This is a genomic window from Variovorax sp. Soil_C_39 (genome assembly GCF_057656815.1).
The window spans coordinates 54,884-110,470 of sequence record NZ_JBDGJQ010000004.1 but is presented as its reverse complement, the minus strand read 5'-3'; the positions used below and the strand labels follow the sequence as shown (position 1 = coordinate 110,470).

The window sequence follows — 55,587 nt, the reverse complement described above, 5'->3', positions numbered from 1 at the left end:
GGCGACCACTACATCGGCCACCCGACGGTGGACATGAGCCCGATCCAGGGACCCGGCACCTTCATCCTCTGGCAGAACGTGCCGTACGAGTGGGCGCTGCACATGGACGACGACGCCGAGCACGCCTCGCGTGCGAAGAAGGAACTGCGCCAGTTGATCGACGCCGAAGCGCGCTTCCTCACCCGCTACGTGCCCGGCTTCGAGCAGGCCTTCATCGCGCACGTGGGCCGCTACGTGGGCGTGCGCGACGGGCGCCACCCGATCGGCGAGTACGTCTTCTCGATCGACGATGCGCGCGAGGGCCGCCGCTTTCCCGACGCGGTGAACCGGCCGATGACGAAGACCTTCTTCTGGGATGCCTACGCCAAGTACACCTTCGAGGTGCCGTTCCGGTGCTTCCTGCCGAAGGAGGTCGACAACCTGCTGCTGACCGGTGCGTCGCTGTCGTTCACCTTCGAGACCATCTTCATGGTGATGCGCAACTTTCCGTGGTGCACCCAGACCGGCGAGATCGCGGGCTTGGCCGCCGCCCGGTGCGTGCGCGAGGGCATCGACGCCAAGGCGCTGCAGTGGAACGAGCCGCTGTTCTGACCTGGGCCATGACACAACAACCGGAGACGAGCATGCAAGAACACGACAACGACAACAACCCTCACGCCTGGCGGCGGCGCGACTGGCTTGCCAGCGCGCTCGCGGCGCTGCCCGCACTCGCGGGCCTGCCTGCACGCGCACAGGCGCGCCTAAAGCTCGCGACGATCTCCACGGGCTTCGCCGTGGGCGGCTCGTCCGACGTGACCGCGCGGCTCCTGGCCGACCATCTTCGCGGCACGTACGCGGACACGGTGATCGTCGAGAACAAGGCCGGCGCGAGCGGCCGCCTGGCGGTGGAGCACGTCAAGGGCGGCCCGGTCGACGGCAGCAGCCTGCTGGTGAGCCCGAGCGGCATGATGGTGCTGTTCCCGCACATCTACCGCAGCCTGCGCTACGACCCGCTGGCGGATTTCGCACCGGTCACCCCACTCGCCAAGTTTCCGTTCGTGCTCGCCATCAGCACGATGGTGCCCGCCAGCGTGCGCACGCTGCCGGCGTTCATCGACTGGTGCAAGGCCAACCCGAAGCAGGCCTCGTTCGGCTCGCCCGGCGCCGGCACCAGCGCGCACTTCTCGGGGATCATGCTCGGGCGCCGCGCCGGCTTCGACTACACGCACGCCGCCTACCGCGGCATGGCACCGCTGGGGTAGGACCTGCTGGGCGGCCAGATCGCACCGGGCGTGCTGACGCCGGCCGAGGCGCTGCCGCTGATGTCGACCGGCAAGCTGCGCCTCGTCGCCACCAGCGGCACCGCGCGCTCGCGCTTCATGGCCGACGTGCCCACCTACACCGAGCTGGGCTTTCCCGAGATCGTCATCGAGGAGTCCTATTCGGTCTATGCGCCGGCCGCGGTCGCGCCGCAGACCGTGGCGCAGCTCGCAGCGCTGGCCCACCGGATGCTGGCGCTGCCCGATACACAGGCGCGCTTCGCGCAGATGGGCCTGGAGGTCGCGCCGATGCAGCCCGAGGCCTTCAGGGCCAGCCTCGTGGCGCTGCATGCGCGCTGGGGCGGCATCGTGCGTGCCTCAGGCTTCACGCCGCAGGATTGAAGGCGCAACGCGATGCTCAATCGACGCCAGCTCTGCACCGGTGCCGCCGCCTTCATCGGCGTCGCGCGCGCGGGAAGCACCCAGGCACAGGCGCTGCCGCGCACCATCAAGATGATCGTGGTGGTGCCGCCCGGCGCCAGCATGGACAACGTCACGCGCCTGGTGGCCGAACGGCTGCGCGAGCGCACAGGGCGCCACGTGCTGGTCGACTACAAGCCCGGCGGCACCGGCCTCGTGGCCTCGCAGTTCCTGCAAACCACCGAGCCGGATGGCAGCCATGTGATGTTCGCGCCGCTCGCGGTGGCCGCGTTCTTTCCATTCCTCTTTTCGAAGCTCTCGTTCGACCCCGACACCGACCTGATGCCGGTGTGCGACGGCGTGCACATTCCGCACACGTTGACGGCGAGCATCGGCTCGGGCTGGCAGAGCCTCGCGCAGTTCCTGGCGGCGGCCAGGGCCGACCCGCTGAAGGGAAGCATCGGCACCTCGAGCATGAGCAGCGTCGGCGCCCTGCTGATGCTGCGCCTGCGTGCGCTCTCGGGCGTGGACCTTCAACTGGTGGCCTACAAGGGCGGCACGCCGCTCCTGGCCGACCTGATGGGCAACCAGATCTCTGCGGGCATCTCGGTGATCTCCGACTACCTCGCGCAGCACCGCGCCGGCCGCGTGCGCATTCTCGCGACGGGCGGCGCGAAGCGCTCGCCACTGGCATTGGAGATCCCAACGCTCGCGGAGTCCGGCTACCCCGACCTGTACGGCGTGTCGTCGATCGGCTTCTTCGTGCGCGGTGGCACACCGCCGCCGCTGGTGGCGCTGCTGTCGCAGGAGATCACCGCCATCATGCGCGATGCGCAGGTGCGCGAGCGTTTGCTGGCGATGGGCGCCGAGCCGGTCGGCGGAACGCCGGAGGCCTTTCGCAGCCTGGTGCTGTCCGAGCGGCGCCGCTGGGAGCCGGTGGCGCGCGCGGCCAACATCCGCATCGAGTAGCGACGCGCGGCCTGCCGGCCGATGTGGTGGTGGTCGAGCCGACGGGCGCCGAAACCCAGGTCGCATTGCGCCTGGGCGGCCATCCGGTGATGGCCGCGTTCCGCGAGCGCATCGATGCGCGCCCGGGCGAGCGGCTCGCGCTGTGGCCCGTGGCGGCGAAAGCGCATCTGTTCGATGCGGCGGGCGGGCAGCGTCTCGACCAAGGCGACTCCGGACCCTAGCGCGTGAGCGCAAGCTCCCACAACAGCTTTGTCTCGCCAGGCAATTCAGGATAGGCACCCGCTTCCGCCGCCACCAACCGGCAGCCCATGGCGCGATAGAAGCGGCAGGCGGCAACGTTGACGTTCTGGGTCTCGATCCTGAGCGTTCGGGCGCCGCGCTGGGTGCTCCAGTGCTTCGCGGCGCGGAACAGCGCCGCGCCGATGCCTTGCCCCTGCACATGCGGGTGGACGCGGATGTCCCAGAGGACGGCAAGGTCGCGGCGGCCCTGCAGCATGTCGACGCCCGGCGTGTCAAAGGCGACGATGGCGCCGCCCACGAGACGGGTACCGGCGAACGCATTGACCATGGCCCATCGGCTGACGTCGAACGATCCCGGCCACTCGAGCGGGTCCTCGAGTTCGTCGTAGTCCTTGCCGAACGGTGCCGGCAATGCGCGCTCCTGCAACGTGAAGGCGCCATCTTCTTCTTCCACGTCAAAGACAGTCTGCGTTTGAAAGCGGCTGGGAATGGCAGCGTACGCCCGCAGCGTATCGACGGCCTTCACTTCGATGCGAAGCCCTGCTTCAGGAGACTTCATGACCGCCCGTGTTCCGCCGGCTCGGCGAAGTGCACCACCATTCGGAGATGGCGGTGTTCATCCACCACCAAGGTCTCGTGCCGGAAATCCTCGCGCGCTCCCCCGGCCGTCATGACGGAGCCGATGCCCCGGCACGCTCGTGCGCTCTCCGGCCTCTCCCACCATCGCCGAAAGTCTGCCGACAGCGCCTTCAGGTCCTCGACCAACGCCACCATCGAAGGCTCGTCCGGTGCCACGGCAAGGTCGTAGCGAAACTGCGCGAGCAGCCTGGGCGCATCGTCGTGCCAAGCAGGCAGGCGCCGGCGCATGTCGGGATCGGCAAACACCAGGCGCAGGATGTTGCGCAGCCCATGCGTGCGGGCGCCGAAGCCGAACAGATCGTCGGCCGCCGTGTTCCAGGCAATGACATCCCAGCGCAAATTGGCGACATAGGCAGGCCTTGTCGCCAGTTCGTCCATCAGTGCCTGGATGCGCGGCGTGACGCAGGCACCCTGGTGCGCCTCGGGCGGTGGCGGGCGGTTGTGGGCCAGAAGAAAGAGATGGCTGCATTCGGCGTCGTCGAGCTTGAGCGCGTGGGCCACGCCGAGCAGGAATTTCTCGGACACGCGGATGTCCCGGCCCTGCTCGAACCAGGTGTACCAGGTCAGGCCCACGCCGGCGAGCGCCGCGACTTCCTCCCGTCGCAGGCCCGGCGTGCGGCGGTGGCCTCGCGAGGGCAGCGCGACATCGGCCGGGGTCAGTTTCAGGCGGTGCCGGGTAAGGAAGGCCGACAACTCGTTCCTGGTACGGCTGAGGCTCCGCTCACCCATGGCTGTCACTCCGAGCAATAGGATAAATAGTTAAATTGTAATAGTGCTGCGGGCCGTTGAAGATGCGCTGGCTGACTCAACCCAACGCGAATCGGAGGCGATTTTTGACCGCAATTTGTGATTTGTCTCTTGTGTCCGGACGCCGCGCGGGCGGCCGGGAGTGGACGGGGCTGGCCCTGCTTTCGCTGCCCACCATGTTGCTCGGGCTCGACCTGACGCTGCTGCACCTTGCACTGCCCGCGCTCGCGATGGACCTGCGCCCGACGAGCGCGCAGGCACTCTGGATCGTCGACGCCTATGGCTTCATGATCGCTGGCTTTCTCATCACGATGGGAACGCTGGGGGATCGGATCGGGCGGCGCAAGCTCCTGATGTTCGGCGCGGCCGCTTTCGGGCTTGCCTCCGCCTTGGCGGCCTGTTCGACCAGCGCCGCCATGCTGATCGCGGCGCGCGCCCTGCTCGGCGTGGCGGGCGCGACGCTGATGCCTTCGACGCTGGCGCTGATCAGCAACATGTTCGTCCACCCCCACCAGCGCGCGCTGGCGATCGGGGTGTGGGCGACCATGTTTGCGCTCGGCATGGCGGCCGGGCCGGTGGTCGGCGGCCTGCTGCTGGAGCGCTACGGATGGGGCGCCGCATTCCTCGTGGCGCTCCCGGTCGTCGCGCTCCTGCTCGTGGCCGCCCCGCTTCTTCTGCCGGAGTACCGTGCGCCGCAGCAAGGGCGGTTGGATCTGCCCAGCGTCGCGCTCTCGCTGCTGGCCTTGCTGCCGGTCGTCTACGGCGTGAAGCAGATGGCCAACGAAGGGATCGTGGCCGGTGCCATGCTGGCCATCGCGGCAGGCGCGGCCTTCATGCTGGTGTTCGTGCGGCGGCAACGTCGGCTGCGCAGTCCGCTGGTCGACATCGAGCTGTTCTCCAACCGGGCATTCAGCGTCGCCCTGGGGGTGCTGCTGGTGGGCCTGGTCGGCGTCGGCGGGACGATGCTGCTGGTGACCCAGTACCTCCAGCTGGTGGTGGGGCTGTCGCCGCTGGCGGCGGGACTTTGGATGGGGCCGCCTGCCCTCGCGATGCTGATGGCGGGCATCACGGCGCCCCTGCTTGCCAGGCGGCTCCGGCCGGGCCACGTGATCGCGGCCGCGCTGGCGCTGTCCGCACTGGGTTACCTGATGTTGAGCCAGCTCGACCGCGGACCGGATGGCCTAGCCCAGGTGACCGCATCGTTCTCCCTGGTGTATCTCGGCCTGGGCACGATCGCGGCGCTCGGGACGGATCTGGTGGTGGGCGCGGCACCGCCCGAGAAGGCGGGGTCGGCGTCGGCCATGTCGGAGACGGTGCAGGAGCTTGGCCTGGCGCTCGGCATTGCAACGCTGGGCAGCCTGACCACTGCGGTCTACCGGACCCGGATGGCCGATCGCGAGGGTGCGCCGCTGGCGCAGGACATCGAACGGGCCGTCTCGGACAGCCTTGCCGGCGCCAGGTCGGTCGCGCAGCTCCTGCCGGACGGCTTGCTGGAACAGGCACAGGCCGCCTTCGTGGCGGGCCTCAACGTGGCGGCTGCGGTCAGCGGCATCGGGATCGCCGTCTTGGCGGGGCTGGCGGCGATCACGCTGCGGCATATCGGCGTCAGCAGCGACACCGGCGAGGGAACGGCTCGATAACGTGGAGCATCAGTCGAAGGTGAGCACACACTCAACACAGCGATTGAGAGATCACCTCGCCTCCGTGCTCACATCCCCGCCACGCCCTGCGCCAGCGCAAAGTCCAGCAGCACCCGGTCGGAGGGTTCCTCGGGCCAGGTGGTCTGCGCGAGCCAGCGGTGGAAGGTCGTGGCCGCGATGCGGCTGGCCGGTCCGTCGCGGCGCCAGGCGCGCGCGATCGGTGCTGCGATGGCTGGCAGGCGCTCGGCCTCGAAGCGCGTGCGCATCTCGGCCTGCATGGCCTCGGGCATCTCCTGGTAGAGCCCCCTCGCCTTCTGCATGCGGTCGTTGTCCCAGAGTTCGCGTATCCGGTGCATGCGGTCCTGGCTGTCGAGCACGGGCGCGGGAGGCGCCGCGGCCGGGCCGCCTGGACCGCCTGACGCGGCGGGCTCGGGCTCGCCCTTGACGCCGGCATAGCCCTTCTTGAGGGCGTCCTTGAAATAGGCCGCGGGCGACTTGAGCGTCGGCAGCGCCTGGCTGCGCAGCCGCTGTTCCACATGCTCGAGCGTGGCGCGCAACTGGCCTTCGTCGGTGGTCGCGTAGAGGTCCTGCGCCTCCTCCTGCTTCAGGCCGAGCGCGATGAGCTTGCCGACCAGTTCAAGGTCGAAGACGTTTCGGCTCGGGTCGTCGGCCGTGCCGAGGCGCTGCTGCAGCTTCGGCACGACCCTGAACTGGATCTCCTCGATGCGCCGGCCGCGCTTGTGCTCGATCAGCTCGAGGCTGAAATCTTCGCAGAGCGCCTCGATCTCGGCCAGCGCCTTGCTGATCACGTCGCGCTTGAGGAAGCGGTAGTCGACCTCGGTGATGTCGCTGCGGCCGGTGAGCACGGCGGCCCACCAGAGCACGTCCTCGCGCATCGACAGGCGGCTCGGCGAGGTGAGATAGCGCGCGCCGATCTCGTACAGCACGGCCGCGGGGTAGCTGCGCATCTGGGCGCTGATCTCGAGCAGTACGCGGGTGTACTGGTGCGGCTTGACAAGGCGTTCGCGGATCTCCTCGGGATAGCGCCAGGTGATGGTGCAGGGCCGGCCCCTGCCCTGCTCTTCGATCGACACGGTGCCGAGCAGCTGCGAGGAAACCCAGCGCTTCAGGCCTGCGCCGCTGGTCGACCATTCGATGGTCGTGGCCTGCATGTCGCGCAGGTGCGACTTCAGGAGTTCGGTGTTGTTGGAGTTGAAGCGGGCATCGCCGATCAGCTCGCTGAGCGCCAGCTTGTAGACGGGCTCGTCGACGCCCTGTTTCTGCGAGTGGTACAGCAGCGCGTTGTAGATGCGCCGCGACAGCAGCGTGAGCCGGCCCCGCTTCGGGCGGATGGCGATGGCCTCGTTGGCCTTGGCCACGCTCTGCTCGTCGGTGACGGCAGGCGGTTTCGGCGGCGGCCGTGGCGCTTCGCCCTCTTCCATGGGTTTTTCCGGGAGATCGTTTATTTCACATCATGCCGCGGATTTGTGAATGGGTCAATTCACAGGTTCATGCAGCGGTGCCTTGAGACTTTGAAGAAGAACACTTGGGATATTGAAGAGTTGACGGTCCTGTTTCTTCAATGGCGACAGCCACTTGCAAGCGGAACTGTGAGTAGCGCTGGGAATGAGTGTGAGAACGGATGGGATTGAATGTGAGAACGAAAGGGATTTGGCGCCCGCTGATGTGGGAACGGATGGGATTTGATGTGAGTGGACAAGGGGCGCGGCAGGCCCGCAGGGCGCTTGCACACGCGTTGCAGGCGCTGGCGCACCCGCTGGCGTCGCTGGGCGGGTCCCGGGGCACCTCGATCGGGGTTCCGGGGTGCCCTGCGGCAACCGCCCGAGGTCGGAATCCCAATCCTCCTCACCTTGGTCCCCAATCGCTCTCACACTTGGATCGGCGATATGCACGATGTTTATCGCAGATCTTGTTCATTCGACGGATTCTCATAGAATGGCCGGATTCCGTCTAATAAGGCTATTCTCTATGGCGTCGCCCACACCGGCTGCTGGTGGAAACCAGGTTTCCACGGCCCCCCTTCCCGTCGCGCTTGCCTCTCCGCCGCGCGCGCGCATCGACATGGCGCGCATCGCAGCCCTGGCCGCGCGAGCCGGCTCGATGGTCGAGCAGATTCGCGGCCGGCTCCTCGCGCCCGAGGCGCGCAAGATCCCGCCCGTCTACTCTACCGCGCAGCTGGCGGCATTGTGCGGCGTTGACAAGGCGCATGTGGCCTACCGCATCACCAAGGACGATCTGCCGAGCGGGCGCCTCACGCCGGCTGGCGGCAAGCGCAACTTCGAGCTCAGCGAACTGCGCACCTGGACCCGCACCTACCGTGCCGACAAGATGCGTCCCGCGGGCAAGAAGGCCTTCACCATCGCGGTCGGCAACTTCAAGGGCGGCGTCGCCAAGACGACCACCGCGATGGTGCTGGCACAGGGCCTGAGCCTGCGCGGCCACCGCGTGCTGGCCATCGACACCGATCCCCAGGGATCGCTGACCACCCTGCACGGCCTGCTGCCCGAGGCGGAGATCAGCGAGGACATGACGATCGCGCCGCTGTGCGACGGCAGCCAGTCCGACATCCGCTATGCGATCCGCTCCACCTACTGGGACGGCCTCGATCTGGTGGCCGCCGCACCGTTCCTGTTCTCGGCCGAGTTCGCGCTCCCAGCGCGCCAGATGCAGGAGCCGGGTGCGCGGTTCTGGGACGTGCTCAATGCCGGACTCGAGAGCGTGCGCGATCTCTACGACGTGATCGTCATCGATACGCCGCCGTCGCTGTCTTATGTGACCATCAACGGCCTCTGGGCCGCCAACGGGATCATCGTACCGGTGCCGCCGTCGGGCCTCGACTTCGCATCGTCGGCCCAGTTCTGGTCGCTGCTCGCCGACCTGGGCGGCAACCTCGATGCGCAGAGCGGCGAGCGCGCGGGCAAGGCCTTCGACTTCCTGCACGTGCTGCTCAGCCGGGTCGACCCGAGCGACCCGGCCACGCCGGCGGTCCGGCAGTGGATCCAGGCGACCTATGGCGAGTACACGCTGCCCGTCGAGATTCCCAAGACAAGCGTGACGAGCAACAAGGCGGCCGAGTTCGCGACCGTCTACGACGTACAGAAATACGAGGGTGCCGCCAAGACCTACAAGCGCGCGGCCGATGCCTACGACTCTTTCGTCGACCTGGTCGAGCAGTCTGTGGTGAGCAGCTGGGCCGACAAGGGGGAGATGCAATGAGTGCGTCGGCCGATCTCGTGAGCGGCCGGTGTGCCGCCGCACGCGGCGCGTGGAAACCTGGTTTCCACCTGATTCGGGGCGCGGCCGTGGAAACCTGGTTTCCACGCCGGCCCGGAGCGGACGCGGGTCCGCATGCATCGTTCAATCGCACCACGCGCTCGGCGTGGAAACCAGGTTTCCACTGCAATGGAGGTCCCAATGGCCAGCACGCGTAAACGTCTCGAAGCGCTCACAGCGGGACTCTCGCTTCCGGAGCCCGCTCCGGCCCCCAGCCCGGCTGCAGCGTTTCCGGCTGCCGCGCCGATCCCGCCGGCCATGCCCGGTGCCGCCGTGGAAACCAGGTTTCCACCGGCACAGCCGGGCCAGTTCGCGCCGCGCACCGGTCCGGGCCAGATGCTCGCGTTCCGCGGCCAGATGCAGGCGGTGGAGGGCGAGCTGGCGACCCTTCGGGAGCGGCTTCGGCACTACGACGACTCGACGCCCACGCGCAAGCTCGACCCGTCGAGCATCCGCGCCTCGCGCTGGGCCAACCGGCATCCGGCCTCGTTCGAGAACGCCGAGTTCGCAGGGCTCAAGGCCGACATCGAGCAGGCCGGCGGCAATGTGCAGCCGATCCTCGTGCGGGCGCTGCCGGACCAGCCCGACCGCTACGAGCTGGTCTTCGGCCATCGCCGGCACCGGGCCTGCCTGGAGCTTGGCATTCCGGTGCTGGCGGCGATCTGGGTCGACGAGCTCGGCGACGCCGAACTGTTCGCGGCCATGGACCGCGAGAACCGCGAGCGCGCCGATCTCTCGCCGTACGAACAGGGCGTGATGTACCAGCGTGCGCTCGAGGAGCAGCTGTTCCCGACACAGCGCCAGATGGCCGAGAAGCTCGGCGTCAGCCACACCTGGGTGCGCAAGGCGTTGATCGTGGCGCAGCTACCGTCGGCCGTCGTCGAATGCTTCCGCAGCCCGCTCGAGATCCAGTACCGCCATGCGGAACAACTCAACGCGGCGCTCGACAAGGACCGCCGCAGCGTGCTCAAGCGGGCAGAGAAGGTGCGCGGACAGAAGCTGTTGCCGGCCGTCGTCGTGGCGCGGCTGCTGGGCAACGAGCCCGGCGCGAAGCCGCAGAAGATCGCAATCCAGAGCGAGGGCAAGACCGTGGGCTCATGCGTGCGGGGCACCGATGGTGCGGTGACGCTCACGCTGCTGCCGAGCGTGGCGGCCCAGCCGCCGACGGAGGCGCTCATCAAGGCGATCTCGGAGGTGCTGCAGAAGGTGCAGATGCTTGGCTGAACAAGGGTAGGACCTCGTAATGTGAGTGCCGTTGGGAATTGCCGGCAGTTGCTCGCAGCCCGCAGGTGCGCCGGAGCGGAGGAGCGGAGGAGGGCAGAGGAGGCGCGATCCGCGGCATGGCGGGGGCTGGGCCTGTCAACCGCGGGCTTTCATGCGCGCGTCGACAAGCCGTCATGGGAATCGAGACGAGCGGCATATGAATGTGTGCGCTAACATCCTTCATTCGCCTTGCCTCCATCCTCCGATCTCCTGCCGTGCCGCGTACTTGGCGCCGGCAATGCAACCAGTCTCTCCGAAACCGGATGCAAGCGGCGCCTCCAGCGCCGGGCCGAAGCAAAAAGAGCCATGCAGATCAACGACTTAGCGCATTTCCCGACATTCGATTCTCGAATCTAGGCCGCAAAGCACCTAGAATAGAGATTGATGATTATGCGATTGCACAATGTCGCCAAAAAGGCGCGGCGCATGCGCCGTGCCCTCCTTTGGCACCGATAGCATTCCCACCCAATGGCTACACCCAACGACAATTTCAGATGACCTTGACGCGGACCTACGATCTGCGCCCGATGCCGGCCCCGGCCGGCGCCCGCCGGGAGCGCCCATGAACCAACCGGCCATGCCCACCCAGGAAGAGCTGCAAAGCCTCGATGACGCCGAACTCGAGCAGCTGGCCGTGGAGTGGCGAGCGCGTGCGTCGCGCGGCGAGCGCGATGCGTACGGCGTGGCTCACGCCCTCGAAGTCGAGCTGCGCCAGCGTGTGCGCGCCAGCAACCTCCAGCAATTGCCACCCGAAGCACCGGTTCCGCCGCGGCCCTGGTGGAAGTTCTGGCAGGCACCGGCCGATTCCAACACCCCCACGTGAAGAAGACCGCGCCGCGCAAACTCCATCGCGGCCACTTCGCGTTCATGCGGGCGCTGGCCCAGGGGGTCGACGAGCGCGCGAGCTGGGAGCGCTACTTGCGCCTCGAGGGCGAGCATGTCGACCTGCGCACGGTGCGGCGCACCATCGCCTGGATCCGAGACGCCTTCGCGGCCGCGGCGCGGCGCGAGCACAAGCCGGGCACCGCGCGGCTGATCCTGCTCGATCCCGAGCGATTCACCGCGTCGCCCGCGCTGCCGAGCCTCGCCGAGTTCGCCGAAGCCCAGGGCCTTGCCGATTTCTCCGAAGCCGAGCAGGTCGAGGCCTACGAGGCCGCCTTTCCGCAGGCGCGGGGCGGCGCAGGGCAGGGCAGTGCGCAGCCCTCGCGCCGCGCGCGCGTCATCGCGCGCCAGCTCGAGGCGCTGCGCTGGCTCGAAGACCTGGTCGCGCAGGACCCGCGGCCCGGCGACAGCGCGGCGGCGTGGCTGCATCCGGCACTCGCCGCACGGCTCGAGCGCGCCGGCCTGCCGACGCTCGAGGCGCTGGTGGCGCGCATCAACCTCGCGGGCGCGCGCTGGTGGGTGCAGGTGCCCGGCGTGGGCGAATCCAAGGCCGCGCGCATCCTCGAGTGGCTGCATGCCCACGAGCAGGTGCTCGGCCTGCGGGTCGGCCCGCATGCGGTGCAGCCGCGCTCGCAGCTGAGCCCTGGCGCGCTGGCGGCCGTGGTGCCGCCCGCGACGGCGCTGGTGCCGTACGAGAAGTTCGTGCTGCCGGCCGGGCTCGACGGGCGCACCGGGCGCTTTCGCGCGCCGCCCGAAGACTGCCTGCTGCAGGCGGCCGACGACCATGAAGCGATCGGCGCCTGGCTCGCCGCAAAGGGCGCAAGGTGCGAAGCCGCCGGCGCGCTGTCGTCCACGCAGCGCTCGTACCGCAAGGAAGCCGAGCGGCTGCTGCTCTGGGCCGTGCTGGAGCGCGGAACGGCGCTGTCGTCGCTCGCGCGCGAGGACGTCGACGCCTACCGGGCGTTTCTGGCCGACCCGCCGCCGGCCTGGTGCGGGCCCCGGCATCACCAGCGCTGGTCGGCGTCATGGCGGCCGCTCGAGGGCGCGCTCACGCCGGTGGCGCTGCGGCAGTCGCTGATCATCCTGCGCAGCCTGTTCGCGTTTCTCGTGGGCCAACGCTACCTGGTCGCCAATCCCTTCGACGACGTGGCACTGCCGCCCGAGCGGCCACTGCCGCTCGGCGCAAGCCGCACGCTGAGCTTCGAACAGTGGGACCACGTCGATGCGCTGCTGCGCGGCCATGCGGACACGCAGGCCGGCCGCCGCCTGCGTCGCGCGATGCGCTGGCTCTATGCCACCGGGCTTCGCCTGGGCGAGGTGACGGCGCTGCGTTGCGGCGACCTGAAGCCGCCCGACACCGGCACGGGGACGGCCTGGACGCTGTCGGTGGCAGGCCGGGGCGCGCGCCGCCGGCAGGTGCCGGTACCGGCCGAGCTGGTGCATGAACTGAGCGAAGAGCTCGCGCGGCACGGCCTCGACCTGCAGGTGGATGCGCCCGGCAACCAGGGCGTGCCGGTGCTCGCGCGCTTCGATGCGCAACTGCGGCCAGTCGCCTGGTCGGCCTCCGGGCTGTACCAGGCGATCAAGGCCTTTCTCGCGCAGGCCGCCGAACGCCTCGAGGGCCAGCAAGCGCAGCAGCAGTTGCGCAAGGCCAGCACGCACTGGCTGCGCCACACGCACGGCGCGCACGCGCTGCGCGGCAGGGAAGGGCAGGCGCCGCTGCCGGTGCAGGTGGTGCAAAAGAACCTCGGCCACGCATCGGCCGGCACCACCGCGATGTACCTGTCCGCGGCGAGGGTCCCGCGGCCTTGAGCAACTCCTGTCTTATAGTCAAAAAGTTACACGTTGCGATATTTCGCTACACACGTAACAATTAACAGCAGTTCGCCGGTCGAGTTCCAGGAGAGAGCGCCCGCAATGGCTTGCTTCTCGTTCTGCAGACCGCCTCTCTTTCTTGCGGCCCTGCCTTCAGCCCATCCGGTGCGGCGCTGCTCATCGACTCCTCCCATGAACCGTACCCACCGCATCGTCATCAATCGCCGCACCGGCGCACGCCAAGCTGTTTCGGAAACCGCGAAATCCTCGAGTGGCGGGCCGCCGGCGCTTCGTGCCGCGCTGCTCCTGGGCGCCACGCTGCTCGGCGCGCTCATGTCGCCGGCCGGCCATGCGCAGACGTGGCTGGCGCCAGTGCCCGGAGACTGGTTCGATGCGGCCAACTGGAGCACCGGCGCCGTGCCGACCCGCAGCGATGACGTGGAGATCTCCACGCCGGGCACCGCGCAGATTACCGGCGGCTTGTTCAGCGCCGAGACCAACTATCTGTCGCTCGGCCGAAGCGCAGCGGGCGGGCTTTCCGTCACCAACGGCGGCATCCTCAATTCGGCCAGGATCTTTATAGATGGCGACGGTGGCCCAACCACGATGCTGGTTGAGGGCGCAGGCTCGCGCGTCGACGTAAGCGGCGGGTTGTTGGTCGGCTTTGCCGGTACCGGGACGTTGACCATCCGCAGCGGCGGCACCGTACGCGCCAGCACCATCGAGGTCGGTCTGCAGCCTGGCGCCCAAGGCACACTCAATCTGGACGTCGGCGGCACGCTGGAGACGGGCGGCCTGTACGCGCTGGTTCCGGCCAACGCGGGCGCCAGCGGCGCCTTCAACTGGTCCGGCGGCACGCTGCGGGTCGTCAACAGCAGTCTCGTGTCCGCGATGGACGCCACGCTCACGGGCAAGGGTTCCACGCTCGATACCAATGGCTTCAATGCGACGATGTCGGGTGCGCTGTCTGGCGGCGGCTCGCTCGTCAAGGTCGGTGCGGGAACGCTCTCGCTCTCGGGCGCCAACACCCACACGGGCGGCACGCGCGTCGAACAGGGCGTGCTCGCCATCGCCAGCGGGTCGTCGCTGGGTGCGGGTGATCTTTCGATTTCAAACGCCGAGGTCCGGGGCGCTGCCTCGACCACCGTGAGCAACACCGTCCGCCTGGCCGGCCCGGCCACGGTATCGGCGGCCGCCGGCACGACGCTGCGATTCGATGGCTACATCGACTACGGCTCGGCGCTGAACATCGGCTCGCTCGGCAACACCGGCATCGTCGAAATCGCAAGCGCAACGGGCTTGTTCTCGCAGCATGACCTGCGCGTCGATTTCGGCACTTTGCGCGCTGCGAGCGCCGCTGCGGTTCCCGCCATGACGAGCAAGGCCCCGACGACCTTCGTGGCAAGCGGCGCGACGCTGGACTTCAACGACCACGCCACGGCCGTACTGCCGGTGCGCAACCTGCAGGGCGCGGGCACGGTCAACACGGGCAGCCAGGCCGCGACGACCCTGGCCGTCGCGGCCGGCGATTTTTCGGGCGCGATCGAGGGTGCGGGCAGCCTGCAGAAGAGCCTTGCCGGCACCCTCACGCTGCGCGGCGCGTCCAGCTACGCGGGCGCGACGCGCATCGGTGCCGGCACGCTGGCCCTCGCTGACAACGGTGCGCTGCCTGCGGGCAGCCTGCTCGACGTGAGCACCGGCGCCACCTTCGATGTGTCGGCCATCACGGGTACTGGCACGGCCGTGAACGCGCTGGCCGGCGGCGGCGCGGTGGTGCTGGGCGCCAAGTCGCTCACGCTGTCGGGCGGCACCAGCTCTTTCTTCAACGGCGAAATCAGTGGCAGCGGCACGCTGCACAAGAGCGGCACGGGCGTCCAGGTGCTCGCCGGCGCGGCCACCCACCTGGGCGGCACGGTGATCTCGGGCGGCACGCTGGCGGTGGAGGGCGATGGCGCGCTGGCGCCTACCGGTTCCGTGCACGTGGAAGACAGCGCCCGCTTCCGCATCCGGCAGGTCGACAGCGGTGCCCTCACGATCGGCGCGCTCAGCGGCAGCGGGCGCGTGGACATGGGCGCGACGACGCTCACGGCGGGCAACGCATCGAGCAGCGTCTTCAGCGGGGAGATCTCCGGCAGCGGCGGCCTCGAAAAGCAGGGCAGCGGCACCTTGTTCCTCAACGGTGTCAACAGCTACACGGGCGCGACCCAGGTGCGCAGCGGGCGCCTGGCGGTGGGCGGCACTGCGGCCGACAGCGGCGCAAGCGTTGCGGGCGCGGTGAACGTCGACGACGGCGCGACGCTCAGCGGCTTCGGCCGCATCGGCGGCAGCGTCACCGTGGCGAGCGGTGGCCACCTGGCCGCGGGCGACCCCGCGGCCGGCAACGGCATCGGTGCGCTGCGCATCGACGGCGACCTGTCGCTCGCGAGCGGCAGCCAGCTCGACTTCGACCTGGGCGCGCCGAGCGGGCTGGCGGCGGTGCCGGGGCAGGGTGACAACGTGGCGGTGGGCGGCAACCTGTCGCTCGGCGATGCCACGCTGAACGTGCGCGATGCGGGCGGCATCGGGCCGGGCCTGTACAACCTGTTCCGCTGGGGCGGCAAATTGTCGATGTCGGGCAGCGGCTTTGCGCCGCCCGCCGGCAGCACGGTGCAGATCCTCACGGGCAGCAAGCAGATCAACCTGATCACCGCCGCCGGCTATACGCTCAACTTCTGGAACGGCAACGGCCTGGCCAGCCCGACCCAGATGGGTGGAGGCAGCGGCACGTGGTCGGCCACCGCGCCCAACTGGGCCGACGAGGGCGGCATCGCCAGCGGCCCGCTCCAGCAGCCGGGCTTCGCGATCTTCGGCGGCGCGGCCGGCAACGTCGTGGTCGACACCACCGATGGCCCGGTCATCGCCAGCGGCATGCAGTTCGCGAGCGATGGCTATCGGGTCTCGGGCGGCACGCTCGCGCTGGTGGCCGACAAGGCGTCGCCGGGCCCGGTCGAAGTGCGCGTGGGCGACGGCAGCGGCGCAAGCGCCGGCTGGACGGCGACGATCGACAGCGTCGTCGCGGGCACCGACGGCCTCGCCAAGACCGGCAGTGGCACGCTCGCGCTCACCGGCACCAACACCTATGGCGGCGGCACCGCGGTGCGCGCCGGCACGCTGCAGATCTCGTCCGACAGCAATCTGGGTGCGGCCACGGGCGGTCTCACGCTCGACGGCGGCACGCTGCGCGCGAGCGGCACGATCACGTCGGCGCGGACGGTCTCTCTCGGCGCCGGCGCCGGCGCCGGCGCAGGTGCAGGTGGCTTCGAGGTCGACCCGACCCGCACGCTCACGCTCGACGGCGAGGTCTCGGGTGCGGGTGCGCTCGTCAAGACGGGGCTCGGCACGCTCGCACTGGGCGCGGCCAATAGCTATGCGGGCGGCACGAACGTCGCTGCCGGGAGCCTGCAGGCGCAAGTGACCGGGGCGCTGGGCAACGGCCCCGTTTCAGTGGCCGGCAATGCGTCGCTCCTGTTCGGCGGCACGGCCGATGCGGGCAAGCTGGCCATCGACGTGGCCGCGCGCGGCGCGCTGCCCACCGACAACGCAGGCTTCGTTCAATTCGGCGACAAGAGTTCCGCGGGCCACGCCCACATCGTCACGCACACCGATGCGTCGGCCGATTTCCGCGACGGCGCGAGCGCCGGCAATGCCGTGATCGAGAACCGCGGCGGGAACACCACGCTCTGGTTCAACGCCACCGCCGGCAAGGCGCACATCACCAATTTCGCCGGCGGCGCGATCAACCTGCTCGACGATGCGAGCGCGGGCGGGGCCACCTTCGTCAACGAAGGCGGCGGCCTGATCGACATCTTCGACCGCGCCACCGCCGACCAGGCCACCGTGGTCAACCAGGCCGGCGGCCGCCTGCGCATCCGCTCGCTCACCAACGACGGCATCGCCATCGGCGCGCTGTCGGGCGCGGGCGACGTGATCCTCGGTGCCAAGGCGCTGACGACGGGCGGGCTGAACACGAGCACCGAGGTGTCGGGCACGATCTCGGGCGTGGGCGGCGCGATCGTCAAGATCGGCAGCGGCACGCTCACGCTGTCGGGCGCCAACACCTACACCGGCGGCACAGCGCTCAAGCAAGGCCGCCTCGATGTGGGCCACGGCCAGGCGCTCGGCACCGGCACGCTCGCGATGGACGACGGCACCACGCTAGGCTTCGCGGCCGATGGCCTGGAGATCGCGAACGCGCTCGCGCTCACGGGCCGGAACGATCCGGTCATCGACACCGGCGCGTTCGGTGGCACGCTTTCCGGCGCCATCAGCGGCGGCGGCTTCATCACCAAGGAAGGCACAGGCACGCTCACGCTCTCGGGCGCGAACACCTACACGGGCGCGACGAACGTGGCAAACGGCACGCTGCGCGCCGGCGCGGCCAACACCTTCAGCGCCGGCTCGGCGCACAGCGTGGCGGCGGGGGCCACACTCGACCTCGCGGGCTTCAGCCAGACGGTGGCGTCGCTCGCCAACAGCGGCACCGTGTCGCTGGCCGGCAGCGCGCCGGGCACGACGCTCACGGTCCGCGGCAACTACGTCGGAAGCAACGGCGTGCTCAGGCTCGGCACAGCGCTCGGCGCGACGGGCCCGTCGGACCGCCTCGTGATCGACGGCGGCGCGGCGACCGGCACCACGCGTGTGCAGTTCGCGCAGCTCGCCGGCCTGGGCGCGCTCACGAGCGGCAACGGCATCGAGGTGATCACGGCGCAGAACGGCGCCACGACCACCGCGCAGACCACCCGGGATGCGTTCGCGCTCGAAGGCGGCCATGTCGATGCGGGCGCCTACGAGTACCGGCTGCACGCGGCCGACGCTGCCGGCGCGGGCGAGAACTGGTACCTGCGCTCGACGCTCCCCGGCGCCACGCCGGAGGTGCCCGGCGAGCCCGGTGTGCCGAGCGCGCCGAGCATCGTCCCCATCGTCACCTACCGCGCCGAAGCCTCGCTCTACGCCGCGCTGCCGAACCAGCTGCGCCAGAGCAACCTCGCGATGCTCGGCGATCTGCGCAGGCGCGTGGGCGACGACGACGTGAAGGGCACGGCCGCGCTGACGACCGGCACCGGGCGCCGCGCGTGGGGGCGCGTGCTCTCCGCCGACCTCGACATTCGCCAGGGCGGCACGGTCTCGCCGACCAGCAAGGGCGATCTCACGGGCTTCCAGGCCGGCACCGACCTGCTGGCGACGCCGAACTGGCGCGCCGGTCTCTACGTGGGCCAGCTCGATGGCGACGCGACGGTGAACGGCTTCGCGAGCGGCGTGGCCGGCCTGTACGCGGGCCGCAACGACCTGCGCAGCCAGTACTTCGGCGTGTACGGCACCTTCACCGGCGACAACGGCTTCCACGCCGATGCGGTGGTGCAGTCCGGCCGCCACAGGTACACGGTGCGGCCGGGCTTCGGCAGCGGAGTGGAAGGCAGGGGCAACAGCCTGCTCGGTTCGATGGAAGTCGGCCAGGCCTTCGCGCTCGGCGCGGGCGGCTGGCAGATCGAGCCGCAGCTGCAGCTGATTCACCAGCACCTCGACCTGGACGACGCGGCGATCGCCGGCGCGGTGGTGCAGCCGCGCGCAGACAGCGGCTGGATCGCGCGCGCGGGTCTGCGGGTCAAGGGCCACGTCGACACGGGTATGGGCACGCTTCAGCCGTACGGCCGCGTCAACGTCTACAGGACGTCGAGCGGCACCGACCTTGCGCAGTTCGTGAACGGCGTCACGCGCACCGGCATCGCGGCGCCGAGCGGCGGCACGAGCACCGAGCTCGCAGGCGGCTTCACGCTGGCGCTCGGCCAGCGCACCAGCATCTACGGCGAGCTGGGCAAGCTGTGGTCCTCGGGCGGCAGCGCCAAGGTGAAGAGCGCGGTCAACGGCACGCTCGGCGTTCGGGTCAAGTGGTGAGGCCGTGGCGCCGCACGGAGGCGCCGCGGGTCACGGCCTTGCCTGTGCCTCGGCCCGGCGGCGGCCACCGACGGGCCGCGCAACCCACAGCAGCGCAGCCAGTCCGGCCAGTGCCAGGCCCGCCAGCACCGCCAGATGCGGCAGCACGTCGTGCAGCGGTGCGCCCATCTGGTTGAGCCGCAGCGACGCCTGGATGCCGGCCGTGCTCGGGAAGATCCAGCGCAGCACCTGCAGTGGACCGGGCAGGGCCTCGACCGGCCAGGAGAAGCCCGACAGGAACGCCATCGGCAGGGCGGTGAACAACAGCACCTGCAGCGCGCGCTCGCGGTCGCGCAACCAGCAGCCCAGCAGCAGGCCGAGCGTGCAGATCGCGGGCACGTAGAAAGCCAGCAGCACCAGCGCGCCGAGCGGATTGCCGCCGCGCGGGTAGTCCTGCAGCCAGAACACCCAGCCAAAATAGAAGAGCCCGCTCAGCAGGCCGAAGCCTGTGAGCGCAGCGAGCCGGCCGAGCCAGGCGCCCGCGGTGGCGCGCAGCCGGCCGGCCTCGGCCCAGGTGCCCGCGAGCATCGCGCAGCCCATCAGCAGCGTCTGCTGCAGGATCAGCAGCGCGACCGCCGGCACCACGTAGCTGCCGTAGCCTTCGGTCGGGTTGAACAGCGCCACCAGCTCGGTGTCGAGCGGGCTGCGGCTCGCCGCCGCCTGCAGCGCGCCCTGGCCGCCGGCCTGCAGCTTGCGGATCTCGACGCCGGCCGAAACCGTGCCGACCGCTTCCGAGAAGCCGTAGAGCACTGCCTTGTTGAGCAGCGCATAGGCGCCGTTGCCTTCGATGGTGACCACCGCGCCGGCACCGCGCAGCACGTCGCGCTTGAGGTCGGCGGGCAGCAGCGCGTAGCCCTCGATCTCGCCGCGCCAGAGCGCCTGCTGCGCCGCGTGCAGGTCGCCGGTGAGCATGCGCACGTCGAGCCGCGGGTTGGCCTGCGCGAAACGCGTGACCTGGCGCGACAGCGCACTGTGGTCCTGGTCGACCACGGCCACCGGCACGCGCGTCACCGCCTGGTCGCCATAAGGCCACGGATAGAAGAAGCCGTAGATCAGCGGCGCGAGCAGCATGATCAGCAGCACGCCCTTGTCGCGCAGCACGGTCCGTGCGGTGTCGCGGAAGGCCTCGCGCATCAGCGGCCTCCCCATGTTTCCGGCGCACGCGCGGCACGTGCCAGTGCCACGGCGGAGGCGGCCAGCAACAGCGCGGTGGCGAGCGCCATCCAGAGCGGCGCCGCCAGCGAGTACATGAGCGGCGCCCCCATCTGGAGCTGCTCCATCTGCACCCGGATGTAGTGCGTGTACGGCAGCAGCAGCGCCCAGGCCTGCGCAAAGAACGGCATCGCGACGAGCGGGAACCCCACGCCGCCGAAAGCGAAGGCCGGCGCCGTGATGAAGCCGGTGGCCGACAGCGCGGTGCGCAGCGAGCGCGTGATGCCGGCGGCGAAGGCGCCGAGCGCGATCGACAGCGCCAGGAACACCGCCAGCGCGAACAGCGTCCATCCGAGCGAGCCGGCCGGATGCCAGCCGCGCCCGCCAGTGACCCACAACATGCCGGCGATGCCCACGGCCGCAAGGCTCGCGAACGGCAGTGCGAGCTTGCCCGCCAGCGCGGCCAGCGCTTCGCGCCAGCGCGGCGCGGCACCGAGCCATGCACCGAGGCTGCGGTCGCGCAGCTCGCGGCCCACGGTCCAGGCGCCCGCGGTCATCGCCAGGATGTGCAGCAGCGCCGGGATCAGCGCGGCGCCGAGAAACTGCTCGTAGTCGAGCGAGGTGTTGAACAGCGCCACGGTGCTGGCGCGGATCGGCTCCATGCTGCGGCGCGCGCCGGCCATCGATTCGCCGCGCTTGTTGCGCACGGCCAGCTCCACGCCCGCCGACACGGTGGCCACGGCGGTGCGCACGTCGCGCTGGATCAGGCTCGAGTGCGAGCCCAGCTGCGCGTTGTGCAGCAGCACCACGTGTCCGGTGCGCCCCTGCTTCACGTCGCGGCTGAGTTCACGCGGCAGCTGCACCGCGGCATCGACCGCGCCGCTGGTGAGCGCACGCGCCATGGCGGCCTCGTCGGCGTACTGCTGCGTGACGCGCAGGCCGGGGGTCGCCTCGAGAAAGCGCACCAGCTGGCGCGAGAGCGCGGAATGGTCCTGGTCGAGCACGCCGATCGGCAGGCGGTTCGGCAGGCCGGCAGAAAAAATCCACCAGATGAGCGTCACCGCTAGCAGCGGCACCCAGCTGACCATGGCCAGGTCCCAGGGCCGCGTGCGCAGCAGCGCGAACTCGCGCCGGGCACTGGCTGCAGCGAACCCGCGCATGGTGTTGACCGGCCCTAGTCGACCAGCACGCTCATGCCCGGCCGCGCACCGGCGATCGGCTGCAGCGGCCGTGCGCGGACTTCGAAGGTGCGCACGTCGAAGCCCGCGCCGCCGCGCGTGGCGCGCCAGGTGGCGAAGTCGGGCAGGGCGGCGCTGTAGTGCACCTTGAAGCGGGCGCTGCGTGCGGCCTCGGGCAGCGCAGGCAGCACCGCATCGAACTCGCTGCCGACGGCAAAGCGCGCGAGCCGGTCCTCGCGCACGTTGAGCACCACCCACTGGTCGTTGAGGTCGACCACCGTGACCACGGCCACGCCCTGCGGCGACAGCTCGCCGACCCGGGCCAGCACCTTCGCGACCTCGCCCGCCACGGGGCTGCGCAGTTCGGTCTCGGCCTGGGCCGCCTCGGCCTCGGCGAGCACGCCGGTGACCTGGCGCACCTGCGCGTCGGCGGCGGCCTTGTCCTCGGGTCGGGCGCCGATGCGTGCCATGTCGTACTGGGCCTTGGCCGCAAGGGCCGCGTCGCGCGAGGCTTTCCAGTTGGCCTCGGCCTCGTCGCGCTTCTGCTCGGCCACCAGGCCTTCGCGCGCCAGCCCGTCGACGCGGCGCAACGAGGTTTGCGCGAGCTGCGCGGCGGTTTCGGCGCGCTGCCACTGCATGCGCGCCATCTCCACTTCTTGCGGCCGCGCGCCGTTCTGCGCCTTGCGTGCCACGGCCTCGGCGGCCTGCTGCGCCGCGGTGGCCTGCGCGATCTTGGCCGCGACCTCGGGGCTGTCCATGCGGATGAGCAGCGCACCGGCCTGGATGCGATCGCCTTCCTTCACCAGCACCTCGGCGATGCGGCCGGTCACCTTGCCGGCGATGTCGGTCTCGCGCGCTTCCATCTGGCCCTGGAACACCTCGGGCGGCGGCTGCGCCGCGCGCCAGAAGCCCCACACCAGCAGCACGAGCAGGCCCAGCGCCAGGCCGATGGCGATCAGTCGGCGGGTCTTGGCACTTGTTGTCATTGGTCGTTCACCCTCAGGTCGGCGCGTGCGATGTAGTCGGAAAATTTCTCGGACAGGCCCGCGCTCTCGAGCAACTGCGCGAGCGCCTGCACGTAGTCGTTCGCGGCCTGCGCGCGTTCGGTCAGCACCTTCGCATGGTTGGTCTCGGCGTCGATCAGGTCGAGCGTGGTGCTGGTGCCCTCGCGCAGCCCGGCCACGCGCAGCCTGCGCACTTCCTCGGCCAGGTCGATGGCGGCCTGCATGCCCAGGTATTGCCGGCGCGCGTTCTCCAGCGCGCGCCAGTTGCGCTCGACCAAGAGCGAGATGTCGCTGCGGGCCTGTGCGCCGGTGCGCTCGGCCTGCTCGACCTGCTTCTGCGAAGACGCCGCGAGCGCGTCGCGGTCGACCGCGTCGTAGAGCGTCCAGCGCACGCCCAGGCCGGCCACCCAGTCGGCATTGCCGCTCTTGAGCTGGCGCGTGCCGAAGGCGATGACCTGCGGCCGGCGCAGCGCCTCCTCGCCTTCGTGCAGCTGCTCGGCCTGCATCTTCTTGGCCGCCACCTTGCCGAGGCCCGGATGGCGCAGCAGCGCCGCGTCGATGAAGTACGACAGCGGCTCGACCGGCTGGCTCGACACGAAGAGCGGCGTCTGTGGCGCGATCATGCCCTCGGCGCGCACCGTGCGCGCAAGCGCCACGGCGGCCAGTGCGGCATCGTCCTCGGCCTTGCGCGCATTGCGCCGTGCCTCTTCGTAGGCGGCGCTGGCCTGCAGCCTTTCGACGCGCGAGATCACGCCGGCCGCGAGCATCTTCTGCGCCGCCGCGTCGTGCTGCGCGATGGTGCGCTCGGCCTGCGCCCGCAACATGGCGGCGCGCTGCGCGAGCTGGGCGCCGAAGTAGCGCTGCACCAGCACCGTCTCGACCTCGTGGCTGGCTTGGTCGGCGTCGGCTTCGGCCTCGCGCGTCTGGGCCGACACGAAGCCGCGCACCGCCTCGGTCGCGCCGCCCAGGTAGATCGGCCAGACGGCCGACACCGACGCGTTGGCGCCGGTGTCGTGCCGGTTGAGCGTGTAGCTGTTGGGCAGCTGCGGGATCGGCACGCGCGCGACCAGGCCCTGCAGCGATGAAGGCAGCGCCTGGCCGATCTGGCCGATGCGCTGGTTGAGCGGATCGAGGTCGAGGTTCAGGTTGGCGTTGTATGCATAGGCCAGGCCCGAAACGCTCAGCACCGGACCGCCAAGGCCCTTGAGGCCTTCGCCCTGCAGTTGCTTCGACTCGACGCCGGCGCGCGCGGCCGCGAGCTTGTCGGAACGGTCGCGCATGCGCGCACGCGCGGCGTCGAAGCTCATCGAAAGGGTTTCCTCCTGGGCCTGCGCATGCGCGGCGCCGGCGGGCGCCAGCGCCGCCACGGGCAGCATGGCCGAGACGAGAAGAAGAAGGGCGCGCGGCGACATGGCCGCCATCGTATCGCGGCGCACGGGGCGCTCGTTTGTGCGGTGCGCGGCCGGTTTGGCGCCAGAATGCGGGCATGACCCGAACGAACGATCCGCAGGAGACCGCCGAATACATCCCCTTCGAGGAGTTCCGCCAGGGACTTCCGCAGGGGCGCTTCCGGGTCATCGTCAATCCCAAGCTGGCGGCGCCCTTCGTCTCGCATCGCACGTACGCCACGGTGCTCGCGATGGCGCTCGTCGGCCCCGGCATCGCCGCGGCGCTTGCGGGCCATCCATGGCTCGGCGGCGCACTGGTGGCGGCCGGCATTCTGCTGCGCTGGTCGGTCCGCACCCAGGCGCCGCGCATCCTGCTGCACCTGGCCACGCGCGTGCCTGCCGTCTACGAACAGGCCGCCGAGCATGGGGTGATGGAAGTGCGACGGACCTAGCAGGCACCGCCGCGGCAGCGCGGCTGCGCCACGGCTGAGCGCCTACAACGTGCGAGGCTCCCCGCCGACGGGCCCGCTCATTTCCGTTTCCTACGCTCGGCTCATGCTCGACATCGGCCCGACTTGGGACCTCTTTTCATCGCTCGCATCGCGCCATGGCCGGAGCCTGAGGCTCGCGCACCTCGTCGAAGCGGGCGCCGACAAGCTGCCGCGCCCCGGCGCAGGCCACACGCTGGCGCGCTGGCGCGCGCTCGCCGCCGTGGCTGCGCACGATCTCTCGCTGGTCAAGCTCTTTGAAGGGCACACCGATGCGCTGGCCATCCTGGCGGAGTTGGGCGGCGCGCCGGCCACGCTGCCGGGCGCCCGCTGGGGCACATGGTGTGCCGAGCCGCCCGACGCGCGGCTCGCCTTCGAAGCCGATGCCCGAGGCGAGGGACCCGTCGTCCGCCTGCACGGAACCAAGGCCTGGTGTTCTGGCGCGAGCCAGGTGACGCACGCACTCGTGAGTGGCTGGAACGCCGCTGGCGAGCCCTGCCTCGCCGCCGTGGGCATGACCGAGCCGGGCGTTCGCGTCACGGACGAAGGCTGGCACGCGGTGGGCATGGCCGCGTGCGCGAGTGTCGATGTCCGCTTCGACGGCGCGCGCGCCACGCTGATCGGACGGCCCGGCGACTACGTGCGCCGGCCAGGTTTCTGGCAAGGCGGGGCGGGTATCGCCGCATGCTGGTTCGGTGGCGCATCGGGCATCGCACGGCAGGTGCGCCAAGCCACCGGCGCCAAGGCCGACGCGCACCGGCTCGCGCACCTCGGCGCCATCGAGGTGGCCATGTGCAGTGCGGCTGCGCTGCTGCGCGAAACCGCGGCGTGGATCGACCGCCATCCGCAAGGCGACGCCGAGCGTCCGGCGCGGCGCGTTCGCCTGGCCGTGGAACAGGCGGCGCTGGAGGTGATCCATCACGCCGGCCGCGCGGTCGGCGCCGGCCCGCTGTGCCGCGACGCGAAGTTCGCGCACGCCATGGCCGACCTGCCCGTCTTTCTGCGCCAGAGCCATGCCGAGCGCGACCTGGCCGCGCTCGGACACCTGTCGGTGGATGCGGACGGCGAGGCGGGCACCGCTGGTACCCCCGAGGAGGTATCGGCATGGCGCCTGTAGCGCGCAGGGTAATCGGGGGCGAAGGCACCAGCGAGGCCGAATGGCATCGCTGGGCCGGCCTGGCCGATTTGCCCGCCGTCGACCTGGACACCCTGGTCCCGGAGCACGGGTCGCGTGCCGTGGTTGTGGCGCCGCACCCCGACGACGAAGTGCTTGCGGTGGGCGGCCTGCTCGCGCAACTGGCGGATCGCGGCACGCCGGTGCAACTGATCGCCGTGACCGACGGCACGGCGAGCCATGCCGGCTCGGCGGAATGGTCCGCCGACCGGCTGGCGCAGGTCCGCCCGCGCGAAACAATGCGTGCATTGCGGCGGCTCGGCCTGGCGATCGAACCCTTGCGCCTAGCACTGCCCGACGGCGGGCTCCAGGCCCTGCGCGCGCTGCTGGCCGCGCGGCTCGTGCCGCTGCTGCGTCCGCGCGACGTGGTCTTTACCACCTGGCGCGGGGACGGGCACCCGGACCATGAAGCGACCGGCGAAGCCTGTGCGCTGGCCTCGGCCGCCGCGGGTGCCCGGCTCGTCGAAGTGCCGGTCTGGGGCTGGCATTGGTCGCAGCCCGGCGACGCGCGCATGCCTTGGAAGAACGCGGTCCGCCTTCCCCTCAGCGGCGAAGCGGTGCGGCGCAAGCGCGCGGCCGTTCGCGCCTTCACGAGCCAGCTGCGGTTCGACGCTTCAACCGGCGCGGGGCCCGTGCTGCGCGCCAGCACCGTGGCGCGCGCCGCGCGCCCCTACGAGGTCATGTTCCTGTGAGCGCGGTGCAGGATCGGCTTCCTTATTTCGATGCGCTCTATGCCGAGAGCGACGACCCCTACGCGGTGCGCGAGCGCTGGTACGAGGCCCGCAAGCGCGCAGTGCTGCTGGCCGCGTTGCCGCAGGCACGCTTTCGGCGTGCCTATGAACCGGGCTGCGGCATCGGCGAACTGACGTTCGCGCTCGCGCCGCGCTGCGACGAGCTCGTGGCCAGCGACTTCTCGGACCAGGCGGTCACGATCGCGCGCAAGCGCACCGAATCATTCCCGCAGGTGCGCGTCGACCGCCACGCCATTCCCGAGGGCTGGCCACACGATGCGGGCGGCTTCGACCTCATCGTGCTCAGCGAAGTGGGTTACTTCCTGCAGCGCGCCGAGATGCAGCGCGTCGCCGAATGCTGCGCGACCTCTCTGCTCGCCGAGGGTACGCTGGTCGCATGCGACTGGCGGCCGGGCTTCGCGCAGCGCGCTTTGGCAACGGCCGATGCGCACAGCATCCTTGCCGATCTTGGCCTTGCGCGGCTCGTGCTCCACGAGGAAGACGACTTCGTGCTGCAAGTGTGGTCTCGCGACCCGCGCTCGGTGGCGCAGCGGGACGGCATCCGTTGATCGGCGTCATCGTCCCCGCGCACAACGAATGCGAGCGCATCGGCGCCGCGCTGGACGCGCTGCGCTCGGCCGCGGCGCACCCGGGCCTGCATGGCGAAGCCGTCGAAGTGGTGGTCGTGCTCGACAGCTGCAGCGACGGCACTGAAGACGTGGTCGATGCGCACGGCGTCGCGTGCCTGAAGCTGGCCGCGCGCAACGTGGGCGTGGCCCGCGCGCGGGGCGCCGAGCTATGCATCTCGGCCGGCGCGCGCTGGCTCGCCTTCACCGATGCCGACACCATGGTTTCGCGCGACTGGCTGGTGATGCAGCTCGCGGAAGGCGCCGATGCCGTGTGCGGCTGCGTGGAGGTGAACGACTGGACTGCCCACGGCGCCAACGATGAAGCCGTGCGCGCGTTCTTCGAAGGGCGTTACAACCGCGCCGATGGCCATCGGCACGTGCACGGCGCCAACTTGGGCGTCTCGACCGCGGCCTACCTTCGCGCCGGTGGCTTCTCGCCGCTGGCGTGCAGCGAAGACGTGGCGCTGGTGGAGGCGCTCGAGGCCGCGGGCGCCAGCATCGCCTGGAGCGCGGGCCCGCGCGTCGTGACGAGCGCGCGCACCGACCCGCGTGCGCGGGGCGGGTTCGGCGAGACGCTGCTGGCGATGGCGGCCATGCAAGCGCCCGGCCTCTCGCCGATTCCGCCCTAATCGACGCGGATGTTGCGCGCCTTCACCACGCGGCTGTAGATCTCGGCATCGCGGCGCACCATCGCCGTCATTTCCGCGCGCGTCACGCCGAGCGGCTCGCTGTTGAGCTCGCGGATGCGGCGGGCCAGGTCGGGGTCCTTGCTCGCCTCCACGAACACCGCGTTGAAGCGCTCGAGCACCGCCGCAGGCGTGGCCGCGGGCGCCCAGATGCCGTGCCACGACATCATCGAGTAGCCGGGCATCGCCTCGGACAGCGTAGGCACGTCGGGCAGCGCGGGGTGACGCTCCGGTCCCGAGTAGGCCAGTGCCTTCACGCGGCCGGCGCTGATCAGCGGGTAGCCGGTGGCGATCGGCTCCATCAGCGTGTCGACCTGGCCGCCGACCAGGTCGGCGATCGGGCTCGCGCGGTAGGGCACATGGAGCATGTCGATGCCGACCTCGTCCTTGAGCGACTCCACGATGAGCTGCGACGGGCTGCCCGCGCCGTAGGAGGCGTGCGAATAGGTGCCCGGCTTCTCCTTCGCCGCGGCCACGAGTTCCTTGAGCGTCTTGGCAGGGAACTTGGTGGTGGCGATCAGCACGAGACCCTGGCGCATCGTGGTGGCGACCGGGGTCAGGTCCTTCTCGGGGTCGAACGGCAGCTTGCTGTAGATGTAGGGATTGATCGTGAACGCCGTCGAGAGGTTGTACAGAAAGGTGTAGCCGTCGGCGGGCGCCTTCGCGACGGTGTCGGAGGCGAGGTTGCCGGCGGTGCCGGGCCGGTTGTCGATCATCACGGGCACGCCGAGCTTGCGGCCCGCGTACTCGCCATACATGCGCGCGAAGATGTCGGGCGGCGTGCCGGGCGCGAAGCCCACCACGATGCGGATCGGCTTGCTCGGCCATCCGCCGGCGGGGGTTTGGGCGGATGCGGGGGCCGCGGCCACGAGGCTTGCGAGGCCCAGTGCCAGGCCGAGCATCTTCCGCATGAGGCTTGTTGTGGTTGTCGTCGTTGTCGAACGCATGCTTGTCTCCTGTGGTTTTTTGATCTCGGTGCCGTACGCGTCAATCGACCTGCGCACCCGAGCGGCGCACGGCCTCGCCCCATTTCGCGATCTCGGCCGTCGCGAAGGCGCTCATCTCCACGCTGTCCATGGCGGCGGGCTCGATGCCCTGGGCCGCGAGCCGGCGCTGCACCTCGGGCTGGGCCAGCACCGCCTGCGCCGCCTCGCGCAGCCGCTCGCGCTGCGCGGCGGGCATCGCGGCGGGCGCATACAACATGAACCACGCGACCAGGTCGAAGTCGGCGATGCCCTGCTCGGCGAGCGTGGGCACCTCGGGCGCGGCCGCGCTGCGTTTCGCGCTCGATGCACCGAGCGCGCGCAGCGTGCCCGCGCGCACCTGCGGCAGCACGGCGGCCGGGTGATAGAACATGAACTGCACGTTGCCCGCGATCACTTCGTTGAGCGCCTGGTTGCCGTCGCGGTAGGGCACGTGCACGAAGTCCTTGCCGAGGCGCAGGTTGAGCAGCTCGCCCGCGAGGTGGCCCGAGGTTCCGTTTCCGGCCGAGGCGAAGCTCACCGACTTGCCGCTCGCCTGGCGCAGGTCCGCCACGCTCTTCCACGGCGCCGCGGCCGCGACCACCAGCAGCGTCGGCGTGGCACCGACGAAGCCGAGCGGCACGAAGTCGCGCTGCGGGCTGTAGCCGAGCCGCTTGTAGAGCGATGCGTTGATTGCGTGCGTGCCGACCGTGCCGAGCAGCAGCGTGTGGCCATCGGCGCCCGAGCGCACCGCCAGCTCGCTGCCGATGGCACCGCCGGCGCCGGGCCGGTTGTCCACGACCACGGCCTGCGAGAGTTGGCGCCCGAGCGCATCGGCCAGCACGCGGCCCACGATGTCGGTCGAGGTGCCGGCCGCGAACGGCACGATGAGCTTGATCGGCCGCGCATCGCCGCCCGCCTGGGCCCAGGCCATGCCGTGCGGCACCGGGAGCGTGGCGGCCAGCGCCGCCGCCGCCACGAGCGCGCGGCGCTTCATGCCGCCTCCCCGAAGCCGGCGGGCAGCGTGCCGTCGTACTGCAGCTCGCGCGTGGCCTGGTAGGAGAGCGCGAAGCCGCTCGGTGTCTCTGCTTCTTCCGCGAGGTGGGCGATCAGGCCCGCGGTGCGCGCAAGGATCGGCACGCCGCGCAGCGACGCGACCGGAAAGCCCACGCCGAGCAGCACCGCGGGAATCGCGGCCGAGACGTTCATGCGCAGGTCCTTGCCGACGATGCCCGGGATCGCGTCTTCGAGCGCCTGCGCAATGCGCACGTAGCGCAGGTCGGCGCCGGCTTCGGCCGCCACCTCGATCAGCCGGTCGACGCGCGGGTCGCGCGCCTTGTGCAGCGGATGGCCGTAGCCCGGGATCGCGGCGCGCGCCGCCTTGAGCCGGCCGATCGCTTCGGCGGCGGCGTCCTCGAGCGTCGTACCTTCGTCGGTGCGCGCCGCCACGTCGACGAACAGGCGCCCGGCCGTCTCGGAGGCGCCAAGGATGACCGAGCCGCAGCCGAGGATGCCGGCTGCCACCGCACCCTGCAGCGCGTCGGGTGCCGCCGCGAAGGTCATGCGGCTGGCCTGCACGCTCGGCACCAGGCCGTGTTCGGCGATCGCGACCAGCGTGGCATTGAGCACCGCGCTGCACGCGGCGTCGGGACGGCGGCCGGTCAGCAGCAGGAAGAAGTAGTCGGCGAACGACAGCTGGCCGATGAGGTCGCGGCACAGGTCCTGGCCGCGTACGACGATGGTGTGTTCGTCCGAGGTGCAGATGGCGCTGCGCGGGACGGTGGATTTTCCGATCTTCATGGCGGGTTCCTTCAGGCGTGGCGAGGTTCGAGGCGGAAGTCGTAGTGCGCCGACCAGTAGGGCGTCTCCAGCAGCCGGCCGTCGGGCCCGCGGCCCGCGGGGTGGGCCTCGAAATCGACGATGAGCCGCGGGCGCACGCCGAACACCGCGTCGGACTCGATGTAGGGGCTGCCCGCGACGAACAGGTGCGTGGTCACGGGCACATGGTTGGGCGCCGAGACCATCATGTGGATGTGGCCCGGGCGGTTGGGATGCCGGCCCATCGCATCGAGCATGCGTCCCACTGGGCCATCGACCGGGATCGGATAGAAGGTCGGCCGGATCGACCAGAACCAGTAGCGGCCCTCGTGGTCGGTGCGGATGCGGCCGCGCGCGGACATGGTCGCGCCCTCGACCTGCATGTCGTAGACGCCTTCGCCGTCGCCCGACCAGATGTCGAGCAGCGCGCCCTCGATCGGGCGGCCTTGGGTGTCGGTGACGCGGCCGCTGTAGAAGGTGGGCTCCCCGCGCGCGCCCTGCGCCACGTCGGCGCCGAGCGGCAAGTCGGGCGCGCCCTCCCAGTAGAACGGACCCTGCACGGTGGCGTGCGTGGCCTCGCTGATCTCTGTGGCATCGGTGGCACGGCTGCGCTTGCCGGCCGCGGCGCGCAGCTGGTCGAGGATCACCACCATCATCGAGGCGCCCAGCGTGTCCGACAGCAGGATGAACTCCTGGCGGCGGTCGGTGCAGGCCTGCCCGGTCGCGGTCAAGAATTCGATGCCCTGCATCCACTCGTCGGGCTTCAGGTCCACCTCGCGGATGAAGGCATGCAGGTGCGTGATGAGCGAGCGCATCACCTGCGCGAAGCGCGCGTCGCTCGCGCCCTCGAGCCGCTGCAGCACGGCCTGCGTCAGCTCGTCTTCGTTCGATGGGGTCATCGGGCTTGTCTCCTGGTTCTCTTGAAATGTCAGCCGGCGGCGCTGCCGGCCTGGCCGAGTCGATGGCGGATGGGATCGACAATCGCCGCGTTGTCCGCCCCAAGCACCGGCGGGGCGGTGACCTCGAGCGCGCGTTCGCCGTCGAAGCTCACGGGCGAGCGGATGGTGTGCCACTCGCCGCCCTCGGGATGCGGCGCGCTCACCTGCAGCTGCAGGTGCAGCGCCTGCGGGTCTTCCATCGCCTCGCGCGTGTCGTACATCGGCGCATGCGGCACGTCCTCGGCCTCGAGCCGTGCGCACCAGCTCGCGCGCGGGCGCTGGCGAAACAGCTCGCCGAGCAGCGCGATCAGGTCCTCCTGGTGCGCAATGCGGGCCTCGCGTGACGCGAAGCGCGCATCGGCGAACAGGCGCGGGCGCTCGATCGCATTGGCCAGCCCCTGCCAGAACTTCTCCGGCGAGGACATGTGCAGCGCGATCCAGAGCCCGTCGGCGCACTCGAGCACATACGACTGCGAAACGCTGGGCCGGCTGAACGGGCCCATGACCTCGCTCTCCGAGAAGTAGTGCGTGAACGCGTCGAGGTTGAAGTGGCACATCGCCTCGAGCATCGATACCTCGACCGAGCGCCCCTGGCCGGTGCGGCCGCGCTCGACCAGTGCGCCGAGCACGCCATAGGCGGCATAGAAGCCCGTCATGGCGTCGGCGAGCGCGGGCCCCACCACGCGCGGGTTGGCCGGGTTCACCAGCAGCTTCAGGAAGCCGCTCGCGGCCTGGGCCACGGTGTCGTAGGCCGGGCGGCCAGCGGCGGGGCCGGTCTGCCCGAAGCCGCTGATCGCGCAATACACGAGCCGCGGGTTGAGCGCGCGCAGCCGCGACTCGCCCGCGCCCAATCGATCGGCCGCGCCGGGGCGGAAGTTCTGGATGTAGACGTCGGCGTCCTTCACCAGCTCGTCGAACACGGCCGCGTCGGCAGGCAGCTTGGGGTTGAGCGTGATGCTGCGCTTGTTGCGGTTGTAGGTCTGGAAGTGCGGGCTGTAGAGGCCGCCGCGAAATGCGCGAAACGGATCGCCCGCGCCAGGCTGCTCGATCTTGACCACCTCGGCGCCCAGGTCGGCGAGGAACATGCCCGCGGCCGGCCCCGTGATGAACGTGCCTTGCTCCAGCACCTTGATGCCGCTGAGGACTTGATGCACCGGGTCGTCTCCTGTCGTTGTTGTGGGGTGCGCGAACTCTAGGCGGCGGCCGCGGGTTCGGAAAATGATTGTTTTCCATCGTTACCATCGATGCCATCGATCAACGCACCCGGGCAAGGCCATGGAACTGAGGCACCTGCGCTACTTCATCGCCCTTGCGGGCTCGCTCAACTTCACGCGCGCGGCCGAGCGCCTGCACGTGACGCAGTCGACGCTGTCGCACCAGATCAAGCAGCTCGAGGAAGAGCTCGGCACGCCGCTCTTCGACCGCGCGGGCAAGCGCGTGGCGCTGACCGACGCGGGCGACGAGTTCCTGCACTACTGCACCAAGGCCCTGCACGAGATCGACCTCGGGCTCGGCGCGCTGCGCCAGGACCGCTCTGAAGTGGCGGGCGAACTGCGCGTGGGCTCGACGCACACCTTCAACCTCGGCTTCATCCCCGACTGCATCGCCAGCTTCCATGCGCGCCATCCGCAGGTGAAGGTGGTGGTCGAGGAACTGTCGGCCGACCAGATCGCCGCGCGCCTCGCCGAGCGCACGCTCGACCTCGGCATCGCCTACCGGCCGGCCGTGCCGGGGCCGCTGCAGTTCGAGCCGCTCTACAACGAGGAGATGGTGCTGGTGGTGGCGAAGAAGCATCCGCTCGCGCGGCGCAAGCGCGTGCGCATGGTGGAGCTGCACCGCCTGCCGATGGCGCTGTTGCCGGCCAGCTTCGCCACGCGCCAGATGCTCGACGAGTGCTTTCGCTCGTGCGGCGCAGCGCCGCACGTGGTGGCCGAGATCAACACGCTGGCGCCGATGATGGACCTCGTCGCCAAGACGCAGCTCGCCTCGATCGTGGCCGCCAACGTGGTGAACCCGCTCTCGGGGCTCGTCGTGGTCCGGCTCGAGAGCCCCACGCCCGTGCGCACGCCGGGCATGCTGTGGTCGCCGGCCGCGCGCGATGCGGCAGCGACGCGCGCGTTCTCGGCCGTCGTGCGCAAGCTCGCGCTGCGCAGCAGCCTGCAGGACAGCGTGGCGCGGGTTCGCTAGCTGCCGGCCGTTTTCAGTCGCGGGTGGCGAGCCACTCGCGCGGCGACATGCCGATCTTCTGCGCGAACACTCGCGACAACGCCGACGCATTGGCATAGCCGAGCGTGTCGGCGATGGTCTTGATCGAGGCGCCGCGGCGCAGCTCGGCCTGCGCGATCGACAGGCGCCAGTGGGCCAGGTAGTCCGCGGGCGTGGCGCCCACCACGGCCTTGAAGCGCTCGGCGAACGCGCTGCGTGACAGGCCGGCCTCGCGCGCCATGCGCTCGAGCGTCCAGGCGTCACCGGGGCGCTCGTGCAGGGCCACCAGCACGCGCGCGAGCGCCGGATCGCCGAGGCCGGTGAGCAGGCCCGGCGGCATGTCGCTTTCGTGCGGATGGTCGAGCAGCCAGCGCATCAGCTGGATCAGCACTACCTCGAACAGCCGGTCGGCGAGCAGGCGATGGCCGCACAGCACGCGGCCGGTCTCGGCGAACAGCAGTGCCAGAGACTGCTCGAGCCCCTCCACCGAGCGCAGCGGAAGCCGTACCAGCGGCGGCAGTGCGCGCGCGAGCGGATGCATGTCGCCGCCATCGAAGGCGAGCGTGGCGCAGACGAAGTCGGAGCCTTCCGAAGGCGCGTTGTGGAAGTCGTGCGCGAGCGGGCGCGGATAGAAGAGCAGCGTCGGCTCCTTCACCATCACGCGGCGCGGCACGCCGGCACGCGACGAATGCGTCACCACCATTTCGCCGCGGCGCAGCACATGCAGAAAGCCGCGGCCCGGCTCGGCCACGAATTTCGTGGTGCCGCATAGCGGGCCGGCATGGAACAGGTGAGCCCGCACATGGAAGCGCTCGAGCAGGGCGGAGAGCCGGTCGATGGGTGGGAGCATGGTGCGTACGTGGACGAAAAGGTATGTTGTTCCGACGAAACGAGCCATATCATACGGCGAACGCGAAGACACTGGCTTCTCCGATCCACTCTTCAAAGGAAATCCCATGTCCCGCATTCCCCTCGTGAACCCCGCCGAAGCCTCCGGTGCCGCCAAGGACCTGCTGGCGCAGATCCACGGCGCATTCGGCGCCACGCCCAACATGTTCCGCGCGGTCGCCAATTCGCCGGCGGCGCTGCAGAGCATGTGGGGTGCGTTCGGCGCACTCGGCGGTGGTGCGATCCCGCCGCAGCTCGGCGAACAGATCGCGGTGGCCGTCGCCGACCGCAACGCCTGCCACTACTGCCTGGCCGCCCATACCGCGCTCGGGCGCAAGGCCGGCGTGTCGGCGGCGGAGATGGCGGCGGCCCAGGCCGGCGAATCGTCGGACCCGCGCACCGCGGCCGCGCTGCGCTTCGCGCTGCAGCTCGTCGAGGCGCGCGGCCAGGTCTCGGCGGCCGACGTGCAGACGCTGCGCGACGTGGGCTTCGACGACGGCCAGATCGTGGAGATCCTCGCGCACGTGGCCTTGAACCTCTTCACCAACTATGTGAATGTCGCGTTCGACGTGCCGCTTGATTTCCCGTCGGTCAAGCTGCGCACCGGCGTTGCCTGACCTTTTCTTCTCACCTGGAGCATCCGACATGCCGAACCACAGCTTTGCCCCGGCGCCCGAATGGGAAGTCGCCCAATGGCTCAACACCGACGCACCTCTCACGCTGGCGTCGCTGCGCGGCCGGGTGGTGGTGCTGCATGCGTTCCAGATGCTCTGCCCGGCCTGCGCGACGCATGGCCTGCCGCAGGCAAAGAAGACGCGGCAGCTGTTCGACGCCGATCAGGTGGCCGTCATCGGCCTGCACACGGTGTTCGAGCACCACGAGGTGATGACCCCTGCGGCGCTCGCCGCCTTCGTGCGCGAGTACCGCTACATCTTCCCGATCGGCATCGACACGCCCGCGCGCGGCAGCATCCCCGCGACCATGCGCGAGTACCAGTTGCAGGGCACGCCGAGCAGCGTGCTGATCGATCGGCAAGGCCGCATCCGGATGAGCCACTTCGGCGTGCTCGACGACATGGCGCTCGGCGCGGCCATCGGCCAGCTCGTGGCCGAGACGGCGCCAGCGGCGCTGGCCGCGCGGCCGGCGGATGGCGCGGGCTGCCCTGCGGAGGACGCCCGATGACGGCTCTCGGCCCCACGGTGATCGATGCGCTGCTGGCCGGCCCGGTGGCGCCGCTGCCGGACGGCCGGCCCAGCGGCATCGTCAAGTCGCCGGTGCAGGAGCGGGCGTGGCTGTCGGCCACGGGCCTGCAGGGCGACGCGCAGGCCGACCTGCGCGTCCATGGCGGCCCCGAGAAGGCGCTGCACCACTACCCGCGCGAGCACTACGCGCAGTGGGCGTCGTGGAGCCGGCGCGCCGATCTGCTGGCGCATGCGGGCGCTTTCGGCGAGAACGTCTCGACGCGCGGCTGGGACGAATCGAGCGTCTGCATCGGCGACGTGGTGCGCCTCGGCGAGGCGCTGGTGCAGGTGTCCCAGGGACGGCAGCCCTGCTGGAAGCTCGACGTGCGCTTCGGCGAGCCGGGCATGGCGCGCGAGATGCAGTCGCGCGGCCGCACCGGTTGGTACTACCGCACGCTCGAACCCGGCTGGCTGCACGCGGGCGCGCAGGCCGAACTGGTCGCCCGGCCGCATCCCGACTGGCCCCTGTCGCGGCTGATCGCGCTGCTGTTCTCGCGGGATGCGCGCTTCGCGGCCGAATGGTCGCGCGCTGCCGAACTGGCGGTACTGGCCGAACGGTGGCGCGCCACGTTCCGGCGGCGGGTCGTTTCGGGCGGCGTCGAGGACTGGATGCCGCGCCTGGAGGGCTAAATACTGGCAATCGAGCAGAAGAAAGTTCGCGCGGAGAGTAGGATATATGGGAATAAATCACATCCAAAGCGCCCATGACCCATCGCCTCCGTCCCTTGTCCTGCATTGCGCTGCTGCTTGCCGCCGTGATGTCTCCCGCGCTCGCCGATCCCCACAAGGACGAGAGCGGCCACGGCCGCAAGGGCCGGCATGGCGGCCCCCCGCACAAGGAGTCGTACTGGGACGGGCACTGCAAGGTCGAGCGCAAGTACGAAAAGAACGGCGGCTTCAAGGAGAAGCGCAAATGCAGGGAGCCTGCGCCGCAGCACGTCTATGAAGCGCCGTCCTATGGCCACCCGCCGCCCGGCGTCGTGGTCCATCCGCCGGCCATCGTGATCCAGCCTCCGACGGTGATCATCCGGCCGTAAGCCATGGCTGCGGTCGCTGCCGAGGTGATGCGTGTGAAGCGGGAGCCGGTCGAGGAATACCAGGGATGCACGCTGCACTTCCAGGTCGCGGCACTCTCCGAGTCCGCGGTTCTCGCCACGGTCGAGATCCGCAGGCAGGCGAGCGTGTTGTGTCGTCTTTCAATGTTCGGTGTTCATCCCTCTTTCGAGGATGCGCAGGCGGCACTGCGGCAAAGCGCCCACGAATGGATCGCGCACCGCGCGCAGCGGCGGCCCTGAGGCGCCGCTACGCGCGCTGCTCGCCGGTTGCCGTGGCCAGATTGCTGTCCAGGCGGTCGCAGAGGTCGCGCGAGATGTCGCTGCCGACCTTGCGCACGAACCACCGCCCCGACGCGACGACCTCCTCGTAGTCGCAGGCCTGGAACCAGCGCGACAGCGACGGGTCGATCAGGTGCAGGTTCGCCGCGTCCCAGACGCCGCTGCCGCTGACAGGCTCCACGGTGTGCTGCAGCGGCGAGTTCGCGAGCAGCGTGTGGAAGTAGATCTCGTCGGGTGCCTTGGAGAACCGCAGGAAGCGCTTCACGGCCTCTTGCTGCGGATGGCCCACGAGGTAGCCCGCGGCCTCGGGCGTCAGCGCCCACCATTGCGAGCCGAAGTACCACGCGGGAATGAGCGGGAACGAACGGCGCCCGAGCTTGCCCGCAAACTGCAGCACGCCGCGCAGCAGCCGCACGCCGGTTAACTTGCGCCCGTCGACCGGAAGGTCCTCGTAGAACCAGAAGTGACGCACGCGCTCATGCAGCTTGCGCGTGCTCGCCAATGGCATCAGCTTGATGAAGTTGGTGCCCGCATGCTGCTGCAAATAGGTGCGGAACTCGTCCATCGGACGCAGTGGATAGCAGCTTCCGGAGAGCAGCATGAAATGGCTCACCTGCGACAGATCGCATGTGGCCAGCGCCGTGCGCATGAGCCGCAAGGTGGCCTCCACCTGAGAGATGGCGCCCCAGCGCACATCGATGCGCTGGTTCACGAACGCCACATGGGGGTCTGCGACCTGGAACGCTGAGAGATCGGCCTTGGCATCGACATGGACGAAGCAGCGCCCCACCGGCGCGAGGTGCCGCAGCAGGCGCTTGGCCTGCTGCGGATCTGCATGGACGAGCAACAGGAATACCGGGCTCATGTTGCGGTTGCATCACACCTTGTTGGTACGCCAGAGCACCAGGGCGCTTGATTGCCGGCAGGGGAACGCTCGGCCGTGCCTGACTGTAGCGGCTCGGGCTGCTGCGGCGACCGGTCTGTTGCTGTCGGTTTCGTTTGACAACCGTCGACGGGCTACCCATTTGTCGGGATGCACGGAAGAAGATCGGCCAGAGCGGCATCGCGAATGGCCGTCACGCCTCTCGTCAGCCCTTGAAAGGCGTCAGGTATGGTGCTGCGGCGCGATCAGCGTCTTTTCTGTAGCTCGGTATCTCCGTCTTGCTCGCGCTTGCCAATGCTTCTTTGAGTTGTGCGGCGTTCAGGTCTTTGCAGTACGCGGGGGTTCCGGGTTGCTGCCTCCACGATTCAGCGAGTGTTCCGCCATCAATGGCATCGAACCCCAACTCGCGGACGACGCCTTGTACAAGGTGCTTGGCTTCAGTGTTGTCGCCGGCAACTGAAAGTGCAATGCGTCCAGCGCTTCCACCCGAGTGGCCGCGTGTCGCCAAGCTCTCAGCCAGGATGTTGTTGAAGGCCTTGACGACGGGCCTGCCCAGCACCGAAGAAATCCATTCGCTGTCCGTGGCCCCTTCCTCAACCTGCGCCACGACACCATCGCGGGTGGGGTAGTAGTTGCCTGCATCGACGACCACAGCAGGGTTCTTGCGCAGCACTTCATGGGGAAGGTCGGCGACCGCCAATTGCGGGATGGCGATGATGACCAAGTCCGCAGCGCCTGATGCTTGCTCGACCGTCGCAGCGACCACCCCAGTCTCGGCTGCGAAAGCCGCGAGCGTTGCCGGACCCCGTGAGTTCGCAATCAGCACTTCGTGGCCCAATGCCTTGAGGTTGCGGGCGAGCGTGCTGCCAATGTTGCCCGACCCAATGATTCCAATGTGCATCTTGAGATCTCTTATCCAGAAGGGCGATTATTCGAACGACGGCGTCCCCCGGGGGCGACAGGGTCAAAACGGCCGACCATGCTTGCATAGCCGGGAGGATTGCAAAACTGATGCGTAGCGCGATGTCCGCTATGGGCAGCGGACCTACGCATCTCTCGATGCGCTTTCCTGCGCGAGGCTATCGACCAGAGTAGCCTGGTTGCCACCCGTCAAGACACAGCCCCATAGACCAGATTCTTGTACAACATCCGTGTGTGAATCCGGTTGGAGGGGCATTGCGCCATCAGCACGCCGACCAGCTGCTCGCGCGGGTCGATCCAGAAGCTCGTTCCCCAGGCGCCGGCCCACATTGCGTCGCCCACGCTGCCAGGCGTCCAGCCCACGCCGTCGTAGAGGCGAACGCCCCATCCCAACCCGAAACCGTATCCCGGGCCGGTGGTCGCACTGGGCACCCCGGCTTTGCCGATCAGATGGTCGGACAGCATGAATTCCACGGTCTTGCGCGACAGGTATCGGGTCTGGCGTCGGTTCCACCGTTCAGCACCATCTGCGCGAACTTCAGGTAGTCCGCGCCCGTGCCAACCAATCCGGCGCCGCCTTTGAGGTAGGTGCGTGGCGCTGGGTCGGTGTCGTGGCGGTAGGCACGCAGCATCGACGCCTTCTGCGCGTCACTTTCCAGCGCCTCTGCCAGACGACTGCGTTTGGCCGGGGGCACCCACCAGGCGGTGTCGGTCATGCCCAACGGGCCGATCAGCATCTCCTGCATCAGCACGTCCAGACGTTTCTTGGTCGCGCGCTCCAGCAGCAAGCCCAGCACGTCGGTAGCAATCGAATAGAACCAAGTCGTGCCTGGCTGGTACGCCAGTGGGATGGTGCCCAGGCGTTTGAGCATCTCGTCGCCGGTGATGTCGGTTTCCAGCGATTCGATACCCAGGTCCGCGTACATCTTGCCGATGCGCGGCGACGGGCTGGCTGGACCGTAGACGAAGCCTGCCGTATGCATGAGCAGGTCTTGCACGGTGATCGGACGGGCCAGCGGCACGTCGCCCGCCGGCGTCTCGACCTTGAGATCCTTGAGTTCGGGCAACCAGTTCGTGACCGGGTCGTTGAGCTTCAGCACACCTTGCTCCGTCAGCATCATTGTGGCGACGGAGGTCAACGGCTTGGTCATGGAGGCGAGCCGGAAAATCGCGTCGCGCGGCATGGGCTTGGTCTTGGCAGCGTCGAGAAAGCCAACCGCCTCATGGTGCACAAGCTTTCCCTCGTGCGAGACAAGGGACACGGCGCCTGGAAAAGTGCCGACGCCGACCTGCGCGTTCAGTGCTGGCGCGATGCGCCTCAGCCGGGCTGAAGACACTGCAGGAGGTGGCATGGTCGGAACGCTTGTACATCCGGCAAGGAAGGCGGTCCCAAAGGCGGACAAGGCAAGCTGGCGCCGAGTAACGGTCATTTCGTCTCCATCTGATTTTTCAGAAAACAAATCCTTCCCATGTACGCGCGCCGCGTAAACGGGTGAAACCCGCTTACGACGAAGGGCTTACTCGGACACGCAGAGCTCGAGAGTCAGGCACAGCGGCACAGCGGCACAGCGGCACAGCGGCACAGCGGCACAGCGGCACAGCGGCACAGCGGCACAGCGGCACATCGTGGGAACGGCTCACCAACCGTGCACAAGCCGCAGCAACTGTGTGACTCCCCACACCAACCGGCGGAAACCTACGCCGCCTTGCGGCGCGAGGCCGGCGCCTTCTTGCCCGCGGCCTTCTTCGCGGCGGCACCGGTCTTCTTCGCGGCCGCTGTCTTCTTCGCCGGCGCGGCCTCCGATTTCCGGGCGGCCTTGCCGCCGCGCAGGCTGCGGGTCAGGAGCTCGGTCAGGTCGATGACCTCGGCGCCTTGCGACGGTGCCTCTTCTTCGGGCTCGATCACCGTTTCGGTGTCGCCCGCCTTGACCTTCTTCTCGACGACCTTCATGACCGCGTGCTTGAACTCGTCCTTGAATTCCTCGGGCTTCCACGTGCCGCTCATGTCCTTCACGAGCTGCTCGGCCATCTTCATTTCGGCGGGCGTGATCCTGGCGGCTTTGACGCCGGCGGGCGGCAGGTCGAGGCCCTCGACGGGCTTGACCTCGTCGCCCCAGCGCAGCAGGTTCAGCACGAGCACCTCGCCCGCGGGCACCAGCGCGGCCAGGTGCTGCTTGGTGGCGATCACCACCTTGGCGAGACCGATCTTGCCGGTCTTGACCATGACCTCGCGCAGCAGCGCGTAGACCTTGTGCCCTTTGTTGACCGGTGCGACGTAGTAGGGCCGCTCGAGGTAGAGGAACGGAATCTCGTTGGCGTCGATGAAGCGCTGGATCTCGATGGTCTGCGTGGTGCGCGGGTAGGCCGCCTCGATCTCCTCGCGCGAGACGACGACGTATTTGCCGTCCTCGTACTCGACGCCCTTGACGATGTTCTCGGCGGCAATCTCCTTGCCGGTGCGCTTGTTGATGCGCTTGTAGCCGACGCGGTCCATGCTGCGCTTGTCGAGCCAGTCGAAGTCGACGCCCTGCTCGGTGCTCGCGGTGTGCAGGCCCACGGGGATGTGCACCAGCCCGAAACTGATCGCGCCCTTCCAGAGGGTTCTGCCGCCAGTGGCCAAGATTCAACTCCTTGCAGTGGATCGATGTGGCCGAACCTAGCGCGAAGCGGCTGCCCCGGGCGTAGGAAGAAGCGACGCCCGCATCTACGCCTTGCCCTGAAGACGCCGGAACGCGCTGAAGTGCCGGATCGCGAGCTGCTTGTGCCCGAGCTCGGCGTAGAGCAGCGCCGCGTTCTGGTGCGCATCCGCCAGGTCGGGCTGCAGCTGCAGCGCTTTTTCGTAGCTGGCCAGCGCATCGCCGACCCGGCCCGCGCCCTCAAGCGCGACCGCGTGGTTGTAGTGCATCAGCGGATCGTCGCCGCAGTGCCGCACACCCGCCTCGTACAGGTCGGCGGCTTCGGCGCAGCGGCCTGCCTCGCACAGCATGAAGCCGAGGTTCAGGTAGGCATGGGCATGGGCCGGGTCCTGCACGAGGATCTGCCGGTACAGCGATTCGGCCTCCGCCGGTGCCGTGGCCTCGAGCGCCTCCGCGCGCGCGAAGAGCGCATCGAGATCGATGGTGGCACTGCTGGCGCTGCGGTCCTGCGGCGCGAACAGGAAGCTCACCGAACCGGCACCGGGCTCGATGCGCAGGTCCAGCACCAGCTGGCCGGTGTCGGGCTCCCAGTGCGCATCGGACGAGCGCACCGTGACGCGGGCGCCCTCGGCCTTGATGCGCAGGCCCGCGAGCGGCATCTCCGCGGGAAGCCCGGCCTTGAGCTGCCGCAGCGACCGCAGGATCTGCCGCGTCGGGATGCGCGCCGCGCGCAGTTCGTGCGCCGAGCGCAGCAGCACCACGTCCTGGAACGAGAACTGCCAGGTTCCCCCGGGCGTCTTCACCGGCGCGACGAAGCCGAGCTCGATCAGCTTGCTCACGGCATGCCGCGACAGGCCCAGCAGCTGGACCACGCCGCGCAGCGTGTAGGGCGTCGACGGCCCGGACGAGGCGTTCACTTCTTCATGCGCACGCGTGCCGGGGCCGCAGCGGCCTTCTCGGGCGCCTTGGGCGCGCGCTTGGCCTTGCTCGGAACGCTGCGCAGCGGCGCGGCCTTGGCATCGGCGCCCGGGCGGCGCGCGAGGCTGGCCTTGAGCATTTCGGCGAGGTCGATCACCTGGCCCGTGCCCGCATCCTCAGGATGGTCGGCGGCGACGATCTCCTCGCCGGCGATCTTCGCGTCGATGGCGGCGAGGATGCGCTTCTTCTCCTCGTCTTCGAACAGCGTCGGGTCGTAGCTGTCCTGCGATATCTGGTCGATCAGCTGCAGCGCGAGTTTGAGCTCGGACGCGCTGGGTTCCAGCTGCTCGATGTCGAGGTTGGCCAGCGAGCGCACCTCGTCCGCGTACAGTAGCTGCTGGAGCACCAGCCCCTCGTCGAGCGCGCGCACCTGCACCACGTACTGCTTCGACTTCCAGGCCCACTTGGCGAGCGCACAGCGCCCGCTCTCGCGCATCGCCTTTTTGAGCAGGTTGTACGGCTTGCCGCCGCGCTTGTCGGGTGCGAGGTAGTAGGGCTTGTCGTAGTAGATCGGGTCCACCGCATCGGCGGGGATGAAGGCCACGATGTCGATCAGGTGACTTCCGCCTTCCTCGAGCGCCTTGAGCTCCTCGGGCCTGAAGATCACGTACCGGTCCTTCTCGAATTCGTAGCCCTTCACCATCTCCGAGCGCGGGACGATCTTCTGCGGGTCGCCGGCGGACACGTACTGCTGCTTGACGCGCTCGCCTTCCTTCGACAGCAGGTTGAAGTGCACGGTCGCGGCACTTTCGGTGGCCGAGTAGAGGCGGACCGGGATCGACACCAGGCCGAAGCCCAGCGTCAGCGATGCGATCGAACGGGCAGTGGCCATCTGATGCTCCTCAGGACGAGGAGACAACATGCCACTTTTCGGGGCTCAGGGAAAGAGGCGCGTTTCGCTGGAACGGCGTCGGGCGCTTCGCTGGTGCATGCGCCGCGGCTGCACCGGCTCGGCCACGGGCGCCACCGGGATCGCCGGCATCACGGCGGCGACGGCTGCGTCGGGCGCCGGCGTGCCGAGCTGGCACCACAGGCTCGCGAAGCGGACGTCGGCCTCCTTGCGCAGCTTGGCGATCTGCTCGATGCGGCTTGCGGGCAGCTCGAGACGCCCGCCCTGCGAGCGCTGGTGAAGCGCATGAACGGCGGCATAGGCGGCGGTCTCGGCGGCCATCCAGGCAGCGAAATCGGCAGAGGCGGGTTCTCCGGGCATGGTGTCGTTCCAAGTGACGTGGCGGAAGGGCTGCAATCTACGGACCGCCTCCCACCTGCCCTTGTAGGCCGCCGCCGCCTGGTGGCGCCGGATAACGTGCGTCTCGCAGCCGGCTCAGCCCGGGATCTCGGGCTCGACCAGCTGCGCCAGCGCGACCAGCGACTCCTGCCACCCGAGGTAGCACATCTCCGCGGGAATCACGTCGGGAATGCCTTCCTGCACGATCGCCATGTCGGTGCCGCAGGACACGGCGGTGAGCGTCACCGTCGTCTTCATCGTGCCCGGCAGGTTCGGATCGTCGAAGCGTGCGTCGTAGGCAACGCGCTGGCCCGGAACCAGCTCGAGGTACTTGCCGCCGAACGAATGGCCCTGGCCGCTGCCGAAGCTGGTGAACGACATGCGCCAGCTCCCGCCGACCACCGGGTCCATCTGGTGGACCTTGCCGGTGAAGCCGAATGGCGGCAGCCAGCGCTCGAAGGCGCCGGGTTCGACGAAGGCACGGTAGATCCGCTCGGGCGGGGCGCGCAGGATGCGGTGAAGACGGATGGTGCTGGTTGCCATGGTGGCGTGCTCCTGTGAAGTGCAGAGGAAGACCCTCTGCCTGTACGACGAACGAGCCCGGGCGGAATCGACATCGTCGTGCGAGTCACATCAAACGGAACCCGCGCGCGAACTGCATCGAGGTCTTCACGAAACCGGGCACCTCGCCCATCTTCGCGATCTCGGCCATCCCCGCCTCCGTGATCCTGACCACCGTGGCCACGCGCGACGCAGCATAGCGTGCGGTCGACCGAAGGGCCGCGACTTCCGCTTCGATCAGGCCCGTGGCGACGAGCACCGAGACGTGCCGGAGCTCCTCTGGGTGGGCGACCCGGACGGGAAGCTGCACATGCTGCAGCCGCATCAAGAACAAGAGTGGCATTCGACGCTCCAATGCCGGCGCTTGCAGATGAAACCAGAGTGCCGGCTGCTCTGGCTTACAAATATTAATGCCGTGGTACGCCTTGTTTCAATCGGGTTTCAGCTGGAGTGGTTATGGAATACAACCATTTTCGTGAAATGAATCACGCTTCGGCACCACGAGGGAACCGGTTTCGCCGTGGGTGGGACCTGCTAGCCCGCGTGGCTGCCGGCTGCCCCGGCGTCGGCTTCGGCTTCGGGCTGAAAGAGGATGGCCACGATCTCCGCAGCACAGGTCTCGCCCGTCGGCGTCTGCCAGCGGGCCGTATCGCCGACACGCAGGCCGAGCAGGCTGCCCCCGACCGGCGAGAGCACCGAGATCAGGCCGGCCGAGGGGCTCGCATCCTCGGGATAGCAAACGGTGAGCGTCTGGCGCCGCCGCGTGTGGACGTCGACGATCTCGACCCGCGCGTTCATCGTCACGAGGTCGGGCGGCACGGCGTGCGCGTCAGTCAGTTCGGCACTGTCGAGCAGATCCGCCAGCGCGGTCTGCAGATGGACGCCCGGCAGTTTGCCGAGGCGGGCGAAGTCGTGTTGGGTGAGCGTGCGCTCGCCGTGGATCGTTGCATGCATGGACGCACTCCATTCGTGCGGACCTGCCGGTGGGCAGCGGCCGCGAACGCGCGGGACTTGTGCCCGGCGGTGAATGGTTGCGCAGAAAGGGGAGAGGGAAGCGGGCCGCCGGGCCTAGGGATGTGCGGGGAGTTTCCTGCGGCCCGCCTTCGACCCGGCGCGCGCATGCACGCTGGCCGCGGCATGGGCATGGGTCAAGGCGAGAAGGGCGGACGACATGGCAAGGAGTCTAGGCAACCCACCGGGGTCCGGCAAGCAATGCCCTCAGGGTCCTTGCCAGATTGAGCTTGAAAATGGCGGCTTCCGCGGCGAACAGGCACCGTAGCGGTCGACGACGAAGGGCAGTGGATGCAATCGAACCAGGTGAGCCTCGTGCGCGATCCCGACAGCGGGGTCGAGGCGATCCGTGCGCGCTTTCTCGGCCATGCCTACGACCCGCATCGGCATGACGAGTGGCTCGTCGGCGTGACCGACAGCGGGCACCAGGACTTCTTCTGCCGCGGCGCGCGGCGCGTGAGCACGGCCGGCCGCGTCATCCTGATCGAGCCTGGGGAGCTGCACGACGGGCGCGCGGCCGGCGGCGGCGGTTTCAGCTATTCGATGCTGTACCTGCCGGTGGTCTGGCTGCGCGATGGACTCGGCGGCGTGCCGGACGACGGCATCGGCTTTCGCGCGACGTTGGGCGACGACCCGCGGCTCGGCGCGGCGATCCGCCATGCCGGCGCCGTGCTGGCGCGCCCGCGCGAACGGCTCGCGCGCGATGCGGCGCTCGACGCCGTGGTCGCGGCGCTGCGGCCGCACCTGGGGCGGCCTGCACCCGACGAAGACGCTGGCGCCGCGCCCGGCCCGGCGAGCCCGATCGCGCGGCGCGCGCGGGACCTGCTGCATTCGGCCCTCGCCGACGACCCGGGCGCCGACGCGCTTGCCCAAGCGGCCGGCGCATGCGACCGCTTCGCGCTCGCGCGCGTGTTTCGCGCCGCCTACGGCACCTCGCCGCATGCCTACCTGGTGCAGCTTCGCCTGACCGAGGCGCGCCGGCGCCTGCGCACGGGCCAGGCGCCGGCGCTGGTGGCCGCGGACTGCGGCTTCGCGGACCAGAGTCATCTGGGCCGCTGGTTCCGCCGCGCCTACGGCCTCGCGCCCGCCGCCTACCGGGCGTGCTGAATTTGCACGAACGTTCCAGACCCGGCGCACTGAACTTGCGACAGTCGCTGCCACTGAACAAGACAGGAGCAGCGCAGATGGTGTTCGAGACGAAGGTGGCGATTCTCGTGCGCGAGGACCTCGCCGTTTGGCAGAAGCTCAACGTGACGGCCTTCGTGGCGACCGGCATCGCGTCGGCCGCGCCCGATGCGATGGGCGAGCCGTATGTCGATGCGGCCGGCCGCAGCCATGCGCGCCTGCTCGGCGAGCCGGTGCTCGTCTTCGCCGCATCGGCCGAGACGCTGCTGCGCGCCTACCGGCAGGCGATCCAGCGCGACCTCGTGCGCGCCGTGTACGTCGGCGCGATGTTCGGCACCGGCCACGACGCGGCCAACCGCGCCGCCTTCCTGGCCGAGTCCGCCGACGCGCCCGACCTCGTCGGGCTGGCGCTGCGCGGGCCGAAGAAGGAGGTCGACAAGGCGCTCAAAGGGGCGGTGCTCCACGCCTAGCGCGATGCCTTTCGCGTGACGACCACCTCGACGTAGTCGCTGGGCACGATCAACGAGGCCGGACCCGCGCGGTTGCAGCCGTTCAGCAGTTCGGCCAGGTCCTGCTCCAGCGCGGCGGCGCCCTCGGCCGGCAGCGCCGCAAAGGCCTTGTGCACCGGGCCGTACCAGGTGCGGAACACCTCGATGAAATGCGCCGCCGAGCGGTAGCGGAAGTTGAACTGGCGCGGCGTGATCGCGATCGACTCGGCGCGCTCGCCGAAGAGTTTCTGCAGGTGCGCCTCCACGCCCCAGAGCGACGGCGGCTGCACGCCGGCCGGCGGCGGCACATGGCGCCCCAGCACCTTGAACAGCTGGCCTATGAATCCGGTGGGCGTCCAGTTCGCCAGGCCGATGCGCCCGCCCGGACGGCAGACGCGCGCCAGCTCGGCCGCGGCCGTGGCGTGGTCGGGCGTGAACATCACGCCGAAGGTCGACAGCACGACGTCGAAGCTCGCGTCCTCGAAGGGCAGCGCCTCCGCGTCTGCAGGCTGGAACTGCACCTCCAGGCGCTCGGCGCGCGCGCGCTCGGCGCCGCGGTCGAGCAGCGCGGCCACGTAGTCGGTCGAGGTGACGCGGCAGCCGCGCCGCGCCGCCGCGAGCGTGGCATTGCCGTTGCCGGCGGCGACGTCGAGCACGCGCTCGTCGAAGCGCAGGTCGCAGGCTTCGGCGAGCTGCTCGCCGACAAGCTGCAGCGTGGTGCCGATCACGGCGTAGTCGCCGCTCGACCATGCGGTCATCTGGCGGCCCTTGATGGCACTGAAATCGATGGGTGCGTTCATGGTGCGTGTTCCTGGTGGTGGTGATGGGGAGTGGGAATCGCAATGTCGCGCGGCGCGCGCGCGGCGTCCTGCCTGCGCGTCGGCGCGGCCTGACCGATCGTCCGCATGTGCGCCGGCCTGCACCGCGCCGGCCAATCGTCATAGAACGCAACGGAGATGGACACCGCGCGGCGGCGCGCCCAGAATGATTTCTCGACGACCACCCCTCACCGATGCCGGTGCGAAGGAAGCCCATGGCAGCACAGCAAGACGTTGCGGCCGCGCTGCGGCGCATGGAAGCGGTGCTGCGGCGGCGCCCCGAGGCGGGCCATCACGCCGACTCGCAGGCCGTGGCGCGCTGGGCCGGGGGGTTGAAGGTGGTCACGGCGCATGCCAACGGTACCGCCGCCGCGACCGATATGCCCGAAGAGCTGGGCGGCGGCGGCGACACAGTCACCCCGGGCTGGCTGCTGCGTGCCGGCGTGGCATCGTGCGTCGCCACGCGCATCGCCATGGGTGCGGCGCAGCAGCAGATCGCGTTGCAGACGCTCGAGGTGTCGGTCGACAGCCATTCGGATGCGCGCGGCATGCTCGACGTGGCCGATGCCGACGGCCACGCGGTGAACGCCGGCCCGCTCGACATGGCGCTGCGCGTTCGGATCTCTGCCGCTGGCAACGTGCCACCCGAGCGGCTGCGCACGCTGGTCGAACAAAGCCATCGCTGCTCGCCGATGTCGGCCGCGCTGCAGCTCGCGGTGCCGTTGACGCTCCAGGTCGAGGTCGGGGAGGTCTGATGGACGCGCTCTCGGAAACCTTGCGCGTCGTCCGCCTGGTCGGGGCGATCTTCATCCATGCCCGATTCACGGCGCCCTGGTGCTACCAGTCGCCGCGCGCCGATTCGGTCGCGTCCATCCTCGAGCCGGGCGCCGAGCGCGTGGTGATCTTCCACCTGATCACCGAGGGCGACTGCTGGGTCGAGCTCGCGGGCGAAGCCCCGGTGCACCTGATCGCGGGCGACGCGATCCTTTTTCCGCAGGGCGACGCGCACCGCATGGCCTCGCAGCCGGGGCTGCCGCCGGCCACGGGCGGGCGGCTCGAGGAGGTGTTGTCGCGCCGCCCGCGCCAGCTCTGCTACGGCGGCGGCGGGGCCACCACGCGCCTCGTGTGCGGCTACCTGGCCTGCGATGCGCGGCTTGCGCGCCTGCTGCTGGCGGGGCTTCCTTCGCTGGTCCGCGTCAATGTGCGCGGCTCCCACGCCGGCACCTGGCTCGAGGCGTCGGTGCGCTATGCGCTCGGCGAGGCGCGCTCGCCGCGCCCGGGCGGTGCGGCCGTGCTGGCGAAGCTGTCCGAAGTGCTGTTCATCGAAGTGTTGCGGCTCTGCATGAGCGAGCGGGCCGAAGGAAGCACCGGCTGGCTCGCGGGCGTGGGCGACCGCATCGTTGGTGCCGCGCTCCAGGCGCTGCACAAGAACCCCGCCCATGCGTGGACGCTCGACGAACTGGCCCGCACCGCCGGCAGCTCGCGCTCGGTGCTGGCCGAGCGCTTCCAGCACCTGGTGGGCAGCTCGCCGATGCAATACCTCACGCAGTGGCGCATGCTGCTGGCCGCCAACCTGCTGAGCCGCAGCAATGCGCCGCTCGCGAACATCGCCGAGAACGTCGGCTACCAGACCGACACGGCGTTCAGCCGCGCGTTCCGGCGTGAGTACGGTGCGCCGCCGGCGGCGTGGCGCCGCAGCCGCTCGGCCGCGGTCGCACCGCAGGCCGCGGGCCTCGTGCACAGCCCCTGACGAAAGGGGGACTGCGGCGCGGCCGGGGCGTCAAGCGAGCGCGCGCTGCGGCCCGCCGAGCTGGAACACGCCGACGACCTGCGACAGGCTGCTCGCCTGCTCCTGCAGCGAGGCCGCGGCGGCCGCGGCCTCTTCGACCAGCGCCGCGTTCTGCTGCGTCACCTGGTCCATCTGCGTGATGGCCTGGTTGATCTGCTCGATGCCCGTGGTCTGCTCCTGGCTTGCGGCGGTGATCTCGCCCATGATGTCGGTCACGCGCTGCACGCTGGTCACGATCTCTTCCATCGTGCGGCCCGCCTCGGCCACCTGCTGGCTTCCGGCCTCGACCTTTCTCACCGAGTCGTCGATCAGGCCCTTGATCTCCTTCGCCGCCGCGGCCGAGCGCTGCGCCAGGCTGCGCACCTCCGAGGCCACCACCGCGAAGCCGCGGCCCTGCTCGCCCGCGCGGGCTGCCTCCACGGCCGCGTTCAAGGCGAGGATGTTGGTCTGGAACGCGATGCCGTCGATCACGCCGATGATGTCGACGATCTTGCGCGACGAAGTGTTGATCGAATCCATGGTGCCGACCACCTTGCCCACCACGCCGCCGCCACGCACGGCCACTTCGGAGGCCGAGACGGCAAGCTGGTTGGCTTGGCGCGCGTTGTCGGCGTTCTGCTTGACGGTGCTCGTGAGCTCTTCCATCGAGGCCGCCGTCTGCTCGAGCGAGCTGGCCTGCTGCTCGGTGCGCGACGACAGGTCCTGGTTGCCCGAGGCGATCTGGTTCGACGCCGTCGCAATCGTGTCGGTGCCGTTGCGTACCTCGCCCACCACCTTGAAGAGGCTGTCGTTCATGGCCTTCAGCGCCGAGAGCAACTGACCGACCTCGTCGCGCGAGCCGACGCTCACCTGCGTGCTCAGGTCGCCCGCAGCCACCTTCTGCGCCAGTTCGACCGCGCCTTGCATCGGCCGCACGATGCCGACGGTCAGCCGCCATGCGAAGAGCGCACCCAGCAGCACCGCCATGGCCGACAGGACGACCAGCATCAGCCGGGCGCTGCGGTGGTTGTCCTGGATCTCTTGGGCCATCACGTCGATGCGCGTGCGCTGCGCCTCGGCGATCTGGTTTACCGCCTGCTTGTAGACGTCCAGCGCCGCCTGGTATTGCGTGTCGGCCAGCTGGTTGGCGGCGCCCGGGTCGCCCGCGGCCTTGAGCTTGTTGATGGTTCCCAGGTGCTCGAGCACGCGCTTGCGCGCATCGGCCACGGCCTCGAAGAGCTTGCGCTCGTCGGGCGTGGTGAGCAGCTTGTCCATCTGCTGCTGCACCGGATTGATCGAGGCCACGCCCTCGCCGAGATGCTTCTTGAAATAGGCCTCGTTGTCGGGGTCGGCGGCCTTCGCCAGGCCGAAGGAGTGCACGATGCTGGGGCCGAGCAGGTTGGCCCACCGGTTCGCCAGCCGCTCCTTGACCAGTGCCTCCTCGACCATCGCCGAGGTGGAGTGCGCCACGGCGTTGAGCCGCAGGATGCCGATGCCCGAGATGAGCACCATCAGCAGCAGCATGGCCGCGAAGCCGCCCCCGAGGCGGACACCGATCTTGAGATTGCGCAGGTTCATTTGCTTTCTTTCACGAAGGAGGGCGCGCGCGACAGCCGCCGCCATGACCGGTTATCGGCAGCCGGCGCGAAATCTGAAGGGGGAGGCGGAAAAAACGCCCTTGCTATATTTGCGCGCCCGGAGAGTTGTGCTGTACAACAAACAAAAAGGAGCACCTGCCTTGAAACCATCCGCCACGCCACCGGGCCTGGATTTCCCCCGGCCGCTGGTCACTGTCGACCTCGTCATCTTCACCGTGCGCGACGATGCGCTGAAGGTCCTGCTGGGCCGCCGTCCCGACGCGCCGGGCGAGCCTTTTCCTGGTCGCTGGGCGCTGCCTGGCGGCTTTGTCGACGTCGCCCGCGATGCCAGCCTGATCGACTGCGCCAGGCGCAAGCTGCACGAAAAGACCGGCGTTGCCGCGCCTTATCTCGAGCAGCTCGGGAGCTGGGGCGGCGCGCAGCGCGATCCGCGCGGATGGTCGGCCACGCATGCGTTCTTTGCGCTGATTCCGGGCGACGACCCGGCGCCACGGCAGGGTGCCCATGCCGCCCCGGCCGAATGGACCGATGCCGCGGCCGCGAGCCGCAAGCGCCTGGCCTTCGACCACGGCGAGATCCTCGCGGCCGCCATCGCCCGCCTGCGGGGCAAGGTCGAATACACCTCGCTGCCGGCCTTCCTGCTGCCGGAGCCGTTCACGCTGCCGCAGCTGCAGCACACCTACCAGGTCGTGCTCGGCCGCGCGGTCGACAAGAGCGCCTTTCGCAAGCGGATGCTCGACGCGGGCTTCATGGCCGAAGCGGGCCCGGTGGAAAGCGCTTCCGGCCGCCCGGCCATGGGCTACCGCCTGCGCGACCGGGCGCAGCCCGCCGTGTTCCCGCGGACCTTCAGCCCGCGCGAGGCCGAAGCACCCGACGCTTGACACCGCACGTGGTGGTTGTACAGTACAACCAAACTAAGTTGCACAGTACAACCAGAAGGAAAGACGCCATGAAGCAGAACATCCATCTTCTCGTGATCGATCCGCAGAACGACTTCTGCGACCTGCCGGCGGCCTGGCTTCCGACCGACCCGGCCACCGGCGCGCCGCTGCAGCCCGCGTTGCCGGTGGCGGGCGCGCATGCCGACATGCTGCGGCTCGCCGCGCTCATCGGCGAGGGCGCGGACGGCATCGACGCCATCACCGTGACGCTGGATTCGCACCACCGCTTCGACATCGCGCACCCCACCTTCTGGGAGTCGCGCGAGGGCAGGGCGGTGGCGCCTTTCACCGCCATCACCGCGGCGCAGGTGCGCAGCGGCGACCACCTGCCGCGCGACCGCGAGGCGCTGCCCCGCGCGCTGGCTTACCTCGACGAACTCGAGCGCCGCGGGCGCTACACGCTGATGGTCTGGCCGGTGCACTGCGAGATCGGCAGCTGGGGCCACAACGTGCATGCGGCCGTCAAGGCCGCCTACAACGCCTGGGAAGACCGGCGCGCCGCCATGGTCGAGAAGGTTGCCAAGGGCAGCAATCCATGGACCGAGCACTACAGCGCCGTCCAGGCCGAGGTGCCCGACGAAGGCGATGCCGCCACGTCGCTCAACATGGGGCTCGTCGCGTCGCTCGACCGAGCCGATCTGATCGTCGTCGCGGGCGAGGCCAGCAGCCACTGCGTGCGCGCCACGACCGAGCACATCGTCGCCCACCTGCCGTCGGCCAACCCCGCCAAGCTGGTGCTCGTGACCGACTGCATGAGCCCGGTGGCCGGCTTCGAGTCCCAACACCAGGCCTTCCTCGACGACATGGCCGCGCGCGGCGCGCAGCTTCGTTCCAGCGCCGACGTGCTTGCGCTGCTGCGCGCGAATGCCTGACGCCACTTGCAGAAAGGACCCCGCCATGCAACCGATCATCCAGAGCCCGCTCGACACCGACCTCTACAAGTTCACGATGTGGCAGGCGATGCTGCACAGCCATCCGCAGACGCAGGCCGAGTACAGCTTCGTGTGCCGCAACGCGCCGGCCTATCCGCTGGCCGACCTGCTGGCCGACGTGAACGAGCAACTCGACCACCTGTGTTCACTGCGCTTCGCGCCGGACGAGCTTGCGTACCTGCGCAGCCTGCGCTACATCAAGAGCGACTTCGTCGACTTCCTGCGCATCTTCAGCTTCCAGCGCGAGTTCATCACCGCCGAGGCCGACGGCGACACGCTGCGCATCCGCGCGGTCGGACCGCAGGTCCACACGATGGCGTTCGAGATTTTCGTGCTCGCCATCGTCAACGAGCTGTACTTCCGCCGCTTCGACGCCGAGGCCGCGCTCGCGCAGGGCCGCGAGCGGCTGCAATCCAAGATCGCGCTGCTGCGCGACTTTGCGAACGAGCCGGCGCGGCAGCATCCGTTCGAGTTCTTCGACTTCGGCGTGCGGCGCCGCTTCTCGCGCACCTGGCAGCGCGAGGTGGTCGAGACGCTCCAGCGCGAAGTGCCGATGTTCTTCAAGGGCACCTCCAACGTGCTGCTCGCGAAGGATCTCGGCCTGGTGCCCATCGGCACCATGGCGCACGAGTACCTGCAGACCTACCAGGCGCTCGGCGTGCGGCTGCGCGACTTCCAGCGCGCCGCGCTCGAAGGCTGGGTGCAGGAATACCGCGGCGACCTCGGCGTGGCGCTGACCGACGTGGTGGGCATGGATGCCTTCCTGGCCGACTTCGATCTTTACTTCGCGAAGCTCTTCGACGGCTTGCGCCACGACTCGGGCGACCCCGTCGCCTGGGGCGAGAAGGCGCTGGCGCACTACGCCAAGCTGCGCATCGACGCGCACACCAAGCGGCTGGTGTTCTCCGACGGGCTCGACCTGCAGGCGGCCATCGGCCTGTACCGAACCTTCGCCGACCGCACCCAGACCGGCTTCGGCATCGGCACCAACCTGAGCAACGACGTCGGCCTCACGCCGCTCAACATCGTGATGAAGCTCACCGGCTGCAACGGCCAGCCCGTCGCCAAGCTGTCGGACACCCCGGGCAAGACGCTCTGCAATGACGAAACCTTCCTGGCCTACCTGCGCCAGGTGTTCGGCATCGCGGCATGATGATGTGCAACACCGAACCGCGAGAACACACAGGATGACGAACATGTCCAGCAGCAACAGCAAGGCCGTCGATGTGGCCGTCTACATCGGCCGCTTCCAGGTCTTCCACAACGCCCAGCTCGCGTTGCTGCGCCGCGCGCTCGCCGCCGCCCCCGCGTGCGTGGTGGTGCTCGGCTCGGCCTTCCAGGCGCGCTCGCCGCGCAACCCATTCAGCTGGGAAGAGCGCGCGGAAATGATCCGCGCCGCACTGCCCGAGGCCGACCGCGAGCGGATCGCCTTCCTGCCGGTGCGCGACCACTACGACCAGGCCCGCTGGGCGCAGGCCGTGAAGCAGGGCGTGGCGCGGCTGCACCCCGGCGTGTCGTCGGTGTTGCTGGTGGGGCACCTGAAGGACGAGACCAGCAGCTACCTTCGTGACTTCCCCGAGTGGGCGCACGATGAAGCCGGGCGCCAGGGCGACATCAGCGCCAGCGCCCTGCGCGACACATATTTCGAAGCAGCCGCCGACGCCTCGATCGAGCCGGCACTTGCGGCCATCGCCCACAAGGTGCCCGCGAGCACGCTGGCGTTCCTGCGCGCCTGGGCCAGCCAGCCCGACTACGCCAGGATCGCGGAGGAATGGGCCTGCCTGCGGCACGAGAACGCCCTGTGGGACGGCTCGCCGTATCCGCCGGTTTTCGTGACGGTCGACACCGTGATCCAGTGCGACGGGCAGGTGCTGCTGGTCCAGCGCGGCCGCGCACCGGGCAAGGGCCTGTTCGCGCTGCCGGGCGGCTTCCTCGAGCCGCGCGAGACGGTCTGGCAATCGGCCCTGCGCGAACTGGCCGAGGAAACCGACCTGCGGCTGCCCGACAGCGAGGTCGATGCAGCGTTCAAGGCCGTGAAAGTGTTCGACCATCCCGACCGCAGCCAGCGCGGCCGCGTCATCACCCATGCGCACTGGTTCGACCTCGGCCAGCGCCCGTTGCCGGCGGTGCAGGCCGGCGACGACGCCGCGGCCACGCGGTGGGTGCCCATCGGCGAACTGGCGGCGATGGAGGGCCAGCTGCACGACGACCATTTCCACATCCTCGATTCGTTCCTGGGGCTGACGGCGGGAGAGCAGTCGCCCTGAATTCATTCTGAAAAATTAAACAGCACTTTACTAATTATGAGTGTCGCTTATAATTTTTCGTATGGAATTGAACCAGATCTGGCACTGTCCCCGGCCGGCGCTCGCGAAACGCTATCTGGCTCTGTTGCAAGCCGGGCCGGTTGTGAGCACGACCATTTTCGCGCCCCGGCGCACCGGGAAGACGGTGTTTCTGCGCAAAGACCTGACGCCAGCAGCCGACGCTGCTGGCTTCGCAGTCGCGTACGTGGACCTCTGGCAGACGAGGTTGAACCCCGGCATTGCAATTGTCCGGGGCCTCGAGGAAGCGCTCACGCCGAGGACGTTGGCACAAAAGGCGCTTCACAGGCTGCACGAGCCGGTCAGGAAGGTCAAGGCATCCGGCAGCGCGGGCGAGTTGAATGGCGCCATCGAATTCGAGCTGGGCGATACAAAGAAGGAAGCCACCGAACTCGCCCTTCGAATCGAAGAGCTTGTTGTCAAGCTTATTTCCAAGAAGAAG

At 69.5% G+C, this 55,587-nt stretch carries 55 protein-coding genes and 1 pseudogene (2 of these 56 only partly in view); 30 read left to right on the top strand and 26 right to left on the bottom strand.

From position 1 onward, the window contains the following. From AC3A6J_RS11995 to AC3A6J_RS11980, 4 genes and pseudogenes are all read left to right on the top strand, one after another. Positions 1-591, top strand: partial view of an FAD-dependent oxidoreductase gene (locus tag AC3A6J_RS11995; protein WP_487860164.1) — the end only. 822 nt of this gene lie to the left of the window's left edge; the window shows 591 of its 1,413 coding nt (coding positions 823-1,413); its start codon lies off the left edge, out of view; its stop codon occupies positions 589-591. 8 nt (positions 592-599) lie between these two features. Continuing rightward, positions 600-1,640, top strand: a pseudogene (locus AC3A6J_RS11990) (tripartite tricarboxylate transporter substrate-binding protein). 12 nt (positions 1,641-1,652) lie between these two features. Continuing rightward, positions 1,653-2,627: a Bug family tripartite tricarboxylate transporter substrate binding protein gene (locus AC3A6J_RS11985; RefSeq protein WP_487860163.1), complete on the top strand. Its 975-nt coding sequence runs from the start codon at positions 1,653-1,655 to the stop codon at positions 2,625-2,627. Further along, positions 2,585-2,848, top strand: a complete 264-nt coding sequence (locus AC3A6J_RS11980; protein ID WP_487860601.1) for a TOBE domain-containing protein — start codon at positions 2,585-2,587, stop codon at positions 2,846-2,848. The genes AC3A6J_RS11985 and AC3A6J_RS11980 overlap by 43 nt, the downstream gene beginning before the upstream one ends. Here AC3A6J_RS11980 and AC3A6J_RS11975 read toward each other — a convergent pair. After that, positions 2,845-3,426, bottom strand: coding sequence for a GNAT family N-acetyltransferase (locus AC3A6J_RS11975; RefSeq protein WP_487860162.1), 582 nt, complete (start codon positions 3,424-3,426; stop codon positions 2,845-2,847). The two genes, AC3A6J_RS11980 and AC3A6J_RS11975, sit on opposite strands and share 4 nt — an antisense overlap. Further along, the gene (locus AC3A6J_RS11970; RefSeq protein WP_487860161.1) at positions 3,423-4,235 is read right to left on the bottom strand and encodes a helix-turn-helix transcriptional regulator; all 813 of its coding nucleotides are present in this window, start codon (positions 4,233-4,235) and stop codon (positions 3,423-3,425) included. The genes AC3A6J_RS11975 and AC3A6J_RS11970 overlap by 4 nt, the downstream gene beginning before the upstream one ends. Before the next feature lie 194 nt (positions 4,236-4,429). Between AC3A6J_RS11970 and AC3A6J_RS11965 the strand changes: the two genes are divergently transcribed. After that, positions 4,430-5,893 (top strand): MFS transporter, encoded by a 1,464-nt coding sequence (locus AC3A6J_RS11965; RefSeq protein ID WP_487860160.1) that lies wholly within the window; start codon positions 4,430-4,432, stop codon positions 5,891-5,893. Positions 5,894-5,961: 68 nt separating this feature from the next. Here the strand turns inward: AC3A6J_RS11965 and AC3A6J_RS11960 are convergent, their stop codons facing one another. Further along, positions 5,962-7,335: a RepB family plasmid replication initiator protein gene (locus tag AC3A6J_RS11960; RefSeq protein WP_487860159.1), complete on the bottom strand. Its 1,374-nt coding sequence runs from the start codon at positions 7,333-7,335 to the stop codon at positions 5,962-5,964. A 640-nt stretch (positions 7,336-7,975) separates the two neighbouring features. On the opposite strand from AC3A6J_RS11960, the gene AC3A6J_RS11955 reads away from it, so the two are divergent. The 5 genes from AC3A6J_RS11955 (at position 7,976) to AC3A6J_RS11935 (ending at position 19,078) form a co-directional block, all read left to right on the top strand. After that, positions 7,976-9,130 (top strand): AAA family ATPase, encoded by a 1,155-nt coding sequence (locus AC3A6J_RS11955; protein WP_487860158.1) that lies wholly within the window; start codon positions 7,976-7,978, stop codon positions 9,128-9,130. Between the two features lie 330 nt (positions 9,131-9,460). Continuing rightward, positions 9,461-10,411: a ParB/RepB/Spo0J family partition protein gene (locus AC3A6J_RS11950; RefSeq protein WP_487860157.1), complete on the top strand. Its 951-nt coding sequence runs from the start codon at positions 9,461-9,463 to the stop codon at positions 10,409-10,411. Between the two features lie 601 nt (positions 10,412-11,012). Further along, a complete protein-coding gene (locus AC3A6J_RS11945; protein WP_487860156.1) occupies positions 11,013-11,273 on the top strand; it encodes a hypothetical protein in 261 nt (86 codons plus the stop codon). Then, positions 11,270-13,144 (top strand): site-specific integrase, encoded by a 1,875-nt coding sequence (locus AC3A6J_RS11940; protein ID WP_487860155.1) that lies wholly within the window; start codon positions 11,270-11,272, stop codon positions 13,142-13,144. Before AC3A6J_RS11945 ends, AC3A6J_RS11940 begins: the two co-directional genes overlap by 4 nt. 195 nt (positions 13,145-13,339) lie before the next feature. Then, on the top strand, positions 13,340-19,078 hold the full coding sequence (locus tag AC3A6J_RS11935) for an autotransporter-associated beta strand repeat-containing protein (RefSeq protein ID WP_487860154.1): 5,739 nt from the start codon (positions 13,340-13,342) through the stop codon (positions 19,076-19,078). 30 nt (positions 19,079-19,108) lie between these two features. Here the strand turns inward: AC3A6J_RS11935 and AC3A6J_RS11930 are convergent, their stop codons facing one another. From AC3A6J_RS11930 to AC3A6J_RS11915, 4 genes are read right to left on the bottom strand one after another with little or no spacing between them, the layout of a single operon-like run. Then, complete coding sequence (locus AC3A6J_RS11930) at positions 19,109-20,251, bottom strand: ABC transporter permease (protein WP_487860153.1); 1,143 nt, start codon at positions 20,249-20,251, stop codon at positions 19,109-19,111. Beyond that, positions 20,251-21,429, bottom strand: coding sequence for an ABC transporter permease (locus AC3A6J_RS11925; RefSeq protein ID WP_487860152.1), 1,179 nt, complete (start codon positions 21,427-21,429; stop codon positions 20,251-20,253). Before AC3A6J_RS11925 ends, AC3A6J_RS11930 begins: the two co-directional genes overlap by 1 nt. A gap of 14 nt (positions 21,430-21,443) precedes the next feature. Next, on the bottom strand, positions 21,444-22,433 hold the full coding sequence (locus tag AC3A6J_RS11920) for an HlyD family secretion protein (RefSeq protein ID WP_487860151.1): 990 nt from the start codon (positions 22,431-22,433) through the stop codon (positions 21,444-21,446). Then, positions 22,430-23,887: a TolC family protein gene (locus AC3A6J_RS11915; RefSeq protein WP_487860150.1), complete on the bottom strand. Its 1,458-nt coding sequence runs from the start codon at positions 23,885-23,887 to the stop codon at positions 22,430-22,432. The genes AC3A6J_RS11920 and AC3A6J_RS11915 overlap by 4 nt, the downstream gene beginning before the upstream one ends. A 50-nt stretch (positions 23,888-23,937) precedes the next feature. On the opposite strand from AC3A6J_RS11915, the gene AC3A6J_RS11910 reads away from it, so the two are divergent. The 5 genes from AC3A6J_RS11910 to AC3A6J_RS11890 all read left to right on the top strand — a co-directional run bounded on the left by AC3A6J_RS11910 (position 23,938) and on the right by AC3A6J_RS11890 (position 27,490). Continuing rightward, the gene (locus AC3A6J_RS11910) at positions 23,938-24,291 is read left to right on the top strand and encodes a hypothetical protein (protein ID WP_487860149.1); all 354 of its coding nucleotides are present in this window, start codon (positions 23,938-23,940) and stop codon (positions 24,289-24,291) included. A gap of 103 nt (positions 24,292-24,394) precedes the next feature. Beyond that, the gene (locus AC3A6J_RS11905; RefSeq protein WP_487860148.1) at positions 24,395-25,444 is read left to right on the top strand and encodes an acyl-CoA dehydrogenase; all 1,050 of its coding nucleotides are present in this window, start codon (positions 24,395-24,397) and stop codon (positions 25,442-25,444) included. Continuing rightward, the gene (locus AC3A6J_RS11900; RefSeq protein ID WP_487860147.1) at positions 25,432-26,193 is read left to right on the top strand and encodes a PIG-L deacetylase family protein; all 762 of its coding nucleotides are present in this window, start codon (positions 25,432-25,434) and stop codon (positions 26,191-26,193) included. Before AC3A6J_RS11905 ends, AC3A6J_RS11900 begins: the two co-directional genes overlap by 13 nt. Next, positions 26,190-26,801: a methyltransferase gene (locus AC3A6J_RS11895; RefSeq protein WP_487860146.1), complete on the top strand. Its 612-nt coding sequence runs from the start codon at positions 26,190-26,192 to the stop codon at positions 26,799-26,801. Before AC3A6J_RS11900 ends, AC3A6J_RS11895 begins: the two co-directional genes overlap by 4 nt. Continuing rightward, positions 26,798-27,490 carry a glycosyltransferase family 2 protein gene (locus AC3A6J_RS11890; protein ID WP_487860145.1) on the top strand — a complete coding sequence of 231 codons (693 nt, stop codon included), beginning with the start codon at positions 26,798-26,800 and terminating at the stop codon, positions 27,488-27,490. The genes AC3A6J_RS11895 and AC3A6J_RS11890 overlap by 4 nt, the downstream gene beginning before the upstream one ends. On the opposite strand, the gene AC3A6J_RS11885 is transcribed toward AC3A6J_RS11890, so the two are convergent. The 5 genes from AC3A6J_RS11885 to AC3A6J_RS11865 all read right to left on the bottom strand — a co-directional run bounded on the left by AC3A6J_RS11885 (position 27,487) and on the right by AC3A6J_RS11865 (position 32,419). Continuing rightward, positions 27,487-28,458 (bottom strand): Bug family tripartite tricarboxylate transporter substrate binding protein, encoded by a 972-nt coding sequence (locus tag AC3A6J_RS11885; protein WP_487860144.1) that lies wholly within the window; start codon positions 28,456-28,458, stop codon positions 27,487-27,489. The genes AC3A6J_RS11890 and AC3A6J_RS11885 overlap by 4 nt on opposite strands. Positions 28,459-28,534: 76 nt before the next feature. Further along, positions 28,535-29,506 (bottom strand): Bug family tripartite tricarboxylate transporter substrate binding protein, encoded by a 972-nt coding sequence (locus AC3A6J_RS11880; RefSeq protein WP_487860143.1) that lies wholly within the window; start codon positions 29,504-29,506, stop codon positions 28,535-28,537. Further along, the gene (locus AC3A6J_RS11875; protein ID WP_487860142.1) at positions 29,503-30,309 is read right to left on the bottom strand and encodes a citryl-CoA lyase; all 807 of its coding nucleotides are present in this window, start codon (positions 30,307-30,309) and stop codon (positions 29,503-29,505) included. The genes AC3A6J_RS11880 and AC3A6J_RS11875 overlap by 4 nt, the downstream gene beginning before the upstream one ends. A gap of 11 nt (positions 30,310-30,320) precedes the next feature. Next, complete coding sequence (locus AC3A6J_RS11870; protein WP_487860141.1) at positions 30,321-31,226, bottom strand: dioxygenase family protein; 906 nt, start codon at positions 31,224-31,226, stop codon at positions 30,321-30,323. 29 nt (positions 31,227-31,255) lie between these two features. Beyond that, on the bottom strand, positions 31,256-32,419 hold the full coding sequence (locus AC3A6J_RS11865; RefSeq protein WP_487860140.1) for a CaiB/BaiF CoA transferase family protein: 1,164 nt from the start codon (positions 32,417-32,419) through the stop codon (positions 31,256-31,258). Positions 32,420-32,540: 121 nt separating this feature from the next. Here AC3A6J_RS11865 and AC3A6J_RS11860 point away from each other — a divergent pair, with 121 nt between their 5' ends. Further along, positions 32,541-33,452, top strand: coding sequence for a LysR substrate-binding domain-containing protein (locus AC3A6J_RS11860; protein ID WP_487860139.1), 912 nt, complete (start codon positions 32,541-32,543; stop codon positions 33,450-33,452). Positions 33,453-33,465: 13 nt separating this feature from the next. Here AC3A6J_RS11860 and AC3A6J_RS11855 read toward each other — a convergent pair whose 3' ends face one another. Further along, entirely contained in the window at positions 33,466-34,320 is an 855-nt protein-coding gene (locus AC3A6J_RS11855) for an AraC family transcriptional regulator (RefSeq protein WP_487860138.1), read from the bottom strand. A gap of 106 nt (positions 34,321-34,426) precedes the next feature. Here AC3A6J_RS11855 and AC3A6J_RS11850 point away from each other — a divergent pair, with 106 nt between their 5' ends. From AC3A6J_RS11850 to AC3A6J_RS11830, 5 genes are all read left to right on the top strand, one after another. After that, entirely contained in the window at positions 34,427-34,975 is a 549-nt protein-coding gene (locus AC3A6J_RS11850) for a carboxymuconolactone decarboxylase family protein (protein WP_487860137.1), read from the top strand. Positions 34,976-35,003: 28 nt separating this feature from the next. Beyond that, on the top strand, positions 35,004-35,540 hold the full coding sequence (locus AC3A6J_RS11845; RefSeq protein ID WP_487860136.1) for a redoxin domain-containing protein: 537 nt from the start codon (positions 35,004-35,006) through the stop codon (positions 35,538-35,540). Next, complete coding sequence (locus AC3A6J_RS11840) at positions 35,537-36,229, top strand: MOSC domain-containing protein (RefSeq protein WP_487860135.1); 693 nt, start codon at positions 35,537-35,539, stop codon at positions 36,227-36,229. The genes AC3A6J_RS11845 and AC3A6J_RS11840 overlap by 4 nt, the downstream gene beginning before the upstream one ends. Positions 36,230-36,303: 74 nt before the next feature. Then, positions 36,304-36,636 (top strand): hypothetical protein, encoded by a 333-nt coding sequence (locus AC3A6J_RS11835; protein ID WP_487860134.1) that lies wholly within the window; start codon positions 36,304-36,306, stop codon positions 36,634-36,636. A gap of 3 nt (positions 36,637-36,639) precedes the next feature. After that, entirely contained in the window at positions 36,640-36,894 is a 255-nt protein-coding gene (locus tag AC3A6J_RS11830; protein WP_487860133.1) for a hypothetical protein, read from the top strand. A gap of 7 nt (positions 36,895-36,901) precedes the next feature. Here the strand turns inward: AC3A6J_RS11830 and AC3A6J_RS11825 are convergent, their stop codons facing one another. The 11 genes from AC3A6J_RS11825 to AC3A6J_RS11775 form a co-directional block, all read right to left on the bottom strand. Continuing rightward, positions 36,902-37,798: a beta-1,6-N-acetylglucosaminyltransferase gene (locus tag AC3A6J_RS11825; protein ID WP_487860132.1), complete on the bottom strand. Its 897-nt coding sequence runs from the start codon at positions 37,796-37,798 to the stop codon at positions 36,902-36,904. 223 nt (positions 37,799-38,021) lie between these two features. Then, entirely contained in the window at positions 38,022-38,732 is a 711-nt protein-coding gene (locus AC3A6J_RS11820) for an NADPH-dependent F420 reductase (protein WP_487860600.1), read from the bottom strand. Positions 38,733-38,926: 194 nt separating this feature from the next. Then, on the bottom strand, positions 38,927-39,202 hold the full coding sequence (locus tag AC3A6J_RS11815; RefSeq protein ID WP_487860131.1) for a hypothetical protein: 276 nt from the start codon (positions 39,200-39,202) through the stop codon (positions 38,927-38,929). Then, entirely contained in the window at positions 39,184-40,167 is a 984-nt protein-coding gene (locus AC3A6J_RS11810; protein WP_487860130.1) for a serine hydrolase domain-containing protein, read from the bottom strand. The genes AC3A6J_RS11815 and AC3A6J_RS11810 overlap by 19 nt, the downstream gene beginning before the upstream one ends. Positions 40,168-40,433: 266 nt before the next feature. Next, on the bottom strand, positions 40,434-41,357 hold the full coding sequence (gene ku / locus AC3A6J_RS11805; RefSeq protein WP_487860129.1) for a non-homologous end joining protein Ku: 924 nt from the start codon (positions 41,355-41,357) through the stop codon (positions 40,434-40,436). An 84-nt stretch (positions 41,358-41,441) separates the two neighbouring features. After that, positions 41,442-42,290 (bottom strand): tetratricopeptide repeat protein, encoded by an 849-nt coding sequence (locus AC3A6J_RS11800; RefSeq protein WP_487860128.1) that lies wholly within the window; start codon positions 42,288-42,290, stop codon positions 41,442-41,444. Beyond that, positions 42,287-43,183: a non-homologous end joining protein Ku gene (gene ku, locus AC3A6J_RS11795; protein WP_487860127.1), complete on the bottom strand. Its 897-nt coding sequence runs from the start codon at positions 43,181-43,183 to the stop codon at positions 42,287-42,289. The genes AC3A6J_RS11800 and ku (AC3A6J_RS11795) overlap by 4 nt, the downstream gene beginning before the upstream one ends. 45 nt (positions 43,184-43,228) lie before the next feature. Continuing rightward, positions 43,229-43,561 (bottom strand): hypothetical protein, encoded by a 333-nt coding sequence (locus tag AC3A6J_RS11790; protein ID WP_487860126.1) that lies wholly within the window; start codon positions 43,559-43,561, stop codon positions 43,229-43,231. A 114-nt stretch (positions 43,562-43,675) separates the two neighbouring features. After that, a complete protein-coding gene (locus AC3A6J_RS11785) occupies positions 43,676-44,122 on the bottom strand; it encodes an SRPBCC family protein (protein WP_487860125.1) in 447 nt (148 codons plus the stop codon). Positions 44,123-44,207: 85 nt separating this feature from the next. Continuing rightward, complete coding sequence (locus AC3A6J_RS11780; protein ID WP_487860124.1) at positions 44,208-44,483, bottom strand: hypothetical protein; 276 nt, start codon at positions 44,481-44,483, stop codon at positions 44,208-44,210. Between the two features lie 191 nt (positions 44,484-44,674). Beyond that, on the bottom strand, positions 44,675-45,094 hold the full coding sequence (locus AC3A6J_RS11775) for a GreA/GreB family elongation factor (RefSeq protein ID WP_487860123.1): 420 nt from the start codon (positions 45,092-45,094) through the stop codon (positions 44,675-44,677). 348 nt (positions 45,095-45,442) lie between these two features. Here AC3A6J_RS11775 and AC3A6J_RS11770 point away from each other — a divergent pair, with 348 nt between their 5' ends. Next, positions 45,443-46,258: an AraC family transcriptional regulator gene (locus AC3A6J_RS11770; RefSeq protein WP_487860122.1), complete on the top strand. Its 816-nt coding sequence runs from the start codon at positions 45,443-45,445 to the stop codon at positions 46,256-46,258. An 80-nt stretch (positions 46,259-46,338) separates the two neighbouring features. Continuing rightward, entirely contained in the window at positions 46,339-46,746 is a 408-nt protein-coding gene (locus tag AC3A6J_RS11765; protein ID WP_487860599.1) for a DUF2000 family protein, read from the top strand. Here the strand turns inward: AC3A6J_RS11765 and AC3A6J_RS11760 are convergent. After that, positions 46,743-47,564, bottom strand: coding sequence for a class I SAM-dependent methyltransferase (locus tag AC3A6J_RS11760; RefSeq protein ID WP_487860121.1), 822 nt, complete (start codon positions 47,562-47,564; stop codon positions 46,743-46,745). The genes AC3A6J_RS11765 and AC3A6J_RS11760 overlap by 4 nt on opposite strands. A gap of 233 nt (positions 47,565-47,797) precedes the next feature. Here AC3A6J_RS11760 and AC3A6J_RS11755 point away from each other — a divergent pair, with 233 nt between their 5' ends. Both AC3A6J_RS11755 and AC3A6J_RS11750 read left to right on the top strand, forming a co-directional pair. Then, positions 47,798-48,337 (top strand): OsmC family protein, encoded by a 540-nt coding sequence (locus AC3A6J_RS11755; RefSeq protein ID WP_487860120.1) that lies wholly within the window; start codon positions 47,798-47,800, stop codon positions 48,335-48,337. Then, positions 48,337-49,332 (top strand): AraC family transcriptional regulator, encoded by a 996-nt coding sequence (locus tag AC3A6J_RS11750; protein ID WP_487860119.1) that lies wholly within the window; start codon positions 48,337-48,339, stop codon positions 49,330-49,332. The genes AC3A6J_RS11755 and AC3A6J_RS11750 overlap by 1 nt, the downstream gene beginning before the upstream one ends. 30 nt (positions 49,333-49,362) lie before the next feature. Here AC3A6J_RS11750 and AC3A6J_RS11745 read toward each other — a convergent pair whose 3' ends face one another. Then, positions 49,363-50,928 carry a methyl-accepting chemotaxis protein gene (locus tag AC3A6J_RS11745; protein ID WP_487860118.1) on the bottom strand — a complete coding sequence of 522 codons (1,566 nt, stop codon included), beginning with the start codon at positions 50,926-50,928 and terminating at the stop codon, positions 49,363-49,365. Between the two features lie 160 nt (positions 50,929-51,088). Between AC3A6J_RS11745 and AC3A6J_RS11740 the strand changes: the two genes are divergently transcribed. The 5 genes from AC3A6J_RS11740 to AC3A6J_RS11720 all read left to right on the top strand — a co-directional run. Beyond that, entirely contained in the window at positions 51,089-51,829 is a 741-nt protein-coding gene (locus AC3A6J_RS11740) for an NUDIX hydrolase (RefSeq protein ID WP_487860117.1), read from the top strand. A 68-nt stretch (positions 51,830-51,897) separates the two neighbouring features. Then, positions 51,898-52,761, top strand: a complete 864-nt coding sequence (locus AC3A6J_RS11735) for a cysteine hydrolase family protein (RefSeq protein WP_487860116.1) — start codon at positions 51,898-51,900, stop codon at positions 52,759-52,761. Positions 52,762-52,786: 25 nt separating this feature from the next. Further along, positions 52,787-53,974 carry a nicotinate phosphoribosyltransferase gene (pncB, locus tag AC3A6J_RS11730; RefSeq protein WP_487860115.1) on the top strand — a complete coding sequence of 396 codons (1,188 nt, stop codon included), beginning with the start codon at positions 52,787-52,789 and terminating at the stop codon, positions 53,972-53,974. A gap of 43 nt (positions 53,975-54,017) precedes the next feature. After that, positions 54,018-55,088: a bifunctional nicotinamide-nucleotide adenylyltransferase/Nudix hydroxylase gene (locus tag AC3A6J_RS11725; protein WP_487860114.1), complete on the top strand. Its 1,071-nt coding sequence runs from the start codon at positions 54,018-54,020 to the stop codon at positions 55,086-55,088. A gap of 61 nt (positions 55,089-55,149) precedes the next feature. Further along, positions 55,150-55,587 carry the 5' portion of an AAA family ATPase gene (locus tag AC3A6J_RS11720; RefSeq protein WP_487860113.1) on the top strand. It continues 699 nt past the right edge of the window, so the window shows 438 of its 1,137 coding nt (coding positions 1-438); the start codon lies at positions 55,150-55,152; its stop codon lies off the right edge, out of view.

Coding starts and splice junctions, on each gene's coding strand:
- AC3A6J_RS11985 (WP_487860163.1), top strand. CDS start 1,653: ATGCTCAATCGACGCCAGCTCTGCACCGGTGCCGCCGCCTTCATCGGC.
- AC3A6J_RS11975 (WP_487860162.1), bottom strand. CDS start 3,426: ATGAAGTCTCCTGAAGCAGGGCTTCGCATCGAAGTGAAGGCCGTCGAT.
- AC3A6J_RS11970 (WP_487860161.1), bottom strand. CDS start 4,235: ATGGGTGAGCGGAGCCTCAGCCGTACCAGGAACGAGTTGTCGGCCTTC.
- AC3A6J_RS11965 (WP_487860160.1), top strand. CDS start 4,430: ATGTTGCTCGGGCTCGACCTGACGCTGCTGCACCTTGCACTGCCCGCG.
- AC3A6J_RS11960 (WP_487860159.1), bottom strand. CDS start 7,335: ATGGAAGAGGGCGAAGCGCCACGGCCGCCGCCGAAACCGCCTGCCGTC.
- AC3A6J_RS11955 (WP_487860158.1), top strand. CDS start 7,976: ATGGCGCGCATCGCAGCCCTGGCCGCGCGAGCCGGCTCGATGGTCGAG.
- AC3A6J_RS11945 (WP_487860156.1), top strand. CDS start 11,013: ATGAACCAACCGGCCATGCCCACCCAGGAAGAGCTGCAAAGCCTCGAT.
- AC3A6J_RS11935 (WP_487860154.1), top strand. CDS start 13,340: ATGAACCGTACCCACCGCATCGTCATCAATCGCCGCACCGGCGCACGC.
- AC3A6J_RS11930 (WP_487860153.1), bottom strand. CDS start 20,251: ATGCGCGAGGCCTTCCGCGACACCGCACGGACCGTGCTGCGCGACAAG.
- AC3A6J_RS11925 (WP_487860152.1), bottom strand. CDS start 21,429: ATGCGCGGGTTCGCTGCAGCCAGTGCCCGGCGCGAGTTCGCGCTGCTG.
- AC3A6J_RS11920 (WP_487860151.1), bottom strand. CDS start 22,433: ATGACAACAAGTGCCAAGACCCGCCGACTGATCGCCATCGGCCTGGCG.
- AC3A6J_RS11910 (WP_487860149.1), top strand. CDS start 23,938: ATGACCCGAACGAACGATCCGCAGGAGACCGCCGAATACATCCCCTTC.
- AC3A6J_RS11905 (WP_487860148.1), top strand. CDS start 24,395: ATGCTCGACATCGGCCCGACTTGGGACCTCTTTTCATCGCTCGCATCG.
- AC3A6J_RS11900 (WP_487860147.1), top strand. CDS start 25,432: ATGGCGCCTGTAGCGCGCAGGGTAATCGGGGGCGAAGGCACCAGCGAG.
- AC3A6J_RS11885 (WP_487860144.1), bottom strand. CDS start 28,458: ATGCGGAAGATGCTCGGCCTGGCACTGGGCCTCGCAAGCCTCGTGGCC.
- AC3A6J_RS11880 (WP_487860143.1), bottom strand. CDS start 29,506: ATGAAGCGCCGCGCGCTCGTGGCGGCGGCGGCGCTGGCCGCCACGCTC.
- AC3A6J_RS11875 (WP_487860142.1), bottom strand. CDS start 30,309: ATGAAGATCGGAAAATCCACCGTCCCGCGCAGCGCCATCTGCACCTCG.
- AC3A6J_RS11870 (WP_487860141.1), bottom strand. CDS start 31,226: ATGACCCCATCGAACGAAGACGAGCTGACGCAGGCCGTGCTGCAGCGG.
- AC3A6J_RS11860 (WP_487860139.1), top strand. CDS start 32,541: ATGGAACTGAGGCACCTGCGCTACTTCATCGCCCTTGCGGGCTCGCTC.
- AC3A6J_RS11855 (WP_487860138.1), bottom strand. CDS start 34,320: ATGCTCCCACCCATCGACCGGCTCTCCGCCCTGCTCGAGCGCTTCCAT.
- AC3A6J_RS11850 (WP_487860137.1), top strand. CDS start 34,427: ATGTCCCGCATTCCCCTCGTGAACCCCGCCGAAGCCTCCGGTGCCGCC.
- AC3A6J_RS11845 (WP_487860136.1), top strand. CDS start 35,004: ATGCCGAACCACAGCTTTGCCCCGGCGCCCGAATGGGAAGTCGCCCAA.
- AC3A6J_RS11840 (WP_487860135.1), top strand. CDS start 35,537: ATGACGGCTCTCGGCCCCACGGTGATCGATGCGCTGCTGGCCGGCCCG.
- AC3A6J_RS11835 (WP_487860134.1), top strand. CDS start 36,304: ATGACCCATCGCCTCCGTCCCTTGTCCTGCATTGCGCTGCTGCTTGCC.
- AC3A6J_RS11830 (WP_487860133.1), top strand. CDS start 36,640: ATGGCTGCGGTCGCTGCCGAGGTGATGCGTGTGAAGCGGGAGCCGGTC.
- AC3A6J_RS11825 (WP_487860132.1), bottom strand. CDS start 37,798: ATGAGCCCGGTATTCCTGTTGCTCGTCCATGCAGATCCGCAGCAGGCC.
- AC3A6J_RS11815 (WP_487860131.1), bottom strand. CDS start 39,202: ATGCTGTCCGACCATCTGATCGGCAAAGCCGGGGTGCCCAGTGCGACC.
- AC3A6J_RS11810 (WP_487860130.1), bottom strand. CDS start 40,167: ATGACCGTTACTCGGCGCCAGCTTGCCTTGTCCGCCTTTGGGACCGCC.
- ku (WP_487860127.1), bottom strand. CDS start 43,183: ATGGCCACTGCCCGTTCGATCGCATCGCTGACGCTGGGCTTCGGCCTG.
- AC3A6J_RS11790 (WP_487860126.1), bottom strand. CDS start 43,561: ATGCCCGGAGAACCCGCCTCTGCCGATTTCGCTGCCTGGATGGCCGCC.
- AC3A6J_RS11785 (WP_487860125.1), bottom strand. CDS start 44,122: ATGGCAACCAGCACCATCCGTCTTCACCGCATCCTGCGCGCCCCGCCC.
- AC3A6J_RS11780 (WP_487860124.1), bottom strand. CDS start 44,483: ATGCCACTCTTGTTCTTGATGCGGCTGCAGCATGTGCAGCTTCCCGTC.
- AC3A6J_RS11775 (WP_487860123.1), bottom strand. CDS start 45,094: ATGCATGCAACGATCCACGGCGAGCGCACGCTCACCCAACACGACTTC.
- AC3A6J_RS11770 (WP_487860122.1), top strand. CDS start 45,443: ATGCAATCGAACCAGGTGAGCCTCGTGCGCGATCCCGACAGCGGGGTC.
- AC3A6J_RS11760 (WP_487860121.1), bottom strand. CDS start 47,564: ATGAACGCACCCATCGATTTCAGTGCCATCAAGGGCCGCCAGATGACC.
- AC3A6J_RS11755 (WP_487860120.1), top strand. CDS start 47,798: ATGGCAGCACAGCAAGACGTTGCGGCCGCGCTGCGGCGCATGGAAGCG.
- AC3A6J_RS11750 (WP_487860119.1), top strand. CDS start 48,337: ATGGACGCGCTCTCGGAAACCTTGCGCGTCGTCCGCCTGGTCGGGGCG.
- AC3A6J_RS11745 (WP_487860118.1), bottom strand. CDS start 50,928: ATGAACCTGCGCAATCTCAAGATCGGTGTCCGCCTCGGGGGCGGCTTC.
- AC3A6J_RS11735 (WP_487860116.1), top strand. CDS start 51,898: ATGAAGCAGAACATCCATCTTCTCGTGATCGATCCGCAGAACGACTTC.
- pncB (WP_487860115.1), top strand. CDS start 52,787: ATGCAACCGATCATCCAGAGCCCGCTCGACACCGACCTCTACAAGTTC.
- AC3A6J_RS11725 (WP_487860114.1), top strand. CDS start 54,018: ATGTCCAGCAGCAACAGCAAGGCCGTCGATGTGGCCGTCTACATCGGC.